The sequence below is a fragment of the Bradyrhizobium sp. MV1.5 genome, from assembly GCF_055807615.1.
Genome location: NZ_JBVVPL010000038.1, coordinates 1 through 56397, shown reverse-complemented (window position 1 = coordinate 56397; position 56397 = coordinate 1). Strand labels below are relative to the sequence as shown.

Annotated in this window: 52 protein-coding genes (1 of these 52 only partly in view); 39 read left to right on the top strand and 13 right to left on the bottom strand. The window is 64.7% G+C overall.

Annotated elements, in window-relative coordinates:
* Nucleotides 1-17 carry the 3' portion of an SLC26A/SulP transporter family protein gene (locus tag AC0L2J_RS27800; protein WP_473395129.1) on the top strand. It extends 2200 nt beyond the left edge of the window, so 17 of the gene's 2217 nt are visible here — the last part of the coding sequence; its start codon lies off the left edge, out of view; the stop codon is at nt 15-17.
* A 180-nt stretch (nt 18-197) separates the two neighbouring features.
* On the opposite strand, the gene AC0L2J_RS27795 is transcribed toward AC0L2J_RS27800, so the two are convergent.
* Nucleotides 198-1691: an NAD-dependent succinate-semialdehyde dehydrogenase gene (locus AC0L2J_RS27795; RefSeq protein WP_473395127.1), complete on the bottom strand. Its 1494-nt coding sequence runs from the start codon at nt 1689-1691 to the stop codon at nt 198-200.
* A 123-nt stretch (nt 1692-1814) separates the two neighbouring features.
* Nucleotides 1815-2135, bottom strand: coding sequence for a hypothetical protein (locus tag AC0L2J_RS27790; protein ID WP_473395125.1), 321 nt, complete (start codon nt 2133-2135; stop codon nt 1815-1817).
* Between the two features lie 347 nt (nt 2136-2482).
* Here AC0L2J_RS27790 and AC0L2J_RS27785 point away from each other — a divergent pair, with 347 nt between their 5' ends.
* Together AC0L2J_RS27785 and AC0L2J_RS27780 are read left to right on the top strand one after the other, a co-directional pair.
* On the top strand, nt 2483-3676 hold the full coding sequence (locus AC0L2J_RS27785; RefSeq protein WP_473395124.1) for a serine hydrolase domain-containing protein: 1194 nt from the start codon (nt 2483-2485) through the stop codon (nt 3674-3676).
* Nucleotides 3677-3755: 79 nt separating this feature from the next.
* Entirely contained in the window at nt 3756-5450 is a 1695-nt protein-coding gene (locus tag AC0L2J_RS27780) for an AMP-binding protein (protein ID WP_473395123.1), read from the top strand.
* Nucleotides 5451-5565: 115 nt separating this feature from the next.
* Here AC0L2J_RS27780 and AC0L2J_RS27775 read toward each other — a convergent pair whose 3' ends face one another.
* Complete coding sequence (locus tag AC0L2J_RS27775) at nt 5566-6567, bottom strand: adenosine kinase (protein WP_007603881.1); 1002 nt, start codon at nt 6565-6567, stop codon at nt 5566-5568.
* A gap of 125 nt (nt 6568-6692) precedes the next feature.
* On the opposite strand from AC0L2J_RS27775, the gene murJ reads away from it, so the two are divergent.
* The 16 genes from murJ to trmB all read left to right on the top strand — a co-directional run bounded on the left by murJ (nt 6693) and on the right by trmB (nt 21717).
* Entirely contained in the window at nt 6693-8243 is a 1551-nt protein-coding gene (gene murJ / locus AC0L2J_RS27770) for a murein biosynthesis integral membrane protein MurJ (protein ID WP_473395122.1), read from the top strand.
* 73 nt (nt 8244-8316) lie between these two features.
* Nucleotides 8317-9369 (top strand): tryptophan--tRNA ligase, encoded by a 1053-nt coding sequence (gene trpS, locus AC0L2J_RS27765; protein ID WP_473395121.1) that lies wholly within the window; start codon nt 8317-8319, stop codon nt 9367-9369.
* A 106-nt stretch (nt 9370-9475) separates the two neighbouring features.
* Entirely contained in the window at nt 9476-9970 is a 495-nt protein-coding gene (locus tag AC0L2J_RS27760) for a universal stress protein (RefSeq protein WP_473395120.1), read from the top strand.
* A gap of 172 nt (nt 9971-10142) precedes the next feature.
* Nucleotides 10143-10712: a NifU family protein gene (locus AC0L2J_RS27755; protein ID WP_354170455.1), complete on the top strand. Its 570-nt coding sequence runs from the start codon at nt 10143-10145 to the stop codon at nt 10710-10712.
* Nucleotides 10713-10847: 135 nt separating this feature from the next.
* On the top strand, nt 10848-11543 hold the full coding sequence (gene tsaB, locus AC0L2J_RS27750) for a tRNA (adenosine(37)-N6)-threonylcarbamoyltransferase complex dimerization subunit type 1 TsaB (RefSeq protein WP_473395118.1): 696 nt from the start codon (nt 10848-10850) through the stop codon (nt 11541-11543).
* Complete coding sequence (gene rimI, locus AC0L2J_RS27745; RefSeq protein ID WP_063992144.1) at nt 11540-12025, top strand: ribosomal protein S18-alanine N-acetyltransferase; 486 nt, start codon at nt 11540-11542, stop codon at nt 12023-12025. Before tsaB ends, rimI begins: the two co-directional genes overlap by 4 nt.
* A gap of 38 nt (nt 12026-12063) precedes the next feature.
* Nucleotides 12064-12519: a Fur family transcriptional regulator gene (locus tag AC0L2J_RS27740; protein ID WP_007598312.1), complete on the top strand. Its 456-nt coding sequence runs from the start codon at nt 12064-12066 to the stop codon at nt 12517-12519.
* Entirely contained in the window at nt 12520-13200 is a 681-nt protein-coding gene (locus tag AC0L2J_RS27735) for an HAD family hydrolase (protein ID WP_063992145.1), read from the top strand.
* 191 nt (nt 13201-13391) lie between these two features.
* The gene (gene miaB / locus AC0L2J_RS27730; RefSeq protein ID WP_473395117.1) at nt 13392-14780 is read left to right on the top strand and encodes a tRNA (N6-isopentenyl adenosine(37)-C2)-methylthiotransferase MiaB; all 1389 of its coding nucleotides are present in this window, start codon (nt 13392-13394) and stop codon (nt 14778-14780) included.
* A gap of 4 nt (nt 14781-14784) precedes the next feature.
* The gene (locus AC0L2J_RS27725) at nt 14785-15843 is read left to right on the top strand and encodes a PhoH family protein (protein WP_083843113.1); all 1059 of its coding nucleotides are present in this window, start codon (nt 14785-14787) and stop codon (nt 15841-15843) included.
* Nucleotides 15844-15904: 61 nt separating this feature from the next.
* Nucleotides 15905-16414, top strand: coding sequence for an rRNA maturation RNase YbeY (gene ybeY, locus AC0L2J_RS27720; protein WP_473395116.1), 510 nt, complete (start codon nt 15905-15907; stop codon nt 16412-16414).
* 1 nt (nt 16415) lies between these two features.
* On the top strand, nt 16416-17534 hold the full coding sequence (locus AC0L2J_RS27715; protein WP_063996518.1) for a hemolysin family protein: 1119 nt from the start codon (nt 16416-16418) through the stop codon (nt 17532-17534).
* Complete coding sequence (lnt, locus tag AC0L2J_RS27710; RefSeq protein WP_007603893.1) at nt 17531-19144, top strand: apolipoprotein N-acyltransferase; 1614 nt, start codon at nt 17531-17533, stop codon at nt 19142-19144. Before AC0L2J_RS27715 ends, lnt begins: the two co-directional genes overlap by 4 nt.
* A gap of 209 nt (nt 19145-19353) precedes the next feature.
* On the top strand, nt 19354-19767 hold the full coding sequence (locus AC0L2J_RS27705; protein WP_007603895.1) for a helix-turn-helix domain-containing protein: 414 nt from the start codon (nt 19354-19356) through the stop codon (nt 19765-19767).
* An 85-nt stretch (nt 19768-19852) separates the two neighbouring features.
* Complete coding sequence (locus AC0L2J_RS27700; RefSeq protein WP_473395115.1) at nt 19853-21010, top strand: M20 family metallopeptidase; 1158 nt, start codon at nt 19853-19855, stop codon at nt 21008-21010.
* The gene (trmB, locus tag AC0L2J_RS27695; RefSeq protein ID WP_473395114.1) at nt 21007-21717 is read left to right on the top strand and encodes a tRNA (guanosine(46)-N7)-methyltransferase TrmB; all 711 of its coding nucleotides are present in this window, start codon (nt 21007-21009) and stop codon (nt 21715-21717) included. Before AC0L2J_RS27700 ends, trmB begins: the two co-directional genes overlap by 4 nt.
* Here the strand turns inward: trmB and AC0L2J_RS27690 are convergent.
* Nucleotides 21714-22796: a DUF2336 domain-containing protein gene (locus tag AC0L2J_RS27690; RefSeq protein ID WP_007603898.1), complete on the bottom strand. Its 1083-nt coding sequence runs from the start codon at nt 22794-22796 to the stop codon at nt 21714-21716. The genes trmB and AC0L2J_RS27690 overlap by 4 nt on opposite strands.
* Nucleotides 22797-23162: 366 nt before the next feature.
* Between AC0L2J_RS27690 and rimP the strand changes: the two genes are divergently transcribed.
* The 8 genes from rimP to pnp all read left to right on the top strand — a co-directional run bounded on the left by rimP (nt 23163) and on the right by pnp (nt 33554).
* Nucleotides 23163-23942 carry a ribosome maturation factor RimP gene (rimP, locus tag AC0L2J_RS27685; protein WP_063992151.1) on the top strand — a complete coding sequence of 260 codons (780 nt, stop codon included), beginning with the start codon at nt 23163-23165 and terminating at the stop codon, nt 23940-23942.
* Between the two features lie 2 nt (nt 23943-23944).
* Nucleotides 23945-25555, top strand: a complete 1611-nt coding sequence (nusA, locus tag AC0L2J_RS27680; RefSeq protein ID WP_007603900.1) for a transcription termination factor NusA — start codon at nt 23945-23947, stop codon at nt 25553-25555.
* 22 nt (nt 25556-25577) lie between these two features.
* Nucleotides 25578-26261 (top strand): RNA-binding protein, encoded by a 684-nt coding sequence (locus AC0L2J_RS27675; RefSeq protein WP_473395113.1) that lies wholly within the window; start codon nt 25578-25580, stop codon nt 26259-26261.
* A 70-nt stretch (nt 26262-26331) separates the two neighbouring features.
* Nucleotides 26332-29037, top strand: a complete 2706-nt coding sequence (gene infB / locus AC0L2J_RS27670; protein ID WP_007603902.1) for a translation initiation factor IF-2 — start codon at nt 26332-26334, stop codon at nt 29035-29037.
* A gap of 155 nt (nt 29038-29192) precedes the next feature.
* Complete coding sequence (gene rbfA, locus AC0L2J_RS27665) at nt 29193-29636, top strand: 30S ribosome-binding factor RbfA (protein ID WP_007603905.1); 444 nt, start codon at nt 29193-29195, stop codon at nt 29634-29636.
* The gene (gene truB, locus AC0L2J_RS27660) at nt 29633-30751 is read left to right on the top strand and encodes a tRNA pseudouridine(55) synthase TruB (protein WP_063992155.1); all 1119 of its coding nucleotides are present in this window, start codon (nt 29633-29635) and stop codon (nt 30749-30751) included. Before rbfA ends, truB begins: the two co-directional genes overlap by 4 nt.
* A gap of 3 nt (nt 30752-30754) precedes the next feature.
* Entirely contained in the window at nt 30755-31024 is a 270-nt protein-coding gene (rpsO, locus tag AC0L2J_RS27655) for a 30S ribosomal protein S15 (protein WP_007598346.1), read from the top strand.
* A 376-nt stretch (nt 31025-31400) separates the two neighbouring features.
* Nucleotides 31401-33554 (top strand): polyribonucleotide nucleotidyltransferase, encoded by a 2154-nt coding sequence (gene pnp / locus AC0L2J_RS27650; protein WP_473395112.1) that lies wholly within the window; start codon nt 31401-31403, stop codon nt 33552-33554.
* A gap of 76 nt (nt 33555-33630) precedes the next feature.
* Here the strand turns inward: pnp and katG are convergent, their stop codons facing one another.
* Entirely contained in the window at nt 33631-35799 is a 2169-nt protein-coding gene (katG, locus tag AC0L2J_RS27645) for a catalase/peroxidase HPI (protein WP_473251190.1), read from the bottom strand.
* 114 nt (nt 35800-35913) lie between these two features.
* On the opposite strand from katG, the gene AC0L2J_RS27640 reads away from it, so the two are divergent.
* Genes AC0L2J_RS27640 through AC0L2J_RS27630 form a run of 3 tightly spaced genes read left to right on the top strand, consistent with a single transcriptional unit; the run spans nt 35914 to nt 37905 of the window.
* Nucleotides 35914-36840, top strand: a complete 927-nt coding sequence (locus AC0L2J_RS27640) for a hydrogen peroxide-inducible genes activator (protein WP_473395111.1) — start codon at nt 35914-35916, stop codon at nt 36838-36840.
* 7 nt (nt 36841-36847) lie between these two features.
* Nucleotides 36848-37312: a GNAT family N-acetyltransferase gene (locus AC0L2J_RS27635; RefSeq protein WP_473395110.1), complete on the top strand. Its 465-nt coding sequence runs from the start codon at nt 36848-36850 to the stop codon at nt 37310-37312.
* Complete coding sequence (locus AC0L2J_RS27630; RefSeq protein WP_473395109.1) at nt 37309-37905, top strand: glutathione S-transferase family protein; 597 nt, start codon at nt 37309-37311, stop codon at nt 37903-37905. Before AC0L2J_RS27635 ends, AC0L2J_RS27630 begins: the two co-directional genes overlap by 4 nt.
* Nucleotides 37906-37958: 53 nt before the next feature.
* Here AC0L2J_RS27630 and fabI read toward each other — a convergent pair whose 3' ends face one another.
* The 3 genes from fabI to fabA all read right to left on the bottom strand — a co-directional run bounded on the left by fabI (nt 37959) and on the right by fabA (nt 40682).
* Nucleotides 37959-38759, bottom strand: a complete 801-nt coding sequence (fabI, locus tag AC0L2J_RS27625) for an enoyl-ACP reductase FabI (protein ID WP_035973468.1) — start codon at nt 38757-38759, stop codon at nt 37959-37961.
* A gap of 138 nt (nt 38760-38897) precedes the next feature.
* On the bottom strand, nt 38898-40121 hold the full coding sequence (gene fabB / locus AC0L2J_RS27620) for a beta-ketoacyl-ACP synthase I (RefSeq protein ID WP_007603913.1): 1224 nt from the start codon (nt 40119-40121) through the stop codon (nt 38898-38900).
* 39 nt (nt 40122-40160) lie between these two features.
* Nucleotides 40161-40682, bottom strand: a complete 522-nt coding sequence (gene fabA / locus AC0L2J_RS27615) for a bifunctional 3-hydroxydecanoyl-ACP dehydratase/trans-2-decenoyl-ACP isomerase (protein WP_007603915.1) — start codon at nt 40680-40682, stop codon at nt 40161-40163.
* A 355-nt stretch (nt 40683-41037) separates the two neighbouring features.
* On the opposite strand from fabA, the gene irrA reads away from it, so the two are divergent.
* Entirely contained in the window at nt 41038-41529 is a 492-nt protein-coding gene (gene irrA, locus AC0L2J_RS27610) for an iron response transcriptional regulator IrrA (protein ID WP_035973469.1), read from the top strand.
* 141 nt (nt 41530-41670) lie between these two features.
* Here the strand turns inward: irrA and AC0L2J_RS27605 are convergent, their stop codons facing one another.
* Nucleotides 41671-42201, bottom strand: coding sequence for an SH3 domain-containing protein (locus AC0L2J_RS27605; RefSeq protein WP_007603917.1), 531 nt, complete (start codon nt 42199-42201; stop codon nt 41671-41673).
* Nucleotides 42202-42529: 328 nt separating this feature from the next.
* On the opposite strand from AC0L2J_RS27605, the gene AC0L2J_RS27600 reads away from it, so the two are divergent.
* A complete protein-coding gene (locus tag AC0L2J_RS27600) occupies nt 42530-43531 on the top strand; it encodes a 2-hydroxyacid dehydrogenase (RefSeq protein WP_007603918.1) in 1002 nt (333 codons plus the stop codon).
* 3 nt (nt 43532-43534) lie between these two features.
* Here the strand turns inward: AC0L2J_RS27600 and AC0L2J_RS27595 are convergent, their stop codons facing one another.
* Nucleotides 43535-44446: a LysR family transcriptional regulator gene (locus AC0L2J_RS27595; RefSeq protein ID WP_473395108.1), complete on the bottom strand. Its 912-nt coding sequence runs from the start codon at nt 44444-44446 to the stop codon at nt 43535-43537.
* A gap of 117 nt (nt 44447-44563) precedes the next feature.
* Here AC0L2J_RS27595 and AC0L2J_RS27590 point away from each other — a divergent pair, with 117 nt between their 5' ends.
* The gene (locus tag AC0L2J_RS27590) at nt 44564-45571 is read left to right on the top strand and encodes an aldo/keto reductase (protein WP_007603920.1); all 1008 of its coding nucleotides are present in this window, start codon (nt 44564-44566) and stop codon (nt 45569-45571) included.
* Between the two features lie 9 nt (nt 45572-45580).
* On the opposite strand, the gene AC0L2J_RS27585 is transcribed toward AC0L2J_RS27590, so the two are convergent.
* On the bottom strand, nt 45581-46384 hold the full coding sequence (locus tag AC0L2J_RS27585; protein WP_007603921.1) for a HesA/MoeB/ThiF family protein: 804 nt from the start codon (nt 46382-46384) through the stop codon (nt 45581-45583).
* A gap of 233 nt (nt 46385-46617) precedes the next feature.
* Here AC0L2J_RS27585 and AC0L2J_RS27580 point away from each other — a divergent pair, with 233 nt between their 5' ends.
* Nucleotides 46618-47976: a serine protease gene (locus AC0L2J_RS27580; protein WP_007603922.1), complete on the top strand. Its 1359-nt coding sequence runs from the start codon at nt 46618-46620 to the stop codon at nt 47974-47976.
* Between the two features lie 144 nt (nt 47977-48120).
* Here the strand turns inward: AC0L2J_RS27580 and ggt are convergent, their stop codons facing one another.
* Nucleotides 48121-49800 carry a gamma-glutamyltransferase gene (gene ggt, locus AC0L2J_RS27575; RefSeq protein WP_007603923.1) on the bottom strand — a complete coding sequence of 560 codons (1680 nt, stop codon included), beginning with the start codon at nt 49798-49800 and terminating at the stop codon, nt 48121-48123.
* 237 nt (nt 49801-50037) lie between these two features.
* Here ggt and AC0L2J_RS27570 point away from each other — a divergent pair, with 237 nt between their 5' ends.
* Entirely contained in the window at nt 50038-50778 is a 741-nt protein-coding gene (locus AC0L2J_RS27570; protein WP_007603924.1) for a ParA family protein, read from the top strand.
* Nucleotides 50779-51028: 250 nt separating this feature from the next.
* Here the strand turns inward: AC0L2J_RS27570 and mutM are convergent, their stop codons facing one another.
* Entirely contained in the window at nt 51029-51910 is an 882-nt protein-coding gene (mutM, locus tag AC0L2J_RS27565; RefSeq protein WP_007603925.1) for a bifunctional DNA-formamidopyrimidine glycosylase/DNA-(apurinic or apyrimidinic site) lyase, read from the bottom strand.
* Between the two features lie 81 nt (nt 51911-51991).
* On the opposite strand from mutM, the gene ubiE reads away from it, so the two are divergent.
* Genes ubiE through dut form a run of 4 tightly spaced genes read left to right on the top strand, consistent with a single transcriptional unit; the run spans nt 51992 to nt 56299 of the window.
* A complete protein-coding gene (ubiE, locus tag AC0L2J_RS27560) occupies nt 51992-52753 on the top strand; it encodes a bifunctional demethylmenaquinone methyltransferase/2-methoxy-6-polyprenyl-1,4-benzoquinol methylase UbiE (RefSeq protein WP_007603927.1) in 762 nt (253 codons plus the stop codon).
* Nucleotides 52750-54324 (top strand): 2-polyprenylphenol 6-hydroxylase, encoded by a 1575-nt coding sequence (gene ubiB, locus AC0L2J_RS27555; protein WP_007603928.1) that lies wholly within the window; start codon nt 52750-52752, stop codon nt 54322-54324. Before ubiE ends, ubiB begins: the two co-directional genes overlap by 4 nt.
* 56 nt (nt 54325-54380) lie before the next feature.
* Nucleotides 54381-55844 carry a bifunctional phosphopantothenoylcysteine decarboxylase/phosphopantothenate--cysteine ligase CoaBC gene (gene coaBC, locus AC0L2J_RS27550; protein WP_473395107.1) on the top strand — a complete coding sequence of 488 codons (1464 nt, stop codon included), beginning with the start codon at nt 54381-54383 and terminating at the stop codon, nt 55842-55844.
* Nucleotides 55841-56299 (top strand): dUTP diphosphatase, encoded by a 459-nt coding sequence (gene dut / locus AC0L2J_RS27545; protein ID WP_473395106.1) that lies wholly within the window; start codon nt 55841-55843, stop codon nt 56297-56299. Before coaBC ends, dut begins: the two co-directional genes overlap by 4 nt.
* Nucleotides 56300-56397: the final 98 nt, after the last annotated feature.

The window sequence follows — 56397 nt, the reverse complement described above, 5'->3', positions numbered from 1 at the left end:
CGGTGTTGAGGCGCTAGCGAACGCCGTAGGGCAACGAGCGCACCACACATTGGATGTCGTCCTGGCGAAAGCCAGGACCCATACCGCGGAATCTATCTATCGCAGGCGGCGGAAGTACCGGACCACCAATCTTCGCCAAACGCCTCCCTGGGGTAATGGGTCCTGGCTTTCGCCAGGACGACCAGGGATGGCGAGCCCTACACCCCCGCCATCATCACGTATTTGATCTCGACATATTCTTCCATGCCGTGATGCGAGCCTTCGCGGCCGAGGCCGCTTTCCTTGACGCCGCCGAAGGGCGCGACTTCGGTGGTGATCAGGCCGGTATTGACGCCGACCATGCCGGATTCCAGTGCCTCGGCGACACGCCAGACGCGGCCGAGATCGCGGGAGTAGAAGTAGGAGGCGAGCCCGAACGGCGAGGCGTTGCACATCGCGATGACGTCGGCCTCGTCCTTGAAGCGGATCACCGGCGCGAGCGGGCCGAAAGTCTCCTCCTGCGCCACCAGCGAGTCCGGCTTGACGTCGGAGAGCACCGTCGGCTCGAAGAACGAGCGTCCGAGCTCGCTGCGCTTGCCGCCGGTGACGACCTTGGCGCCGCGCTTCACGGCGTCCGCAATGTGGCGCTCGACCTTGTCGACCGCTTTCAGATTGATCAGCGGGCCCTGCGTAACGCCGCTTTCCGTGCCGTCGCCGATCTTCATCGCCGCGACTTTCTTGGACAGCTTCTGGACAAACTCGTCGTAGATCTTGTCCTGGGCGTAGAGGCGGTTGGCGCAGACGCAGGTCTGGCCCATGTTGCGGTATTTCGAGACGATCGCGCCCTCGACCGCCGCATCGATATCGGCGTCGTCGAACACCACGAACGGCGCATTGCCGCCGAGCTCGAGGCCGAGCCGCTTCACGCCGACTGAGGCCTGCCGGTAGAGAATCTTGCCGACCGCCGTCGAGCCGGTGAAGCCGACGAAACGCACGGCCGGATGCTCGCACAGCACCTTGCCGATCGGCGCTGCATCGCCGGTAATGATGTTGAGCACGCCCTTGGGGATGCCGGCCTTCTCGGCAAGCACGGCCAGCGCCAGGGCCGAGAGTGGCGTCTCGTTGGCGGGCTTAAGCACCACGGTGCAGCCCGCAGCCAGCGCCGGCGAGACCTTTCGGGTGATCATCGAGTTCGGGAAATTCCACGGTGTGATGGCGCCGCAGACGCCGATCGGCTGCTTGATCGCGAGCAGGCGCGCATCCGGCCGCTGGGTCGGGATGGTCTCGCCGTAGACGCGGCGGGCCTCCTCGGCGAAAAACTCGATATAGGCGGCGCCGATGTCGACCTCGCCGAGGGCTTCGGTGAGCGGCTTGCCCTGTTCGGAGGTGAGGATCAGCGCGAGGTCCTCGCGATTGGCGACAATCAGCTCGAACCATTTGCGCAAGATGTTGGAGCGCTGCTTGGCGGTGTGCTTGGCCCAGGCCGGGAAGGCGCGCTCGGCGGCCTCGACCGCCCTGGTGGCGTCATCGGCCGAAAGCTGCGGAACCTTTGCGAGCTCGACGCCGGTCGCGGGATTGTTGACGGCGAAGACCGGCGATCCGACCCAGGCGCCGTCGATGTAGCAGGCCTCCTTCAGAAGCGACGGGTCCTTCAACCGGTCGCGCAGATTGGACGTGGCGTGCTGGGCACGAGCGGTGGCGGTCGGGGTCATGGCGTTACTCCCAAAGGCTTTTGCGGGCTGTTCCGGTTCGGCCGGAATATAGGGAGAAGCGGCGCGCAATGCACCGTCCCGCAACGCACATCTGCTGGGAGCCAGGCTGGGAGCGGCGCGTCCTTACGCCGCGCCGCTCAGATAGGTCTCGCGCCGCCCGATCATGCGCTCGGCGGCGGCCTTGGCGTCCGCCTTCGAAGAGGTCGCGCAGGTCCGGTATTCGAGATCGGGGACGTCGGAGGCGTTGCGGCGGCCGAACCAGGACTTTGAACCGACCGGCAGCAGCGCAAGCGCCTGCGCCAGATTGTCGACCGCGCCGAACGAATAGAGCGCACCGGTGCCGGCGATGCGGACTTCAAAGATTCCAGGCGCAATCGGCGCTTCCAGGTTCTCGCCCCGTCCGGGACGGGGATAGCGCTTCCATTCGCTCCAGGTCGAAATCATCTGAGGTCCCCATCACGGCCGGTGGGCGGCCGCCAAAATTGCATCAAGTCTTAACGTTGGCCGTCGATCGGCCGAGAACTGAACGCCGCAGCTCACAAAATGTTTCAAGTGCTTCAAACAGTCGAAACATATCGCCAGGAGCCATCCACGGTCACCGCTGGCTGCGGCCATCCACCGCAGATTGTGACGGAGTGTTGTAGTTCAGCCGCCTTGTCGTCGGGCGCAGGGAGCCGACCGTCAAGTCACGACATCGCGACCGCGGCAGGTATGTGGATGTGCTTGCCGCGCGGCGCACGCGGGAGGACAATCGATCGCTTCCAACAATAATCAAACCGGAGGAAACGCGTATGCAAGGCAAAGCTGAGATCGATCAGATTCTGCGCCAGAAGAGCGAAGCCAGGGAGATTCCGGGCGTCGTCGCTATCGCCGCCAGCGGTACCGACGTGCTGTATCAGGGCGCGTTCGGCAAGCGCGACCTGTCCAAGCCGGATGCGATGACCGCCGACAGCGTGTTCTGGATCGCATCGATGACGAAGGCGGTGACATCAGCGGGCGCGATGCAGCTTGTCGAGCAAGGCAAGCTGTCGCTGGATGCGCCGATCGGCGAGGTGCTGCCCGATCTCGCCAAGCCGCAGGTGCTCGAAGGTTTCGATGCCAAGGGCGAACCAAAACTGCGGCCGGCCAAGGGGCCGATCACGCTGCGCCAGCTCATGACCCACACCGCAGGCTTCTGCTACAACATGTGGAATGGCGATCTCGCGGTCTATCTGGACAAGAACGGCATCCCCGCCATCACTACGTGCCAGAACGCGGCCTTGAAGACGCCCATCATGACCGACCCCGGCACGCGCTGGGAATACGGCACCAATATCGATTTCGTCGGCAAGGCGGTGGAAGCCGTCAGCGGCAAGCGCCTCGATGCCTATCTGCGCGACAATCTGTTCGCACCGCTTGGCATGAGCGACACTGCCTTCAAGATCACCGACGACATGCGCAAGCGTCTGGTCGGCATGCATGCGCGCGGCGAGGATGGCCAGCTCGCCGCGATCCCGTTCGAACTCGAGCAGGAGCCCGAATTCCACATGGGTGGCGGCGGCCTTTATTCGACCGCGGCCGACTATATCAGGTTCACTCAGATGATCCTGAACAAGGGCCGCGGCAACGGCAATCAAGTGCTGAAGGCCGAGACCGTCACGACGATGGGGCAGAACCACATCGGCGACCTCGCCATGGGCAAGATGACCACGGCGGCGCCGATGTACACCAATGACGTCGATCTCTACCCCGAGCAGGTGAAGAAGTGGGGCCTCAGCTTCATGATCAACACCGCGAAGACCGCCGAGGGGCGCAGCGCGGGCAGCCTCGCCTGGGCGGGCCTCGCCAACACCTATTACTGGATCGACCCGGCGCGCGACGTCACCGGCGTGATCCTGATGCAGTTGCTGCCATTCGCCGACGCAAAGTGTCTCGAGGCTTTTGCCGGCTTCGAGCGCGGCGTCTATGCCGGGCTCGATGCCGGCAGCGGGCAGAAGGCGGCGTAACGCGCGCCTAACTCTCACGACGCGTCGCGGCCGGGCCTGTTGTCCCGGCCGTCCACGCACCTGGCTGGAGGATATGATCTTGGCAGACAAAGCCGACAGTTACGTTTGCGGCATCTCCGACACGCCGCTGCTCGGCGACACGATCGGGCGCAGCCTCGATCAGGCCGCGCGACGCTGGAGCGATCGCGAGGCGCTGGTCTCGCCCAGCCACGGCGTGAGATGGACATGGAACGAGCTTGCCGCGCGGGTCGACGCGCTCGCCGCCGGATTTGTCGCACTCGGCCTCGAACGCGGCGAACGGATCGGCATCTGGTCGCTGAACCGGCCGGAATGGACGCTGACCCAGTTCGCCGCCGCCAAGGCCGGTCTCATCCTGGTGACGATCAATCCGGCCTACCGGCTGAGCGAGCTGGAATTCGCGCTGCACAAGGTCGGATGCAGCGCCATCGTCACCGCGACGGCGTTCAAGACCAGCAACTACATGGACATGCTCAACACGCTGTTGCCGGAGCTTGCGAGCGCCAAGCCCGGGCAATTGCGCGCCGCGCGGCTACCGGCCTTGCGCATCGTGATCCAGATCGGCGGCCCCGCCTGCCCGGGCACGATCCCGTTCGAGGAGGTCGCCGGCATGGGCGGGACCCTGCATAGCGAGCAGCTCGCCACGCTCGGTGCCTCCCTGCAATTCGACGATGCCGTCAACATCCAGTTCACCAGCGGAACGACGGGATCGCCCAAGGGCGTGACGCTGACCCATCACAACATTCTCAACAACGGCTATTTCGTCGGCCGCGCCATGCGCCTGACCGAACAGGACCGCATCTGCATTCCGGTGCCGCTCTATCATTGCTTCGGCATGGTCATGGGCAACCTCGCCTCCGTCACGCTTGGCGCAACGATGGTCTATCCCGGCGAGGGGTTTGATCCGCTCGCGACGCTGCGGACGATCGAGCAGGAAAAATGCACCGCGCTGTACGGCGTGCCGACGATGTTCATCGCCGAACTCGACCACGGCGAATTCTCGAACTTCGATCTGACATCGCTGCGCACCGGCATCATGGCCGGTGCACCCTGCCCGATCGAAGTGATGAAGCGCGTCAATAGCGAGATGAACATGGGCGAGGTCACGATCGCCTATGGCATGACCGAGACAAGCCCGGTCAGCTTCCAGAGCGCCGTCGACGATCCGCTCGATCGCCGCGTCTCGACGGTCGGACGAATCCATCCACATGTCGAGGTCAAGGTCGTCGATCTCGACGGCAAGATCGTCAAGCGCGGCGAACGGGGCGAGCTCTGCACCCGCGGCTACAGCGTGATGCTGGGCTATTGGGAGGAGGCGGAGAAAACCGCGGATGTGCTCGACGCCAACGGCTGGATGCATACCGGCGACATCGCCATCATCGACGACCAGGGTTATTGCAACATCGTCGGCCGCATCAAGGACATGGTGATCCGCGGCGGCGAGAACCTCTATCCGCGCGAGATCGAGGAATTTCTCTACCGTCACCCCAAGATTCAGGACGTGCAGATCTTTGGCGTTGCCGATACCCGCTACGGCGAGGAGCTCTGCGCCTGGATCCGCGTCAGGTCCGGCGAGACGCTGACGATGGAAGAGGTGCGCGCGTTCTGCGATGGCCAGATCGCCCACAACAAGATCCCGCGTTACGTGGAATTCGTCGACGAATTTCCGATGACCGTGACCGGAAAGATCCAGAAATTCCTGATGCGCGATGAGGTCGAGCAGCGGCTGGGGCTGAAGTCGGCGAAGACGGCGTAGGTTGCCAACCCAATCGTCATTGCGAGCGCAGCGAAGCAATCCAGACTCTTTCCGCAGAGGCAGTCTGGATTGCTTCGTCGCTGCGCTCCTCGCAATGACGGGAGAGAGACGAGCGTTACACCGTCAACCCGCGCTGCTCAGCCAGCTCCTTCAGCGACACAAGCGGACGAGCGCCGATGTGCTGGATCACTTCGGCGGCCGCAAGTGCGCCGAGCTCGCCGCACTGCTTGTAGGGCAGGTTGCGCGCCAGACCATACAGGAAGCCGGCCGCGAAGAGGTCGCCGGCGCCGGTGGTGTCGACCAGACGGGCAATGGGGAATGCAGGGGCGGCGACGGCGTCTTCCACTGACACCACCATGCAGCCCTTTTCGCTGCGGGTGACCACCCCGAGATTGACGTCGTTGCGCAACTGCTTGAGCGCGGTGTCGAAATCCGAGGTCTGGTAGAGCGAATGCAGCTCGGACTCGTTGGCGAACACGATGTCGACGGTGCCGTTGCGCATCAGCCCCAGGAACTCGTCGCGATAGCGATCGACGCAGAAGGAATCCGACAACGTCAGCGCCACCTTGCGCTTGGCATCATGGGCGATCTTGGCCGCCTTGACGAAGGCGTCCTTGGCGTTCTTGGGATCCCAGAGATAGCCCTCGAGGTAGACGATGCCGGCCGCGGCGATCTCGGCCGGGTCGATGTCGGCGGGCGACAAATCCTGCGCGGCGCCGAGATAGGTGTTCATGGTGCGCTCGCCGTCGTCGGTCACCAGGATATAGGAGCAGCCGGTCGCAGGACCGTCCTTCGCCGCGGGCGTGTTGAAGGCGACACCGGCAGCGCGGATGTCATGGACGTAGAGCTTCCCGATCTGGTCGTCCTTGACCTTGCCGACATAGGCTGCGCGCGCCCCGAGGCTGCCGATGCCGACGATGGTGTTGGCGGCCGAACCGCCGGAAACTTCCGTCGCCGGGCCCATGTCCTCGTAGATGGCGGCGGCCCGCGCCTCGTCGATCAGGGACATGCTGCCCTTGGTCATGCCGTGCTTGCCCAGGAAGGCTTCATCGGTCTTGACCAGCACGTCGAACAGCGCGTTGCCGATGCCGAGAACGTCATATTTCACGTCAGCCATTCACCTTGATCCTGTTTGGCGGATTGCGATACCCGCGAAAATCCGCTTCCTGTCGGTCTGAAATCTGGCTCGCGGCCTATCACGACCGGCCCTTCGCGGGCAAGCAACGGTATTATGCAGTTCCGATGATCCGCTCCTTCCTGACCGTCTCGACGGGGACACTGGCTTCACGGCTGCTGGGCTTTGCACGCGATTCCCTGATCGCGGCGCTGCTCGGCACCGGCGCCGTGGCGGACGCGTTTCTGGCGGCATTTCAGCTCGTCAATGTGGTCCGGCGTCTGCTCAGCGAGGGCGCCCTGAATGCGGCGTTGATCCCGGCCTGGCTGCGCGTTCGTGGACGCGATGGCGAGGCGGCTGCGGCGGCGTTCGCGGGACGCGTGCTCGGTACCGTCAGCGCGGGCCTGATCGCAATCTCGATCGTGATTGCACTTCTGATGCCGCTGATCATCATGATCATCGCGCCGGGCTTCGTCGGCAGCGCATCGCTCGATCTCGCCGTCCAGAATGCACGGCTGATGCTGCCTTATCTCGCCTTCGCGGGACCCGTCACGGTGCTGATGGGCCTGCTCAACGCGCAGGGGCGCTTTGCACTTACCGCGTTCTCGCCGCTGCTGTTCAACATCGCCTTGATCGCCGCGATCGCAGCAATCCTGCTGTGGCACGCCAATGAAACCGTCGCCGCGTGGATGCTGGCGGCCACCGTCGGCATCGCCGGCCTGCTGCAGCTCCTGATGCTGCTGTCGCAGCGAAGTGCGCGTCTGGCGACACCGCTGCGCGTGAGCTTCGACAAGGACATGCGCGGCTTCTTTGCCAAGGCGATCCCGGGCATGATCGCAAGCTCCGGCCCGCAATGGCTGATGGTGGCCGGCGCGATCATCGCCTCCGGCACGCCTGCCGCGGTCTCCTGGCTCTATTTCGCCAACCGCCTGATCGAGCTGCCGCTTGGCATTGTCGGCGTCGCCATTGGCACGGTGCTGGTCCCGGAGCTGACGCGCGCGGTGAGGAGCGGCGATCGCGATGCGGTTGCGCATGCGGAATCGCGCGCGCTGGAACTCGCGACCGGGCTGGCACTGCCGGCGACGCTCGGCCTGATCGTGCTGGCGGAGCCGATCGTGCGGATGCTGTTCGAACATGGCGCCTTTGGCGCGGAGGACAGCGCGGCCACGGCGCGCGCCCTGATGTGGCTGGCGCTGGGCCTGCCGGCGCATGTGCTGATCAAGGCGCTGTCGCCAGCCTATTTTGCCCGCAGCGACACGATGACGCCGCTGCTGGCGACTGCCAAAGGGTTCGCGGTCGCGGTCGCGCTCGCGATCCTGCTCGGTCATTTCTTCGGCGCGAGCGGGATCGCCGCCAGCATTGCCGCCGGCGCCTGGAGCAGTGCGATCTCGCTGCTCCGGAAAGGCACGCGTGAATTCGGCTTCTCGGTCGATGCCGCCGCCCGCAACCGGCTGCCGCGAATCGTGCTCGCGGCGGTCGCCATGGGCGGCCTGCTGTGGCTGACCACGGGCCTCTTGCCTTCGGAGGCCCACGGGCTCATCCGCTTCATTGCGCTGGGATCACAGATCGCCGCCGGAATCGTCGTCTATGGCTTGCTCCTGCAAATCCTCCGCGTCGCGTCCTGGCGCGAGGCGGCCGGTGCCTTGAAGCGCCCCGCCCAGCCCGATCCCGGCGCCTGAGGTTAGCGAAATACCCTTGACGGGGCAGCGCCGCTGTTGGAAACGACGCCCCGTATCTCGCAGGAAAGCTGCCATGCCATTCGTTGAACGGGTTTTTTCGGGCGTCCAGCCGACGGGCAATCTGCACCTCGGCAATTACCTCGGCGCGATCGTCAACTTCGTGAAGATGCAGGAAACCCACAACTGCATCTATTGCGTCGTCGACATGCATGCGATCACGCAGGGCGTGGACGTCTGGGGTGGACCGGTCGAGCTCGCGCGCAACACCCGCGAGGTGACCGCGGCGTTCATCGCCAGCGGCATCGATCCGAGCAAGCACATCGTGTTCAACCAGAGCCAGGTCTCGGGCCACGCCGAGCTCGCCTGGATCTTCAACTGCGTCGCGCGCATGGGCTGGCTGGGCCGCATGACCCAGTTCAAAGAGAAGGCCGGCAAGGACCGCGAGAACGCGTCCGTCGGGCTGTTCGACTATCCCGTGCTGATGGCGGCCGACATTCTGCTCTACCGCGCCACCCACGTGCCGGTCGGCGAGGACCAGAAGCAGCATCTCGAGCTCTCGCGTGACATCGCGCAGAAGTTCAACAACGACTTCGCTGACTCGATCCGCAGCCAGGGCGCCAATGACGGCCTGTTCTTCCCGCTGCCGGAACCCTTGATCACGGGTCCGGCGACGCGCGTGATGAGCTTGCGCGACGGCACCAAGAAGATGTCGAAGTCGGACGCGTCGGATAATTCGCGCATCAATCTGACCGACGACGCCGACACCATCGCGCAGAAGGTGCGCAAGGCCAAGACCGACCCGGAGCCGCTGCCGACCGAGGAGAAGGGTCTGGAAGCGCGCCCCGAGGCCGACAATCTCGTCGGTATCTTCGCCGCACTCTCCGGCCGCTCCAAGGCCGACGTGCTCAGGGATTTCGGCGGCGGACAGTTCTCCAGCTTCAAGAACGCGCTGGTGGATTTGTGCGTCACCAAGCTCGCGCCGATCGCCGGCGAGATGAAGCGCCTCGTCGCCGACCCCGGCCATATCGACACGATCCTGAACGACGGCGCCGACCGGGCGCGCACGATCGCCGACGAGACCATGAAGCTCTCGAAGGACATCGTCGGCTTCATCCGCCGGCGTTGATTTCCGCGTTCAGGACACGGCCTGCGCCACGGCGCCGGCCGCTTCCGCTCTCCCCAAGCGCGACGGAGTGTGGCAGCATGTCAGCCGTGGACATTCCGGGACATGCATGACCAGCAAGCGACTTTGCTTCGAGCCGGGTCACAAGCCCAAATGCCTCGTCATCGTCGACGACACCGCCGAATGGGATCGCGCGGTCTATTACGCCAGCCGCTGGGCGATCCGCGCCGGCGGCGGCGTGGTGATGCTCCGCATCATTGAGCCCGAACAGCAGAGCCAGGAATGGCTGGGGGTCGCCGACATCATGCGCGCCGAGGCGCAGGAGGCGGCAGAAGCCGCGCTCGATCGCGCCGCCGGCCGGGCCAACGGCATCGCTGCGATCACGCCGGAACGGGTGATCCGCGCGGGCGCCGCCATGGAACAGCTGCTGGCGGTGATCGACGAGGACCCTGACATCGCCATGCTGGTGCTCGCCGCGAATCCGGGCGCGGAAGGCCCGGGGCCGTTGGTCAACCTGCTGGCGCACGCGCTGGGCACGTTCCCGGTGCCGGTGACGGTCATTCCCGGCGCGCTGAGCGACCAGAGCGTGGATTCGCTGTCCTAGACCGCTGCTCTTCACCTCGCGTTGATGGCCGGGAGAGGGAGAAGCGGGCGCCGTAACCCGCTGATATACCAGGTGAACGGCCAACTTACCCCTTGACCGTGCGTTCGCCGTCGCCATCTGCTAGTGGATAGAGCACGCGCCGGCCTTGAACCGGCGACGTCTGGAGAAAACCATGTTCATTCAAACCGAAGCCACTCCCAATCCCGCCACGCTGAAGTTCATTCCCGGCCGCGTCGTGGTCGACGGCGGACCGATGGAATTTGCGAACCGCGAATCGGCCGCACGCTCGCCACTCGCCGAAAAGCTGTTCGAGGTTCCCGGCGTCACCGGCGTGTTCTACGGATCGGACTTCATCACCGTGACCAAAGCGAACGGTGAATGGCAGCAGCTCAAGCCCGCGATCCTCGGCGCCATCATGGAGCACTACATGTCCGGCGCGCCGCTGCTCGCCGACGGTGCGGCCGCGAGCGATGTCGATCTCGATGACGAGGACGAGTTCTTCGACGAAGCCGATGCCGAGACGGTCGACATGATCAAGGATCTGATCGAGACCCGCGTGCGCCCGGCGGTCGCCAATGACGGCGGCGACATCACCTTCCGCGGCTTCAAGGACGGTATCGTCTATCTCAACATGAAGGGCTCCTGCGCCGGCTGCCCGTCATCGACCGCGACGCTCCAGCACGGCATCCAGAACCTGCTCAAGCACTTCGTCCCCGACGTGGTCGAAGTCCGGCCGATGTAAATTGCACGCGCGACCCATCAATTGGACTCCGTCATGCCCGGGCTTGTCCCGGGCATCCACGTTCTTGGGGCGCAAAGTCGTGGATGGCCGGGTCAAGCCCGGCCATGACGACCGGGATGATGCTATGATGGCTCCATGCTGATCCTTGCCATCGATACCGCGCTGGAAGCGTGCGCGGTCGCCGTTCTCGACACCGATTCCGGCCAGCTCCTCGCGCAGGAGCAGCTTCTGATGAAGCGCGGCCACGCCGAAGCGCTGATGCCGATGATTGCGCGCGTGATGCACTCGGCCAATCTCGCCTTCACCGCGCTCGACCGCATCGCGGTCACCATGGGCCCCGGAAGTTTCACCGGCCTGCGCGTCGGCATCTCGGCGGCCCGCGGCCTTGCGCTTGCTGCGAAGAGGCCCGCCGTCGGCCTGACCACGCTGTCGGCCTATGCCGCCGCCGTCGTCGGCCAGAGCGGAGCGGCGCCGGTGATCTCGGCGATCGACGCGCGGCACGACCACGTCTATTTCCAGATCGTGGCCGGTGACGGCAGTCAGCTGGTGCGGCCGGGCGTCGCTCCCATCGACGAGGCAATCGCGGCTTCGCAATTCGGCGCGCCGCATCTGGTCGGCAATGCCGCAAACATCCTCGCCGAGCGCTGGCCGAAAGACATGCCACAGCCGGTCGCGGTGGACGCGCAGCCCGCGCCCGACATCGGCTGGGTCGCATGGCTTGGTGCCGCGGCCGATCCCGCGACTAATCCGGCGCGGCCGTTCTACCTGCGAGCGCCCGACGCAAAGCCGTCCACACAACTGCCGCTTGCAGCACAAGCCGCAAGCTCATGATGAGTTGGTTCTCGGAATGGTGGCGCGGCGGCACGGCCGTCGTCGAGCCGGCTGTCGCGCGCGACGTCGCACGGCTCGCGCAGCTCCACGGCGCCTCCTTCGCGCGCGGTTGGGGCGAAGGCGAGTTCGAGAGCATGCTCAGCGAGCGCAACACGCTGGTGCACCGGTTGCGCCTCGGCCGCAAGACAGTGGGCTTCGCGGTGTCGCGGATCGGCGCGGACGAAGCGGAGATCCTCTCGATCGCGGTCGACCAGGCCCATCGCGGACGCGGCCTCTCTCGCACGCTGCTGATGACCCATCTCGGCCACCTGGCAGGACGCGGCGTGCGCACGATATTTCTCGAGGTCGAGGAAAATAACCAGCCGGCGCGGCGGCTGTACGACCGAGCCGGATTCATGGTGGTCGGACGCCGCGAACGCTACTATAAGCAGCCGAACGGGGAACAATTGAACGCACTTCTGATGCGACGTGACTTGTCGTAACATTGATGGCAGAAAGCGCCCCGTCAGGCGGACATCACATGACTGGTCTTAAACCTTCCCCCGCTTCCAAGGCGTCCGGCATCGAGGCGCGCTGTGCCGCCACCGGCATGCGCATGACCGAGCAGCGCCGTGTCATCGCCCGCGTTCTCGCGGAGGCGGTCGATCATCCCGATGTCGAGGAACTGTACCGCCGCTGTGTCGCCGTCGACGACAAGATCTCGATCTCGACCGTGTATCGTACCGTCAAGCTGTTCGAGGATGCAGGCATCATCGAGCGCCATGATTTCCGCGAAGGCCGCGCGCGCTACGAGCAGATGCGCGACAGCCATCACGACCACCTCATCAATCTGCGCGACGGCAAGGTGATCGAGTTCACCTCCGAGGAGATCGAGAAGCTCCAGGCGGAGATCGCCCGCAAGCTCGGCTACAAGCTAGTCGATCATCGGCTCGAACTCTATTGCGTCCCGCTCGACGACGACAAACCCACAAGCTAAGTGCCTCTCGATCTCATCATCTTCGATTGCGACGGCGTGCTCGTGGACAGCGAGGTGATCTCCTGTCGCGCGCATGCGGATGTGCTGTCCAGACACGGCTATCCGATCACATCGGAGCAGGTGCTGGTCCGCTTTCTCGGCGTATCCGAGAAAGATGCACGGCGAATGGTCGAACAGGAGATCGGCCGCAATCTTCCCGATGATCTCGAGAGCCAGGTGAATGCGGCGACGCTGCAATTCTATGCCAGCGATTTGCAGCCGATCACCCATGTGGCCGCAGCGATTGGCGCAATCGATTTGCCCAAATGCGTTGCGTCGAGTGGCACGCCGGAGAAGATCCACCACGGCCTGACCTGCGCCGGTCTCTACGATCTGCTCGCTCCAAACATCTTTTCCGCGAGCCAGGTCGCACGCGGCAAGCCCGCGCCCGATCTCTTTCTGTTCGCCGCCGCGCAGATGAATGTCGCGCCGGAGCGGTGCCTTGTGATCGAGGACAGCGTCCCCGGGGTGACCGGTGCGCATGCCGCCGGGATGACCGTGCTGGGCTTTCACGGTGGCAGCCATTGCCCGCCAGGCCACGCTGAAAGACTACGGGCCGCCGGGGCCGGATTGACGTTCGACGATATGCGGCAATTGCCGGAGCTGGTCCGGCAGGTCGCGGCGGACACTCTGGCGGGCTGAATCCCTCCTCTCGGCGTCATTCCGGGGCGATGCGCCAGCATCGAACCCGGAATCTCATGCCAAAACCTCTGGATTCCGGGTTCGCGACTGCGTCGCGCCCGGAATGACGACCGAAAAGCCCCCCAATCGCTGGATTTTCGCCTCCCCAGCCTATATCTGAGGGCGGTCCTCCCACCTCAATTCCGGATTCCATGACGCCGCCGCGCAAGCTGCACATCAAATCATATGGCTGCCAGATGAACGTCTACGATGCCCAGCGCATGGTGGACACGCTGGCCCCGGAAGGATTCGTGGAGACGGCCAGCGCTGATGACGCCGACCTCGTCATCCTCAATACCTGCCATATCCGCGAGAAGGCCTCGGAAAAGGTCTATTCGGAGCTCGGCCGCCTGCGCGTCGCCAAGGACGCAGCCGCGCGCGATGGGCGCACCATGCAGATCGCGGTCGCGGGCTGCGTGGCACAGGCCGAGGGCGAGGAGATCGTGCGCCGTGCACCCGCGGTCGACGTCGTCGTGGGACCGCAGAGCTATCATCATTTGCCGCAGCTGTTGAAGCGCGCAGGCAATGAAGGCCGCGCCATCGAGACCGAATTCCCGGCTCAGGACAAGTTTGGCTTCCTCGCCCAGCCCAAGCCCGGCGCGATCCGCGCCCGCGGCATTTCCGCTTTCGTCACGGTGCAGGAAGGCTGCGACAAGTTCTGCACCTTCTGCGTCGTGCCTTACACGCGCGGTTCGGAAGTCTCGCGGCCGGTGGCAAAGATCGTCGACGACGTGAAGCGGCTCACCGAGAACGGGGTGCGCGAGCTCACGCTGATCGGACAGAACGTCAACGCCTATCACGGCGAGGGACCGGACGGAAAAAGCTGGCCGCTCGGCAGACTGCTGGAGCACCTTGCGGCGCTCCCGGGGGTCGCGCGGCTGCGTTATTCGACCAGCCATCCCCGTGACGTCGATGACAGTTTGATTGCAGCCCATCGCGATCTCGATGCCTTGATGCCGTTCGTGCACCTGCCGGTGCAGTCGGGCTCGGACCGGATTTTGGCCGCCATGAACCGGAAACATACCGCCGATGATTATCGGCGGGTCGTCGACCGTTTCCGGTCCGCACGCCAAGACATTGCTTTCTCATCAGATTTTATCGTCGGCTTCCCCGGCGAGAGCGAGCAAGATTTTCTCGCCACCCTCGCGCTTGTCACGCAAATCGGCTACGCTGCGGCATATTCGTTCAAATACTCCGCCCGGCCGGGAACGCCGGCCGCGGACATGCAGGAGACGGTGTCCCCCTCCGAGATGGACCAACGATTGGAGCGGCTCCAGGAACTGATCGACAGCCAGCAATCGGCCTTCAACAAGGCTGCGATTGGCTCAACGGTCGATGTGCTGTTCGAGCGTCCGGCCCGCAAGGACGGCCAGATCGTCGGCCGCACCGCCTTCCTCCAGCCCGCGCATGTGATGGCCTCGCCCGACATCATCGGACAGATCCTGCCGGTCCGGATCGACAGTCTCGAACGCTACAGCTTCCTCGGCGAGCTCGCCATGGCGCGCGTGCCCGCTTTATCGCCCATCGCCACTGGAGCCTGAACCCTTGCCAAAAAGCGCATCGGATTCGTCTTCTTCCATCGCTCCCAGCCGCAAATTTGACCGCGACATGCAGGTTCCGCCCGAGACCCAGGTCGTCATCGACTTCGACGACAACCGCGCCGCGTCGGCGCTGGTCGGCCCTTACGGCCAGCATCTGGCACAGATCGAACGGCGGCTCGGCGTCGTCGTCGATTCCAAGGGCAACCACATCACCATCGGCGGCTCGCGCGACGGCTGCGATGCCGCGCGCCGCGTGCTGGAGGCGCTCTACGCCCAGGCCGTGAAGGGACAGGATCTCGACCAGGGCGAAGTCGAGGGCGCGATCCGGGCTGTGATCGCGCAGGGCTCGCTGTTCGAGTTCGACGCCAAGTCGGCCAAATCCACCTTCGACAGCATCAATTTGCGCAAGCGCCCAGTGCGTGCGCGCACGGCGGCGCAGGATTCCTACATCCGCGCGCTGAAGCGGCACGAGCTGGTGTTCGGCATCGGCCCCGCCGGCACCGGCAAGACCTGGCTCGCGGTCGCGCATGCCGCGCAACTGTTCGAGCGCAAGGAAGTCGACAAGATCATCCTGTCCCGCCCGGCGGTGGAAGCCGGCGAGCGGCTCGGCTTTTTGCCCGGCGATCTCCGCGAGAAGGTCGATCCTTATCTTCGCCCGATCTACGACGCGCTCTATGACCTGATGGACGCGCGCATTGTCGAGCGCGCGCTGCAGACCGGCGAGATCGAGATCGCCCCGCTCGCCTTCATGCGCGGTCGCACGCTGACCAACGCGGCCATTATCCTGGACGAGGCGCAGAACACAACGTCGATGCAGATGAAGATGTTTTTGACCCGCCTCGGCGAGAACAGCCGCATGATCGTCACCGGCGATCCCTCGCAGATCGACTTACCGAACGGCCAGACCTCGGGCCTCGCCGAGGCGACGCGCCTGCTGAGCGGCGTCGAAGGTATTGCGCAAGTTCATTTCAAGGCCGAAGACGTGATCCGTCACGAACTGGTGGCGCGGATCGTCTCCGCCTACGAAGGGGCGCCGCAGCGGCCGGCCGCCGGTAAATCCTGACGAGGCAGCAACCGGACCATATGGGCGCGGACACGGCGCCCCTTCGTTCGGAACAAGGACAATGTCACACCCCAACCTTCCCATCACTGAGGTTCTCGTCGTCGCCGATTGCTGGCAGCGGGAGCCCGATTCCGAGACCGTGATCCAGCGCGCCGTGGCGGCCGCCGCCGAGAATGTCGACGAAGACGTTGCGGAGGCGGAAGTGGCGGTGATGCTGACCGATGATGCCGGCATCCGTACCCTGAACAGCAACTGGCGCGGCATCGACAAGCCGACCAACGTGCTGTCGTTTCCCGCGCTGCAGCCGGAAGGCGACTGGAAGCCGGGCGATGCGCCGCGCATGCTCGGCGACATCGCGATCGCCTACGAGACCATGCGGCGTGAGGCGGACGAGGATCAAAAGCCGTTCGATCATCATTTGAGCCATCTCGCCGTGCACGGTTTCCTGCATCTGGTCGGCTACGACCACGAAAACGAAGACGACGCCGAGGAAATGGAAGCGCTCGAACGAGAGATCCTGGCTCATCTCGGCATTCCTGACCCCTATGCCGACCGCCCGGGGACGCATTGAGATGCCGGATTCGGACCCGATTCAGGACAATCCGCGCAACACGGCCAATTTACCGGTCGTGGTGACCTCAGGCGAGGTGATGCGCCCGACCGCGGAAGGCTGGCTGCTACGTGCCATTCGCAGCCTGTTCGGCTGGAAGGCGGGTTCGGTACGCGACGACCTCCAGGTCGTGCTCGACGCCACGACGCCCGACGACACCGGCTTCTCGACGGTCGAGCGCACCATGCTGCGCAACATCCTCGGCCTGCACGAGCGTCGCATCGCCGACGTCATGGTGCATCGCGCCGACATCATCGCGGTGAAGCGCGACATCCCGCTCGGCGAGTTGATGGACCGCTTCGAGAGCGCCGGCCATTCGCGCCTTGTGGTCTACAACGAGACGCTCGACGATCCCGTCGGCATCGTCCATATCCGCGATCTGCTCGCCTTCATGACCGCGCGTGCGCGCGTGTCGGGGGTCACGAAAACCAAGCGCAAGAAACCGCTGCCGGCCGGGCTCGATCTGCGTACGGTCGATCTCGCGCTGCCGCTCGAGGAAGCGCGCATCATCCGCAAGCTGCTCTACGTGCCGCCGTCGATGCGGGCGATCGACCTGCTCGCGCAGATGCAGGCCACCCGCATCCATCTGGCGCTGGTGGTCGACGAATATGGCGGCAGCGACGGGCTGGTCTCGCTCGAGGACATCGTCGAGCAGATCGTCGGCGAGATCGACGACGAGCATGACAGCGACGAGCCGCCCTCGATCGTGCGGCTGCCCGACAACGCCTTCATCGCCGACGCCCGCGCCAGTCTCGACGACGTCCGCACCGTGATCGGCGAGGACTTCGTCACCGGCGAGGCCGGCGAGGAAGTGGAGACGCTGGGCGGCTATCTCGTCAGCTTCGTCGGCCGCCTGCCGGTGCGCGGCGAGGTGATCTCGGGCCCCGGCCATTACGAGATCGAGGTGCTCGATGCCGATCCGCGCCGGGTCAAGCGGCTGCGGATCTCGACGCGGAAGGAGCGTCCCGCACCGCGCACCCAGCGCGAGAGCCGACGCCGCGAGGCTGCGCCGGACGGCAGCCAGCCGGCGGCCAGCGACACGCCCACCCCGCCGCCAAGCGACGGGACCGGTCCGCAGTGAGCCCGTTCCAGCGATTTCGCCAGATCGCGCTTGCCATCATCCTGACCTGGGGATGGAAGCGCGCGCTCGTCGCGATGGCTGCCGGCGCGCTCTCGGTGCTGGCGCTGGCGCCGTTCAACGCCTTCCCGGTGCTGTTCATCACCTTCCCGGTGCTGGTCTGGCTGATTGACGGCGCCGGCGCCGGCCGATATCGCGGCGTCCCGGCCGCGGCGCTGACCGGCTACTGGTTCGGCCTCGGCTATTTCGTGCCCGGCCTCTACTGGATCGGCTACGCCTTCTTCGTCGACGCCGACGTATTCGCCTGGCTGACGCCGTTCGCCGTGCTGGGCCTCCCGGCCTATCTGTCCATCTTCACGGCAATGGGCTTTGCGCTCGCCCGCCTGCTCTGGACCAAGAACGCGACGCGCGTGCTTGCGCTCGCGGCAAGCCTCACCATCACCGAATGGCTGCGCGGTCATGCGCTGACCGGCTTTCCCTGGAACGCGTTCGGCTATGCGCTGTCCGAGCCGCTGCCGCTGGCACAAACGGCGTCGCTGATCGGCCTGTGGGGCATGACGTTCCTGACGGTCGCGATCTTCGCGAGCCCGGCGGCGCTGATCGACCGCACGCCCGATCGCCGCCTGGCGTGGCGCGCACCGGCCGCGGCCCTGGCGCTCCTGCTTGTGATGAGCATCTTCGGCGCGATCCGCCTGTCGCTGCATCCGACCACGATGGTCGCGGGCACCAAATTGCGCCTGATGCAGCCCGATCTCCAGCAGGACGCGAAATTCAACTACGCCGCCAAGGCGGAGGTGATGAAGAAATATCTGGCCTTGTCGGACCGCGCCTCCGGACCGCAATCGACCGGCGTGCGCGATGCCACCATCCTGATCTGGCCGGAATCCGCCTTTCCGTTCTTCCTCGCTCGCGAAGCCGATGCGATGGCGCAGATCGCGGAGCTTCTGCCTAAGGGCACGGTGCTGATCACGGGCTCGGTCCGCGCGCCCGACCTGCCGCGGGGCACGCCGATCACCCGCGCCTATAATTCGATCTACGTGATCGACCACGACGGCAGCGTGCTCTCTGTGTACGACAAGCTGCATTTGGTGCCGTTCGGCGAATTTCTTCCCTATCAGGGGTTGATGGAGAAGCTCGGTTTCGAGCAACTCACGCGTGTGCGCGGCGGCTTCATTGCCGGCACCGTGCGGCATGCGCTGCCGGTCCCCGGCGCGCCGTCCGCGTTGCCGCTGATCTGCTACGAGGCAATCTTTCCCGGCGAGGTGGCTGGACGCAATGAACGTCCGGGCTGGATCGTGAATCTCACCAATGACGGCTGGTTCGGAATCTCGACCGGCCCCTACCAACACCTCGAACAGGCGCGGATGCGCGCGATCGAGCTCGGATTGCCGCTGGTTCGCTCCGCCAATACCGGCGTTTCCGCCGTGATCGATCCGGTGGGACGCATCGTCGCCAGTCTCGGTCTCGGGATCGAAGGCATTTTGGATGCAAATCTGCCCGCCGCGATCCCGCCGACTGTCTATGCGCGCGTGGGCGATGTACCCGCGGCCATGCTTGTCGCGCTCGCCGTGTTTTGGGCGGTCCGCCGACGTGTTGCCAAACGGCATCCCTGATCACGCAGCCGCGGCCGATAACTTTTGACAACCGTAGTCCCACGGTTGACAGACTGCACGCGGCCTCCTCATTCTGCACCGGCTGCAAAAGACAGTGGGTATTGCTAAATTTCTCCGCAATGTTTCCCAATAACAGGGTCTGATTTTGACGTTGCTTACACCTGAGGCATTCCTGATTGCGCCGAAGGTGATGTTTGGAGGGCTGAGGAATGTCGAAAGCGCCCAACCCTGTTGACAAATATGTCGGCAGTCGCGTGCGGATGCGCCGCATCATGTTGGGCATGAGCCAGGAAAAGCTCGGTGAAGCTTTGGGCCTGACTTTCCAACAAGTTCAGAAATACGAGAAGGGCACAAACCGGGTCGGCGCGAGCCGCATCCAGCAAATTGCCGAAATTCTCCAGGTGCCGGTGTCGTTCCTGTTCGAGGGCGGTCCGAGCGGCGTACCGGGGCCGGATGGCTTCAGCGAAGGCGCATCGCCGTCTTACGTCTCGGACTTCCTCGCGACTTCCGAAGGACTCGCCTTGACCAAGGCGTTCACCCGGATCACCGATTCGAAGATGCGCCGCTCGATCGTCGATCTCGTCGAGCAGATCGCGGCCCGCGAAGGCCCCGACAAGCGCTGACGCGCCCTCTCAATCCGATTTGAGACTGCGTCAAATCTGGCCTATGTCGTCATTTGTGGCCGCGTTTTGACGCGCGTCCTCCCTGATGATGCGATTCAAAGGCACAGATGCGCTCATGGTCAGCTCCAATTGGTTCGATTCTCAAACTATTCTCGATGGCATCCGTCGCTGGGTGGAGGTCGAGACGCCAACGGATGCGCCTGAACAGGTCAACAAGCTGGTCTCGATGGTCGCGGAGCAATACCGCGATCTCCCCGTTACGCTCGAGCGCGTCGCCGGCGTCGATGGCTGCGGCGATCATCTCGTGGCGCGCTCGACCTGGGGCCAGGACCGGCCCGGCATCCTGGTGCTGAGCCACCTCGATACCGTTCATCCCATGGGATTCATCGAGCGCCTGCCGTTCAAGGTCGAAGGCGACAGCGCGTTCGGTCCCGGCATCTACGACATGAAGGGCGGCGCCTACATCGCCCACCACGCCTTTAGCGCGCTTTGTGCCACGGCCGATCGCTCGCCGCTCGGCATCACCCATCTGTTCACCTCCGACGAGGAGATCGGCAGCCCGACCTCTCGCGCACTCATCGAGACCGAAGGGCGCAAGGCCAAATACGTGCTGGTGACGGAGCCGGCGCGCGACGGCGGCAAGATCGTCACCGGCCGCAAGGGCGTCGGGCGATTCGAAGTCTTCATCAAGGGCGTGCCGGCGCATGCCGGCACGCGGCCCCAGGATGGCCGCAGCGCGATCCGCGAGCTCGCCAACGTCATCCTGGCGCTGGAAGCGATGAACGATCTGGCGCGCGGCGTCACCGTCAATGTCGGCGTGGTGCGCGGCGGCACGCGGCCCAACGTGACGCCGGAAGAAGCCCATGCCGAAATCGATCTGCGCGTGCTGAGCCTCAAGGACGCGGATGAATTCGTCGGCAAGATCCTCGCCCTGACATCGAAGACGGATGGCGTCACCGTCAAGGTCACGGGCGGGCTCAATCGTCCGCCTTACGAGAAGAGCAATGCAGGCGCCTCGCTGTACGAACATGCAAAGACCGTCGCCACGGAGATCGGCTTCGAGCTGGTCGACGTTCACACCGGCGGCGGCTCGGACGGTAATTTCACCGCCGCCCACACCGCGACGCTCGACGGGCTCGGCGTCGACGGCAAGGGCGCGCACACCCATTATGAGCAGCTCTATGTCTCGTCGCTCGAACCGCGCGCGCGGCTGCTCCATCGCCTGTACCAGACTCTACGATGAGTGAGCGCAAATCAGATCCCGATCGCGAGGACAGCGAGCGCGCCTTCTTCGGACGCCGCAAGGGCCACAAGCTCAGGCAGCACCAGGCCGAGCTGATCGATCAATTGCTGCCGCGTCTTGCGCTCGCCATCGACCGCGCAGCACCGGCGGATGCCCGCGAGATCTTCGGCCCCGCAGCCGACGATTTGCGGCTTGAGATCGGCTTCGGCGGCGGCGAGCATCTTGCGGCGGAAGCGCAAAACTTCGCCACAACCGGCTTCATTGGCTGCGAGCCTTACGTCAACGGCATGGCGAAGATCCTCGCGCAGATCGAGGCCGCCGAGATCGGCAACATCCGCCTGTTCGCGGGCGATGCCGCCGAGCTCTTGGCCTGGCTGCCGGAAGCTTCGCTGTCGCGGATCGACCTGATCCATCCCGATCCGTGGCCGAAACGGCGGCACTGGAAGCGGCGCTTCGTCCAGGACCGAACCATCGCCGCGATGGCGCGCGTGTTGAAAGCCGGCGGCGAATTTCGTTTCGTCTGCGACATCGACGATTACTGCGCCTGGACGCTGTCGCATCTGTCGCGCTCGCAGGACTTTGTCTGGCTCGCGGAGCGCGCCGATGATTTTCGCCTGCCGTGGGACGGATACACGATGACGCGCTACGGCCGAAAAGCCACCCGCGAAGGCCGCAAGGCCGCGTATCTGCGATTCAGGCGGGTCTAGATCGTCTGCCGGTTGCGCCAGAAATTCACGACGCGCTCGGCGGTCGTCGGCATCAGCCGCGTGAAGTTCGCGCGCGCCTGCTCAAGATCGGCATCGGCTGGCGTGCGATTCGGGCCGTACCACATCAGGATCAGCGCCCGCACCGTCGGCCAGCTGACATTCAGCACACGCCCCAGAACCAGGATTGGATCGTAGCGGTCACCCGTGATCAGGCGGTCGAGGACCGAGAGGCGGACGCCGGACATCGCCGAGAGCGAAGCGATCGCCTCCTCGTATTTGTAGGCCTTCGCGAAGCCAAACAGCGCGCTCTCGCCAAGATGGCCCCCACGATGCAAGGCCAGCACCGTACGTTGCGCTCCCGAGAAATCGCGACGCGGGCCCGGCGGCAGCGTGGCTTCCTCGATGGCCTCCATGGCGCGCTTGATCTCGACCTGACGCACGGGATTGACCACGCTCGAGAGGCGGCGGCGGATGACGTCGAGCGTACCGTCGAGAAGCTGTTTCAGGTTCTCACCCGAAAGATCGCTACGCTGGCCGATCCTGAGCGTCAGCACACCATCCTGCGCGGCACGCTTGATCAGCTCGGAATAGCTGCCAGGCGAGAACTCCGCGCCGGCATTGCCCGCGGCGCGGCGTACCACGTCGCGATCGCCACGCTCGACCAGCACGTCGGTGATGACAGCCGACAGCGTGGGTCGCTCGCTCATCGCCAGCAGATGGCCCTGGCCTTTCAGTCGCGCGATCTCGACGAGAGCGTCGTCGTCGAGCACGGGGGAATGGCGCAGCACGGGGCCTGCCACCGCGATTTCGTTTTCGCGCGCGAGCTGACTCACGAGATGCCGCGGCGCGTTGTTCAGGCGCGAGAAGCGTTCGGCGAGATCGACGCGCGAGGCGAGCTCGGCATGCGGGACGAGATTGATCAGCAGATTGTCGAAGAGATCGACGACATCGGGACGGAGGTTCGCGGCGTCCTGAAAAAACAATTGGGAGATGGCGTGCGCGATCTCGCCGCGACGCCGCGGGTCGCCGCGTTTGACGATATCGTCCAGTCCGGGAATGAGCGACGTGGCAACGGTCATGAAAACGCAAACTCGTACGAGGCACGCCGCGGGTGCGCCCTGGTCCAAGCCGCCCCACAATCAGGGAATTTAGGCCTTGGAGGTGAAGGAAGCGTTGCGCCGGCGGGCCGCACAGCCGGCGCAAAAAGCCTCGCGCGCCCCGCAATGGGCCTTGTCCGAGAGGGCGGAAGGCGCTATATCACCGCCAATTCATCTTCTCATACGATCCGCGTAGTGAGAGTGGGCCCGAAAGGACCCGCTCTTTTTTATTACCTGAACGCGGCTTGGTGGAAGATGTGCGGCCCGGCGATCTGTCGGGAGAGTTCCGAAGCGAGCTTTGAGATCTTAAACCAAGCCTTAACCATATCGAGCGCCTTGACCTCTGACATGACCGAACCGAACCCTGGTTCCACGGATGCCGAATTGCTGGCCGAGCCGAGGCTCGTGGTCGAGCCGGGCGTCGCGGCACGGGTGTCCGCGGTCGCCGGGCCGGTGCTCGAAGGCATGGGCTACCGCCTGGTACGGATCCGCATTTCCGGGGAATCCGGCTGCACCGTGCAGGTTATGGCCGAGCGGCCGGACGGCTCCATGCAGATCGAGGATTGCGAGGCGATCTCGCGGGCGCTGTCGCCCGTGCTCGACGTCGCCGATCCGGTCGATCGCGCCTATCGGCTGGAAATCTCCTCACCGGGGATCGACCGCCCGCTGGTGCGCCGCTCCGATTTCGAGCGTTATGCCGGCCATCTGGTGAAGGTCGAGATGGCGGTCGCCCATGAGGGCCGAAAGCGGTTCCGCGGCACGATCGGCCCCGTCGAAGGCGACCGCGTGCATCTGCATCGCGACGACGTCAAGGCGGGCGAGGCTGCCGACGTTCTCCTGACGATGGAGGACATCGCCGAGGCACGGCTGGTGCTGACCGACGAGCTGATCGCGGAATCCATGCGCCGCGGCAAGGCCCAGGCACGCGAAATGCGCCGCAATCTCGGCCTGGAGCCGCCGGCGGCACCGCACGCCAGCATCAGCGAAAAAACGACCAAGAACACCAAGCCGACTAAGAAGCCGGCGCCGGCCCCTACGAAGAAGCCGGCCCCGACCAACACCAAGAAACATCGCCTGGCCGCCGAACGCGCGCGACGGGGCGAAATCGATCCTGACGAAGGAGACTAGCCATGGCAGTCAGCGCCAATCGACTTGAATTGCTTCAGATCGCCGACGCCGTTGCGCGCGAGAAATCGATCGACCGCGGCATCGTCATCGCGGCGATGGAGGATGCCATCGCCAAGGCGGCGCGGGCCCGTTACGGCAGCGAGACCGACGTTCATGCCGAGATCGACCCGAAGAAGGGCGAGCTCCGGCTGTCGCGCCACATGCTGGTGGTCGAGACGGTCGAAAACCATTCCAACCAGATCTCGCTGGTGGATGCGCAGCGCGCCAATCCCGGTGCCCAGGTCGGCGACACCATCGCCGACACCCTGCCGCCGCTGGAATATGGCCGCATCGCCGCGCAGTCGGCCAAGCAGGTGATCGTGCAAAAGGTGCGCGAAGCCGAGCGCGACCGGCAATATATGGAATTCAAGGACCGCATCGGCGACATCGTCAACGGCGTCGTCAAGCGCGTCGAATATGGCAGCGTGATTGTCGATCTCGGCCGCGGCGAGGCCATCATCCGTCGCGACGAGATGCTGCCGCGCGAAGTGTTCCGCAACGGCGACCGCGTCCGGGCCTACATTTTCGACGTCCGCCGCGAGACCCGCGGCCCGCAGATCTTCCTCTCCCGCACCCATCCGCAGTTCATGGCCAAGCTGTTCGCGCAGGAAGTGCCGGAGATCTATGACGGCATCGTCGAGATCAAGGCGGTCGCCCGCGATCCCGGCTCGCGCGCAAAAATCGGCGTGATTTCCCGTGATTCCTCGGTCGATCCGGTCGGCGCCTGCGTCGGTATGCGCGGTTCGCGCGTGCAGGCGGTGGTGAACGAATTGCAGGGCGAGAAGATCGACATCATCCCCTGGTCGCCCGACATCGCGACCTTCGTGGTCAACGCGCTGGCGCCGGCCGAGGTCTCCAAGGTCGTCATCGACGAAGACCGCGAGCGCATCGAGGTCGTCGTGCCCGACACCAACAACCAGCTCTCGCTGGCGATCGGCCGCCGCGGCCAGAATGTGCGTCTGGCCTCGCAGCTCACCGGCTGGGATATCGACATTCTGACCGAGCAGGAGGAATCGGAGCGCCGCCAGGCCGATTTCGAGAACTCCACCCGCGTCTTCATGGAATCGCTCAATGTCGACGAAGTGGTCGGCCAATTGCTGGCGTCCGAAGGCTTCACCTCGGTCGAGGAACTCGCGATGGTGGACGTCAAGGAACTCGCCGGCATCGAGGGGTTCGACGAGGAGACCGCGCAGGAACTCCAGAACCGCGCCCGTGAATATCTCGAACAGCTGGAAGCCGAGCTCGAGGCCAGGCGCAAGGAGCTCGGCGTCGAGGACGCCGTGAAGGACGTGCCCGGCGTCACCTCGAAGATGCTGGTGAAGTTCGGCGAGAACGACATCAAGACGGTCGACGACCTCGCCGGCTGCGCCACGGACGATCTGGTCGGCTGGACCGAGCGCAAGGAAGGCGGCGAGCAGACCAAATATCCGGGCGCGCTCGATGGCCTGGAAATTTCCCGTGACGATGCTGAAGCGATGATCATGCAGGCCCGCGTCAAGGCCGGCTGGATCACCGAGGCCGATCTCGCCAAGCCCGCCGAAGAGGCCGAGGCGACCGAAGATCAGCCGGCTTAAGGCGAAGGAGGATGTCACCCGGATGCTCGCCGATACTGACCCCGAACTCGACCATGGACCGCGGACCGAAAGGTCCGCGACCGTGCGGATGTGTGCGGTCAGCCGCGAGGTCCGGCCGATCGACGAGCTGATCCGCTTCGTCGTCTCGCCCCAAGGGCACATAGTTCCCGATCTCAAGCGCAAGCTGCCCGGACGCGGCATGTGGGTCACCGCCTCGCGCGAGGTGGTTGCGGAAGCCGTTCGGCGTCACCATTTTACCAAAGCCTTCAAGCGCGAGCTGCGCATCCCTCAGACGCTTCCCGCCGACCTCGAGGCGCTCCTGGTCCGGAGCGTGGTCGAAGCCCTTGGGATTGCCGCCAAGGCGCGCCAGATCGTGGCCGGTTTCGGCAAGGTCGAAAGCGCGCTTCGGGAGGGTACGGTCGAGGTCCTGATCCATGCCAGCGACGGGGCCGCGGACGGAATCCGCAAATTGGACATGCTGGCGCGTCAAAATGAGGGAAATCGCGGCGCCAAGCCGCCGATTCCCGTCGTCACCGCACTAAAATCGACAGAATTGGATTTGGCACTTACCCGGTCAAATGTGATACATGCTGCCGTGCTCGCGGGCCCGGCGAGCAAGTCATTCCTGTCACGTAGCCAGATGCTGGTCCGATACCGGATGGCGGACGCTGACAGGACTGCCGAAAAGCCCGGCCAGGATTTCTGAGAGACAACGACCACCCGATAGCACGGTGCGGCAACGCACAAGACAACAAGATCAGGATTAGGACTGCTTAATGGTTGATACCAAGACCCCTGGCGACAAGAAGCTGAGCGTTCCGAGCAAGACGCTATCGCTCAAGCCGCGCGTCGAAACGGGCACCGTGCGCCAGAGCTTCAGTCATGGCCGTAGCAAGCAGGTCGTGGTCGAGAAGCGTGGCAAGCGCCGTGTCGACGGCAGCCCCGAGCCGCAGGTGGCCGAGGTGGCGAAGCCCGCGCCGGCCGCCGCCGCGCCCAAGCCTGCTCCGGCCCGCCCCGCGCCGCCGCGCAACGCCGGCTCCGGCGTGGTGCTGCGCACGCTGACCGAAGACGAACGTTCCGCCCGCGCCAGCGCGCTGGCCGATGCCAAGGTGCGCGAAGTCGAAGAGCGCCGCCATGCCGAGGAAGAGGCCCAGCGCCGCGCGGTCCGCGAAAGCGCCGAGCGTGCCGATCGCGAGGCCGCCGAGGCCCGCCGCAAGGCCGAGGAGGAGCGTCACCGTCACGAAGAGGAAGCCAAGCGGAAGGCCGAAACCGAGGCCAAGAAGCGTTTTGGCGAAGGCGAGCAGCCGCAATCCGCGGTGCGTCCTGCAACCGCGACCTCGGCCGCTCCTGCAGCGCGCCCCGGAGCGCCGATGGCGCGCCCCGGCACAACCACCACGGCACGCCCGGGAACAACGACCGCGCGGCCCGGAACGACCACGCAGCGGCCGGGAGGCCCGGTTGGCCGCGCCCCTGCTGTCGCAGCCGGACCGGACGAGGACGAGGGTCCGCGCCAGATCCGTCGCGGCCCCGGCGGCGCTGCGCGGCCTGTGGTCGCTCCCAAGCCCACCCACAAGCCCGGCCCGCAGAAGGAGCGCGGCCGCCTGACGGTCGTCACCGCCTTCAATGCCGACGACGTCCGCGAGCGCTCGATCGCCTCGTTCCGCCGCCGCACCCAGCGCCTGAAGGGCCATGCCGCGAACGAGCCGAAGGAAAAGCTCATCCGCGAGGTGGTCATTCCGGAAGCGATCACGATCCAGGAGCTCGCCAACCGCATGTCGGAGCGCGCGGTGGAAATCATCCGCATGCTGATGAAGCAGGGCGCGATCCACAAGATCACCGACGTGATCGATGCCGACACCGCGCAGCTGATCGCCGAGGAGCTTGGTCACACCGTCAAGCGCGTTGCCGCGTCCGACGTTGAAGAAGGCCTGTTCGACGCCATCGATGATTCCACCGATACCGAGCCGCGCTCGCCGGTGGTGACCGTGATGGGTCACGTCGACCACGGCAAGACCTCGCTGCTCGACGCGCTCCGTCATGCCAACGTGGTCTCCGGCGAAGCCGGCGGCATCACCCAGCATATCGGCGCCTATCAGGTGCTGTCGCCCGAAAGCGGCAAGAAGATCACCTTCATCGACACGCCCGGCCACGCCGCGTTCACCGCGATGCGCGCCCGCGGCGCCAAGGTGACCGACATCGTCGTGCTGGTGGTTGCAGCCGACGACGGCGTGATGCCGCAGACGATCGAAGCCATCAACCACGCCAAGGCGGCGCGAGTGCCGATCATTGTTGCCATCAACAAGATCGACAAGCCCGACGCCAAGCCCGAGCGCGTGCGCACCGAGCTGCTCCAGCACGAGGTGCAGGTGGAATCCTTCGGCGGCGAAGTCGTCGACGTCGAAGTGTCGGCCAAGAACAAGACCAATCTCGACAAGCTGCTCGAGATGATCGCGCTCCAGGCCGACATCCTCGACCTCAAGACCAATTCCGATCGTCCGGCCGAAGGCACCGTGATCGAAGCCAAGCTCGATCGTGGCCGCGGTCCGGTCGCGACCGTTCTGGTCCAGCGCGGCACGCTCCGTGTCGGTGACATCATCGTCGCCGGCGCCGAAATGGGCCGCGTCCGCGCGCTGATCTCGGATCAGGGCGAGACGGTGCAGGAGGCAGGTCCGTCAGTGCCGGTCGAGGTGCTCGGCTTCAACGGTCCGCCGGAAGCCGGCGATCGTCTCGCCGTGGTCGAGAACGAAGCCCGCGCCCGTCAGGTCACCAGCTACCGCGCGCACCAGAAGCGCGAGAACGCGGCTGCCTCGATCTCCGGCATGCGCGGCTCGCTCGAGCAGATGATGTCGCAATTGAAGACGGCGGGCCGCAAGGAATTCCCGCTGATCATCAAGGCCGACGTGCAGGGCTCGCTGGAAGCGATCCTCGGCTCGCTGGAGAAGCTCGGCACCGACGAAGTCGCCGCGCGTATCCTGCATGCGGGTGTCGGCGGCATCTCGGAATCGGACGTGACGCTCGCGGAAGGCTTCAACGCCGCGATCATCGGCTTCTCCGTTCGTGCGAACAAGGAGGCCGCTGCGGCCGCCAAGCGCAACGGCATCGAGATCCGTTATTACAACATCATCTACGACCTCGTGGACGACGTGAAGAAGGCTATGAGCGGCCTGCTCGCGCCGACCCTGCGGGAAACCATGCTCGGCAATGCCGCGATCCTGGAGATCTTCAACATCTCCAAGGTCGGCAAGGTCGCCGGCTGCCGCGTCACCGACGGCACCGTGGAACGCGGCGCCAACGTGCGCCTGATCCGCGACAACGTCGTCGTGCACGAAGGCAAGCTGTCGACGCTGAAGCGCTTCAAGGACGAAGTGAAGGAAGTCCAGTCCGGTCAGGAATGCGGCATGGCTTTCGAGAACTATCACGACATGCGCGCCGGTGACGTCATCGAGTGTTACCGCGTGGAGACGATCCAGCGCTCCCTGTAAGTCCAAATCTTACCGAAGCGCCTGGATCTTTTTTGAACTGAATTGCGGGAGTGCGATGGCCGGATTTTTCCGGCCATCCACCCCTCTTCGTTTCAGCAAGACAAATGACAATGCCCGTGTCCCAAAAGCGGGCATGACGAGGTGATTTTCAGACCATGCCCCGCCATCATCAGAAAAAGAGTTCCGCGTCCGGCGGCTCGCAACGTCAGTTGCGGGTCGGCGAGCAGGTTCGCCATGCGATAGCCGAGATTCTGGCGCAAGGCAGCGTGCATGATGCTGACCTCGAAGGCCACATCATCACCGTGCCGGAGGTGCGGATGTCGCCCGACCTGAAGCTCGCAACAGTCTATGTGATGCCGCTCGGTGGCCGCGACACCGAGATCGTCCTCGCTGCGCTCGAGCGCAACAAGAAATTCCTGCGCGGCGAGGTCGCGCGGCGCGTTAACCTGAAATTTGCACCTGACCTTCGCTTCCGCGTCGACGAACGATTCGACGAAGCGGAACGGATCGAGAAGCTTTTGCGAACACCCGCGGTGCAGAAGGACCTCGAACAGGACTTGGAACAGGATCCGGATACGGATCGGGAAGAAGAACGATGACGATGGACCCGGCTCACGGCACGATCGGCGGCGAAGAGGCCGATCAGCTCGACGTGCAGAAAAATAATTCTGCGGACATGAGCGGCAATTCTCAGCCGCATCAGGAGCCGCGCCGCGTCAACAACGATCCGCGCGCCAACAAGCAGAAGGGCAACCAGCCGCGCCGCGACCGCCGCGACGTCCACGGCTGGGTCGTGCTCGACAAGCCGATCGGCATGACCTCGACGCAGGCCGTTGCCGTGCTCAAGCGGCTGTTCAACGCCAAACGCGCCGGCCATGCCGGCACGCTCGATCCGCTGGCCTCCGGCGGTCTGCCGATCGCGCTCGGCGAGGCCACCAAGACCGTCCCCTTCGTCATGGACGGCCGCAAGCGCTACCGGTTCACGGTGTGCTGGGGCGAGGAGCGCGACACCGACGACATCGAGGGCCGGGCGACCGCGACCTCGGACCAGCGCCCGACCCGGGAGGCCATCGAGGCCCTGCTGCCCCGTTTCACCGGGGTGATCCAGCAGATCCCGCCGCGCTACTCCGCCATCAAGGTCCAGGGCGAGCGCGCCTACGACCTCGCCCGCGACGGCGAGATCGTGGAATTGGCCCCCCGTCCGGTCGAGATTCATCGTTTAAGCCTTGTAGATCAACCGGATAGCGACCGGGCCGTGTTCGAGGCCGAGTGCGGCAAGGGCACCTATGTCCGCGCGCTGGCCCGCGATATGGGCCGGATTCTCGGCACTTACGGCCATATCTGCGCGCTGCGGCGGACCCTGGTCGGCCCATTTGGCGAGAACGACATGATTCCGCTGGATCAGTTGGAGGCTTTGTGCGATAGAGCCGCGTCCGGCGAGGGTAGCCTCGCCGACGCGCTTATGCCCGTTGAGACCGCGCTGGACGACATCCCGGCACTGGCCGTCACTCGGGCTGATGCGGCAAGGCTCCATCGGGGCCAAGCCGTTTTGTTGCGCGGACGGGATGCGCCCACTTGTAGCGGCACAGTCTATGTCACGGTGGCAGGCCGGCTTCTCGCGCTTGCCGAAGTCGGCAATGGCGAAATCATCCCCAAGCGTGTGTTCAACCTGACCGGCCTGACTGCCAGCGCCGATCGCAACGAGAGAAATTGACCGATGTCGATTGCCGCAGAACGCAAAGCGGAAGTCATCAAGACGAATGCCAACAAGGCCGGCGATACCGGTTCGCCAGAGGTTCAGGTCGCGATCCTGTCGGAACGCATCGCCAACCTCACGAACCATTTCAAGACCCACGTGAAGGACAACCATTCGCGTCGCGGCCTCTTGAAGCTGGTCTCGACCCGCCGCTCGCTCCTCGACTATGTGAAGAAGAAGGACGAGGCGCGCTACAAGGCGCTGCTCGAGAAGCACAACATTCGTCGTTAAGAGTTCTTGCGCGCGCCAACCGGCGCGCGTTTTCGCGCGTGATTTCGAACGAAAGCGTTTGTTTAAAGGTTTTTCGTCGAGGCTGCGTGCGCGTCGGATGCGAGCCGTTGACGGCGAGCATCCGGGCATGATGGGCAAACACCGCGCTTCGGTGTTCGCGTTCGTGCCGACTGACAGTCCAGCAGCAATCCGGCGGCTGGGCACAACGGGCAAGGCGCCCGTATGACCCGAAGGGATGGACGCCATCCGAAATCCAAAAACCATGGCAGGATCGCAGGACGCTGATCGCCCGTTTCGATCAACGTCCCGCAATCTTGCGCATGGTTTTTGTTTTTCGACCCGTCCTTCTTTCGAGAACCCATGAAAGAAGACCTCTATGTTCAATAAGCATTCAGTCGAGATCGACTGGGGTGGACGCCCTCTCAAGCTCGAAACCGGCAAGATCGCCCGCCAGGCTGACGGCGCCGTCGTCGCGACCTACGGCGAGACCGTGGTGCTCGCCACCGTCGTTGCCGCGAAGTCGCCCCGCGAAGGCGTCGACTTCCTGCCGCTGACCGTCGACTACCAGGAGAAGACCTACGCAGCCGGCCGCATTCCCGGCGGCTATTTCAAGCGCGAGGGTCGTCCGACCGAGAAGGAAACGCTGGTCTCCCGCCTGATCGACCGTCCGATCCGTCCGCTGTTCGTCGATGGCTGGCGCAACGAGACCCAGGTGATCGTGACCGTGCTCTCGCACGACATGGAAAACGATCCGGATATCGTCGCGCTGGTGGCCTCGTCGGCTGCGCTGACCCTGTCCGGCGCGCCCTTTAAGGGCCCGATCGGCGCCGCGCGCGTCGGCTTCGCCAATGACGAGTTCATCCTCAACCCGACGCTCGACGAGATGGTCGACACCCAGCTCGACCTCGTCGTCGCCGGCACCGCGGACGCCGTGCTGATGGTGGAATCGGAAGCCAAGGAGCTGAACGAAGATATCATGCTCGGCGCCGTGATGTTCGGTCACCGCCACTTCCAGCCGGTGATCAACGCAATCATCGAGCTCGCCGAAAAGGCCGCGAAGGAGCCGCGCGAGGTCACCACGATCGACAATTCGGCGCTCGAAAAGGAAATGCTCGGCATGGTCGAGCAGGAACTGCGCGCCGCCTACGCCATTCCGGTCAAGCAGGATCGCTACGCCGCGGTCGGCAAGGTCAAGGAAAAGGTGATCGCGCACTACTTCCCGGAAGGCCAGGAGCCGAAATACGACAAGCTGCGCATCGGCGGCGTGTTCAAGGAGCTCGAAGCCAAGATCGTTCGCTGGAACATTCTCGACACCGGCAAGCGCATCGACGGCCGCGATTCCAAGACCGTGCGCAACATCGTCGCCGAAGTCGGCGTGCTGCCCCGCGCCCACGGCTCGGCGCTGTTCACCCGCGGCGAGACCCAGGCGCTGGTCGTGACCACGCTCGGCACCGGCGAGGACGAGCAGTACATCGACGCGCTGTCGGGAACGTACAAAGAGACGTTCCTGCTGCACTACAACTTCCCTCCCTACTCGGTCGGTGAGACCGGCCGCCTCGGCGGCACCAAGCGCCGCGAGATCGGCCACGGCAAGCTCGCCTGGCGCGCGATCCACCCGGTGCTGCCGCCGCACCACGAATTCCCCTACACCACGCGCGTGGTGTCGGAAATCACTGAATCCAACGGCTCCTCGTCGATGGCATCGGTCTGCGGCGCCTCGCTCGCGCTGATGGACGCCGGCGTGCCGTTGAAGCGGCCGACCGCGGGCATCGCGATGGGCCTGATCCTCGAAGACAAGCGCTTCGCGGTTCTCTCGGACATTCTCGGTGACGAGGACCATCTCGGCGACATGGACTTCAAGGTCGCCGGTACCGAGCAGGGCATCACCTCGCTCCAGATGGACATCAAGATCGAGGGCATCACCGAGGAGATCATGAAGGTCGCGCTCGGCCAGGCCAAGGATGGGCGTATCTACATCCTCGGCGAGATGTCGAAGGCGCTCACCAACGCCCGTGCCGAGCTCGGCGAATACGCGCCGCGCATCGAGACCTTCAAGATCGCTACCGACAAGATCCGCGAAGTGATCGGCACCGGCGGCAAGGTGATCCGCGAGATCGTCGAGAAGACCGGCGCCAAGGTCAACATCGAGGACGACGGCACCGTGAAGGTTGCTTCCAGCGATGGCGAGGCGATGAAGGCCGCGATCAAGTGGATCAAGTCGATCGCCTCCGATCCGGAAGTCGGCCAGATCTATGACGGCACCGTCGTCAAGGTGATGGAGTTCGGCGCTTTCGTGAACTTCTTCGGCTCCAAGGACGGCCTCGTGCACATCAGCCAGCTCGCCTCGGCGCGCGTGCAGAAGACCTCCGACGTCGTCAAGGAAGGCGACAAGGTCAAGGTCAAGCTGCTCGGCTTCGACGACCGCGGCAAGACCCGCCTGTCGATGAAGGTGGTCGACCAGGAGACCGGCGAAGACCTCGAGGGCAAGGGCGAGAGCCAGCAGCCCGCGCGCGAAGCGGCCGGCGAGTAAATCTCGCTACCTGCCAGAAACACGAAGGGCGGCCTCGCGGCCGCCCTTTTTATTGGTCGCTTGCTGGGCCTTGGGATCAGGCCGCGATGTCGTACCGGTCGAGGTTCATCACCTTGGTCCAGGCCTTGGCGAAGTCCTTGACGAACTGCTCCTTGGAATCCGACGTGGCATAGACCTCGGCGTAGGCGCGAAGCTGCGAGTGCGCGCCGAAGATCAGGTCGACACGCGTGCCGGTCCACTTGACCGCATTGGTCTTGCGGTCGCGGGCTTCATAGGTGCCGTCGGTGCCGGCCGGCGTCCACTGCGTGCTCATGTCGAGCAGGTTGACGAAGAAGTCGTTGCTCAGCGTTCCCAACTTCGAGGTGAGGACGCCGTTCTTCGAACCGTTCGCATTGGCACCGAGCACGCGCAGACCGCCGACGAGCGCCGTCATCTCCGGGCCGGTAAGCCGGAGCAGCTGCGCACGATCGACCAGAGCCTCCTCGGGCATCATGAACTGCTGCCGCTTGCCGATGAAGTTGCGGAAGCCATCGGCCCGCGGCTCCAGCGGAGCAAACGAAGCGGCGTCGGTCTGCTCCTGCGAGGCATCCATGCGGCCCGGCGTAAAGCCGACCTTGACGTCGACGCCGGCATCCTTCGCAGCCTTCTCGACCGCGGCGGTGCCGCCGAGCACGATGAGGTCCGCCAGCGAGACCTTCTTCGCACCGGATGACGCGTTGAAGTCCTTCTGGATCGCTTCGAGCTTGCCCAGAACCTTCGAGAGCTGAGCCGGCTCGTTCACCTCCCAATCCTTCTGCGGGGCGAGGCGGATGCGCGCGCCGTTGGCGCCGCCACGCTTGTCCGAGCCGCGGAACGTCGAGGCCGACGCCCATGCGGTCGAGACCAGCTCCGAGACCGACAGACCCGAAGCCAGGATCTTGGTCTTCAGAGAGGCGATATCCTGCTCGCTGGCCAGCTCGTGATTCACGGCCGGGATCGGATCCTGCCAGATCAGCGTTTCCTTCGGCACCAGCGGGCCGAGATAGCGCTGGATTGGACCCATGTCGCGATGGGTGAGCTTGAACCAGGCGCGGGCGAAGGCGTCCGCGAACTGATCGGGATTCTCGAGGAAGCGGCGCGAGATCTTCTCATAGGCCGGATCCATACGCAGCGAGAGATCCGTCGTGAGCATCGTCGGCCGATGCTTCTTCGACTTGTCGAAGGCATCGGGAATGATGGCCTCGGCGCCCTTGGCCGTCCACTGCTGCGCACCGCCCGGGCTCTTCGTCAGCTCCCATTCGTACTTGAACAGGTTCTCGAAGAAGTTGTTGCTCCACTTCGTCGGCGTCGTCGTCCAGGTCACCTCGAGACCGCTGGTGATGGAATCGCCGCCAATGCCCGAAGCGTGCTTGCTCTTCCAGCCGAGGCCCTGATCCTCGAGCGCGCCCGCTTCCGGCTCCGGTCCGACCAGCGACGGATCGCCAGCGCCATGGGTCTTGCCGAAGGTGTGGCCGCCGGCGATCAGCGCGACGGTCTCTTCGTCGTTCATCGCCATGCGGGCGAAGGTCTCGCGGATGTCCTTGGCCGCGGCGACCGGATCCGGCTTGCCGTTTGGGCCTTCCGGATTGACGTAGATCAGGCCCATCTGCACCGCGCCGAGCGGCTCGGCGAGCTGGCGTTCGCCGCTGTAGCGCTCATCGCCCAGCCACGTGCCTTCCGGACCCCAATACAGCTCTTCCGGCTCCCAGACGTCGACGCGGCCACCAGCAAAGCCAAACGTCTTGAAGCCCATCGACTCCAGCGCGACGTTGCCGGCCAGCACCATCAGATCGGCCCAGGAAATCTTGCGGCCGTATTTCTGCTTGATCGGCCAGAGCAGACGGCGTGCCTTGTCGAGATTGGCGTTGTCGGGCCAGCTGTTGAGCGGCGCAAAACGCTGCTGTCCGGCGCCGGCGCCACCGCGACCGTCGGTGGTGCGGTAGGTGCCCGCGCTGTGCCAGGCCATGCGGATCATGAGGCCGCCGTAGTGACCGAAATCAGCGGGCCACCATTCCTGCGATTCAGTCATCAGAGCGGTCAGGTCCTTGATGACCGCGTTCAGGTCGAGCGACTTGAACTCCTTGGCGTAGTCGAAGTCCTTGTCCATCGGGTCGGACTTGGCCGAATTCTTGTGCAGCATCTCGATGCTGAGCTGGGTCGGCCACCAATCACGGTTCGCCGGCACACGTTTTCCACCCGAAAACGGGCACTTTGAAGTGTCGTCCATGAATACCTCCTCTGGTGGCGTCGAACTCGCGCCTTTGACCAGGTAGAGGCACTCTAAGCTTCGCGTTCGATCAGGGGAAGTTGACTTTAATGATCGTAGCGATAAGATTTTCTGATGCTAAACCTCACCCTGCGCCAGCTCCGGTATTTCGACGCCCTGGCGCGTCACAGTCATTTCGGGCGCGCGGCTGAGTCTTGCTCGATCTCGCAGCCAGCCCTGTCGATGCAGATCAAGGAGCTGGAGGAGGCGCTCGGCGGTCTGCTGCTGGAGCGCAGCGCCCGGCAGGTGGCGCTGACCCGATTTGGCGAGGAGCTCGCGCAGCGCGTCCGCGATATCTTGCGCTCGGTCGACGAGCTCGGCGATTTCGCCCGCGCCTCGCAGGACCGGTTCTCCGGACGGCTGCGCATCGGCATGATTCCGACGATCGCGCCCTATCTGCTGCCGACGATCACCAAGAATCTGACGCGCATGCATCCGGAGCTCGACATCCGCGTGCGCGAGACGATGACGCCGCGGCTGATCCAGGAACTGGTGGAAGGCCGGCTCGATACCGCCATCGTTGCGTTGCCGGTGTCCGAGCCCTCGCTCACCGAGGTCGCCCTGTTCGAGGAAAAATTCCTGCTGGTGCGGCCGAGCGCGGATGAGGGAACGCCGGCACCATCGCGGGAGATGATGCGCGAGATGCGGCTGCTGTTGCTCGAAGAGGGGCACTGCTTCCGCGATCAGGCGCTGTCATTCTGCAACATGCAATCGGCGCCCCCGCGCGAGATGCTGGATGCCAATTCGCTGTCCACGCTGGTCCAGATGGTCAGCGCCGGCATCGGCGTCACCCTGATCCCGGAGATGGCCGTGTCGGTGGAGACGCGATCGGCCTCGGTCTCGCTGGCGCGCTTCCGCGACCCGCAGCCGTCGCGCACCATCGGCATGGTCTGGCGCAAGACCAGTCCGCTGGCGCGGCAACTCCTGCAAATCTCCGAGGTGGTGTGCCTGTCGGCGGGCAAGGTGCGCGCACGGCCATCCGTGCGCAGCCCGCGGACCTGAGGCCTCGATGTCCCATCCCATCATCCGCCCGGCCCGCGCGGACGAATACGACGAGATCGGCCGTATCTGGATGGAGAGCTGGATCTCGACCGGGCTCGGCGAGGCGAGCGACTTCCTGCTGGCAAACTTGCGTGCGCGCATCCGGCGCGAGATCGGGGACGGCTGGAGCCTGTTCGTCGCCGACGACAACGGCACGATCGCCGCGATGCTGGCGCTGCATTTGCCAAAACTCTATCTCGACATGCTGTTCGTCGCGCCCGCCTATCAGGGCCAATCGCTCGGACGAAAATTGCTCGCCTTCACCCGCACGCAAATGCCGGATGAAATGTATCTACGCTGCGTCCGCGAGAACGAGAAAGCCTGGCGCTGGTACGAGCGCGAGGGCTTTGTGTTCGAGAAGCAAGAGATCGAGCCCTCGAACGGTTTTGTGATGAAGTATTATCGGTGGAAGAAAGACGGAAAAGCTCGATGATCAAGCTCTACTGGTCGCCTCGCTCGCGCTCGTTCACGACGCTCTGGCTGATGGAGGAAAGCGGCCTGCCCTATGAGCGCGTGCTGACCGACATTTCGACCGGCGCGCAGAAAGCGCCGGATTTTCTCAAGGTCAATCCGATGGGCAAGGTTCCGGCACTGACCGACGGCGATGCCGCGCTCGGCGAGGCTGCCGCCATCTGCGTCTACATTGCCGATCGCTATCCCGAGACCGGGCTGGCGCCAGCCGTGACGGACCCGCGCCGCGCGCGTTACCTGCAATGGTTGTTCTTCTCGCCGGGCTGCATCGAACCCGCCATCATCCAGATCTTCACCAAGATCGAGATCCCGACATCGACCGCGGCCTGGGGCAGCGCGACGCAGGTCTTCGACGTGCTGGAAGCCGTGCTTGCGAAGGGGCCGTGGATTCTCGGGGAGGAATTTTCGGCCGCCGACATCACGATCGGATCGGGCCTGAACTTCGCGGTGCGCCTGTTCAAGATGGTGCCGTCGCGCCCGGCCTTCGATGCCTATCTCGCGCGCTGCATGGCGAGGCCGGCGTTCCAGCGCGCGGAGAAGATCGGGGCCGGTTAGAGCATGATCCAGAAAAGTGCGAAGCGGTTTTCCGAACAGATCGTGCTCACACTTCAGTCTTCCGTCTTCATATCGTCCGGCCGCGGCATCAGGACGATGTTGTAGCCGGAATCGACATAGTGGATCTCGCCGGTCACGCCGCCGGAGAGATCCGACAACAAATACAGCGCCGAGCCGCCGAGTTCGTCGAGCGTGACGCCGCGGCGGAGCGGCGAATGTTTTTGCATGAAGGCGAACATCGCGCGCGCCTCGCCGATGCCGGAGCCGGCGAGCGTGCGGATGGGGCCGGCGGAGATCGCGTTGACGCGGATGCCGCGCGGTCCGAAATCGGATGCAAGATAGCGCACCGAGGCTTCCAGCGCCGCCTTGGCCACGCCCATCACGTTGTAGTTCGGCATCGCGCGTTCCGAGGCGCCGAAGGTCAGCGTGATCATGCTGCCGCCCTCCGTCATCAGTTCGGCAGCGCGTTTTGCCACTTCCGTGAAGGAGAAGCAGGAGATCACCATGGTGCGCGAAAAATTCTCGCGGCTGGTGTCGGCGTAACGGCCCTTGAGCTCGTTTTTGTCGGCGAAGCCGATCGCGTGGATCACGAAGTCCAGCCGGCCCCACTCTTCGCGCAAGGCCGTGAACGTGGCGTCGACGCTGGCGATGTCCTCGACGTCGCAGGGCAGCACCATATCGACGCCAAGCTGCTCGGCCAGCGGCTTGACGCGCTTGCCCAGGGCCTCGCCCTGGAAGGTGAAGGCGAGCTCGGCGCCGTGGGCATGCAGCGTCTTCGCCATGCCCCAGGCGATCGAATGATCATTGGCGATGCCCATGATCAGACCGCGCTTGCCTTTCATTAATTCCTGCATCGTTTCGATCGCTTTCCGCTTTCGTCATGCCCGGGCTTGTCCCGGGCATCCACGCCCTTCGAAGCCGGAGGCCAAGACGTGGATGGCCGGGACAAGCCCGGCCATGACGAGAAAATTACCAGCGCGTCCGCAAGGACGTCACGCGTCCAGCCGGCTGAACACCAGCGTGGCGTTGGTGCCGCCGAAGCCGAAGGAGTTCGACAGCACGGTGCCGATTTTGACGTTGTCGATGCGCTTGCGCACGATCGGCATGTCGGCGAACACGGGGTCGAGTTCCTGGATGTGGGCGCTCTCGCAGATGAAGCCATTGTTCATCATCAGCAGCGAATAGATCGCTTCCTGCACGCCGGTTGCGCCGAGTGAGTGACCGGTCAACGCCTTGGTCGCCGAGATCGGCGGGCACTTCTCGCCGCTTCCGAACACCCTGCGCAGCGCGTCGATCTCCGGCGGATCGCCGGCCGGCGTCGATGTCGCGTGCGGATTGATGTAGTCGACCTTGGTCTTCACGGTCGACATCGCCATGCGCATGCAGCGCTCGGCGCCCTCGCCTGACGGTGCGACCATGTCGTAGCCGTCGGACGTCGCGCCGTAGCCGACGATCTCGCCGTAAATGCGCGCGCCGCGCGCCTTGGCGTGCTCGAGCTCTTCCAGCACCAGCACGCCGGCGCCGCCGGCAATCACGAAGCCGTCGCGGTTGACGTCGTAGGGACGCGAGGCCGTGGCGGGCGTGTCGTTGTACTTCGAGGACATCGCGCCCATGGCGTCGAACAGCACCGACAGTGACCAGTCCAGCTCCTCGCAGCCGCCGGCGAAGATGACGTCCTGCTTGCCGATCTGGATCGTCTCATAGGCGTTGCCGACGCAGTGGTTCGACGTGGCGCAGGCCGACGAGATCGAATAGTTCACGCCCTTGATCTTGAACCAGGTCGCAAGCGTCGCGGAGGCCGTGGAGGACATCGCCTTCGGCACTGCAAAAGGCCCAACGCGCTTCGGTCCCTTGGTGCGGGTGATGTCGGCGGCCTCGACGATGGTGCGAGCGGACGGGCCGCCGGAGCCCATGATGATGCCGGTGCGAATATTGGAGATTTCGTCAGGCGATAGACCGGAATCCTGGATCGCCTGTTCCATCGCGATGTGATTCCACGCCGCGCCCTGACCGAGGAAACGCATGGCGCGGCGGTCGACCACCGTCGAAGGATCGAGCGTCGGCGCACCCTGCACCTGGGAACGGAAGCCGAGCTCGGCATATTTCTCAGCCCGCGAAATGCCCGACTTCGCCTCGTGAAGGCTCGCAAGCACTTCCTGGGTGTTGTTTCCGATGGAGGAGACAATGCCCATCCCGGTGACCACAACCCGCCTCATGACAGCCTCGCCTCAATCGTTGTCTTCGTGGTGATGCGCTCAGCCCAGGCTCGTGCCCTGCTTGAACAGGCCGACCTTCAAATCCTTCGCGCGATAGATAATCTGGTCATCGACCGAAAGCCATCCGTCGGCGATACCGAGCACCAGCTTTGAACGCATCACGCGCTTGATATCGATGTTGTACACAACCTTGCGGGCCTCCGGCAGCACCTGACCGCTGAACTTCAGCTCGTTCAGGCCAAGCGCGCGACCGCGACCTTCACCGCCGCTCCAGCCCAGATAAAAGCCGACCATTTGCCACAGCGCATCGAGCCCGAGGCAGCCGGGCATCACCGGATCGTTCTTGAAGTGGCAGCCGAAGAACCAGAGGTCGGGCTTCACGTCGAGCTCGGCGCGCACTACCCCCTTGCCGAATTCACCGCCGGTCTCGCTGATGTCCGTAATGCGGTCGAACATGAGCATCGGCGGCAGCGGCAATTGCGCATTGCCAGGGCCGAACATCTCGCCGCGGGCACATGCCAGCAGATCCTCATATTCGTAACCGTTGCGCCTGTTCAGCATGCGGAAGCCTTTGTGTTCAAACCCCGATTGAGCGGCGTTTCCGGCGAAAATGGGCCCCATCCTGTTCGAAAGGCAACATCTGTTGCCATTGTCAGACGAGAATACTGAAAGACCCTGGATGGATAGCGAGCGGCCCTCAATGCCGGGTCGCGCCAAAATCGGTTAAGCGGAACCGCGGGCTCTCTAACACAGGCCATTTCGGGTAGCAAAGCGCTCTCATGAAGGTAAAATGACGGGCCGCGGGACCGGTTCCCTCGCTGATTAGAACCACTCTAGTTGCGAGAAACTTGCATCTGCATCTATCTCTCCATATATGTTGCAAGATCACAGTGTTCACGCGTGCCCGAAGCTGGAAATGAACGAAAATAACGCGCCCTATCGCGACGAAGAGGCCCATGCGGCGGCTCTTATGTCTGGCCGCCAGCCGGCTTTGACCGGTTGCCCGTGGCACGACGTCAACGAAATGCTCCAGTCGGCCGGGCTTCGTCCGACGCGCCAGCGCATGGCGCTTGGTTGGCTCCTGTTCGGCAAGGGTGCACGTCACCTCACGGCTGAAATGCTCTACGAGGAAGCGACGCTGGCCAAGGTGCCGGTCTCGCTGGCAACCGTCTACAACACGCTGAACCAGCTCACCGATGCCGGTCTGCTTCGTCAGGTCAGCGTCGACGGCACCAAGACCTATTTCGACACCAACGTCACGACTCACCATCACTACTATCTCGAAAACAGCCACGAGCTGGTCGACATCGAGGATCCGCATCTGGCGCTGTCCAAGATGCCGGAGGTGCCGGCGGGTTACGAGATCGCCCGCATCGACATGGTCGTACGGTTGCGCAAGAAGCGCTGAGATCGTCTAAAACTGCTGAATTCGTCGTCATGGCCGGGCTTGTCCCGGCCATCCACGTTTTTGGACTGGTCGAGAAGCGCGTGGATGCCCGGGACGAGCCCGGGCATGACGGTGGAGCAACAGCTCCGCTCCCACCCCCCGTCAGTTCACCTGCTCGTCCGAGTAGACGCCCCAGAGGCGCTCCTGCTGGATCCAGCCGTCAAAGCCGTTACCGCTGACGCGGCACCAGTTTGCACTGCACTTCTTCACCTGTGTGACGACGCCGGCCTGGAGCCTGGCCGCAACCGCGCTGTCGGGATCGGCGCGATCGTAGATCGGCGCGAGCTCGTCCTTGTGCTTCATGGTGACGACAGCGGTACGGCGGCCCGACAGCAGCGAGTGATAGACCCAGCCCTCGGCGCCCTCGGAATCGCGGACCCGGCGCCAGTTCTCGAACTCGGCGGTGATTTCGACCGGCAGGCCGGAGCGGGTGTAGACCCAGGCGACGTCATTGTCCTTGGTCGGGCCGGCGCGGACGTTGACATGATCCGATTTCAGGCTGACGTAACGCGGCACCGGGAGCCCCGAGGCGGTCTGGGGTGTGCTGTCCTTTGCCGAATGCCCGGGACTGACCGAAGCGCTCAACCAGGTGCAAACGAGCGCCATCACCGAACAAAAACGCCCCAACGCCATCAACCCGTCTCCTGTCGAAGGTCCGGCCGAGCCGGGCCCCCTCACTTCAAAATTCCAAAACCAGGCCGCTGTCGCCCCTGACCCGCCCCACGCGGGTGTTCCCGAGCCCTTTGCCCGTGGTTCTTGTCTTGGCCCGGCCTTCTGCTAGAGAGGACGGACGTCTGAACAACCGGTTTGTCCCGATTTTCCGGCCGGAAATGTCGGGAGAGCTTGAAGGAAACGCCGGGGACGACACGGCAAACGCAGTGTCGAACAACCGGGTTAATGAGGCCTCAACGGCCGGCCTTTGGCGACAGAGGCGGCTCGCAACGCCTCATGAGGGCAGGACATGTCGGTGAAGAAAAAGCCCCTCGTCGTGGTGACGCGCAAGCTTCCGGACTCAATCGAGACCCGGATGCGCGAGCTGTTCGACGCGCGGATCAATCTCGACGACACGCCGATGTCGCGCGAGCAGATCGCGGAAGCCGCACGCACGGCCGACGTGCTGGTCCCAACCGTGACCGATCACATCTCCGCCGATATCGTCAACCAGCCCGACTGCAGGCTGAAACTGATCGCGAATTTCGGCAACGGCGTCGACAACATCGATGTCGAGGCCGCGCATGCCCGCGGCATCACCGTCACCAACACGCCGAAAGTTCTGACTGAAGACACCGCCGACATGACCATGGCGCTGATCCTCGCCGTTCCCAGGCGGATGATCGAAGGCGCCTCGATCCTGACGGAAGGAAAACCCTGGCCGGGCTGGTCGCCGACATGGATGCTCGGCCATCGCATCGGCGGAAAGCGCCTAGGCATCATCGGCATGGGCCGTATCGGCCAGGCGGTCGCGCGTCGCGCCCGCGCCTTCGGCTTGCAGATCCACTACCACAACCGCCGGCCGGTGGCGCCGAAGATCGCCGAAGAGCTGGGCGCGACCTATTGGGAAAGCCTCGACCAGATGCTGGCGCGGATGGACATCATCTCGGTGAACTGTCCGCACACGCCGGCGACCTACCATCTGCTGTCGGCGCGCCGGCTGAAGCTGATCCGCAAGGACGCCTACATCGTCAACACCGCGCGCGGCGGGGTCACCGACGAGGACACGCTGATCAAGCTGATCGAAGGCGGCGAGATCGGCGGCGCCGGCCTCGACGTCTACGAGCACGAGCCCGCGGTGAACCCGAAGCTGGTGCGGCTCGCCAAGGCCGGCAAGGTGACGCTGCTTCCGCATATGGGCTCGGCCACGATCGAGGGCCGCGTCGAGATGGGCGAGAAGGTGATCATCAACATCCGCACCTTCCTCGACGCGCACAAGCCGCCGGATCGCGTGCTGCCGAGCATGCTGTGACGTCTATTTGCCGCGTGTTTCGCGCTTGCGCCAGTCGGCAACGAAATCAATGAAAGCTCGCAGCGCCGGCGGCGTTTGTCGCCGGCTTGGATAATACAGGAACGGGCCCGGAAACGGCTCGCACCAGTCCTGGAGCAGGCTGACCAGCGTGCCCGACTTCAGGGCTTCGCCGACATAGCCATCAAGCGTCGCCCAGATACCGACACCGTCGAGCGCAGCGCGCATGGAAAGACCCATGTTGGTCGAGATCAGCTTTGCCGGCGGATCGACCTTCACCAGCTGACCGGCCTTCTCGAACTCCAGATCATGCATGACACCGCTGGAGTAGCGGGCGCGGATGCAATCATGATCGAGCAGATCCTTCGGATGCTCAGGCTTGCCGCGGCGCGCGAGGTAATCGGGCGAAGCGACCACGACATAGCTCTGCGGGCCGCTGAGCGAGATCGCCACCATGTCCTGCGCGAGATGCTCGCCATAGCGCACGCCGGCATCGAAGCCCGCGCTGACGATGTCGACGAACCCGCTCTCGGAGACGATGTCGAGGTCGACCTGCGGATAGGCCTTGAGGAACGGCCCGATCATCGGCGCCAGCACGAGATCGACGGCGGGCGGCGGCGCGTTGATGCGCAGCCGGCCCGAGGCCATTTCGCGCAGGCCACGGACCTGATCGAGGGCGTCGCCGACATCGCGCAGCGCCGGCGCCACGCGCGACAACAGCAGCTCGCCCGCCTCGGTCAGGGCGACGCTGCGGGTGGTCCGGTTCATCAGGCGGACGCCGAGGCGCTCTTCCAGGTCCCGCAATCGCTGGCTAAGGCTCGACACCGACACGCGAATATCGATCGCCGCGCGCCGGAAATTGCGGGTGCGGGCCACCGCCACGAAGACATCGAGATCACGCAGGTCAGGCTCGGCCATTGTTCACCACAATGGACAAGCTATTCTGGATTGTCCAGCTTATCGGCGTAATCGATCGGGCGCATATCTGGCCTCGTCACGCGGCGCAATCAGCCTGCCGCCATTGGGAGAGCCATCATGGAACAGCGCAAACTCGGTTCAACCGGCCCCACCGTCTCAAGCCTTGGCCTCGGCTGCATGGCGATGTCGGATGCCTATGGTCCTTCCGATCGCGGCGAGAGCATCGCCACGATCCACGCCGCGCTCGATGCAGGAATCACGCTGCTCGACACCGGCGATTTCTACGCCATGGGCCACAATGAAATGCTGGTGCGCGAGGCGCTCAAGGACGTGCCGCGCGAAAAAGTGCAGATCAGCGTGAAGTTCGGCGCGCTGCGCGGTCCCGCCGGCGAATTCACCGGCATGGACTGTCGTCCGGCCGCAATGAAGAATTTTCTCGCCTATTCGCTGCAACGGCTCGGCACCGATTACATCGACATCTACCGCCCGGCGCGCCTTGATCCCAGCGTCCCGATCGAGGAGACGGTGGGCGGTCTCGCCGATCTCGTGAAGGCCGGCTACGTCAAACATATCGGCCTGTCCGAGGTCGGCTCCGACACCATCCGCCGCGCGCACGCCGTGCATCCGATCGCCGATCTCCAGATCGAATATTCGCTGATCGAGCGCGGCATCGAACGCGACATCCTGAAGACCTGCCGCGAGCTCGGCCTCAGCATCACGGCTTACGGCGTGCTGGCGCGCGGCCTCATCAGCGGCCATTGGTCGAAGGACTCCGGCAAGACCGGCAAGGACTACCGGCTGATGACACCGCGTTTCCAGGGATCGAATCTCGATTCCAATCTCGCGCTGGTGGAGCAGCTGCGCGCCATCGCTGCGGAGATCGGCGCAACGCCGGCACAAGTCGCGATCGCTTGGGTGGCGCAGCAGGGTAAGGAGATCGTGCCGCTGGTCGGCGCCCGCACCCGCAACCGCCTCACTGAGGCGCTCGGTGCGACCAAGGTCAATTTGACCCCGACTCAGCTTGCGGCGTTGGCCAAGGCGTTTCCGCCCAATGTCGCCTCAGGCACGCGCTATACGGCCGAGCAGATGGCGCATCTGGACAGCGAGAAGCCCGCCGCCGCGTAGTGTCTACAATCAAGTGCGATGGGCGCTGAGGTCAGTGATCACAGGCCCATCGCCATTGAGCGGATTGGCCGGATCGCGCGCGTAACGCAGCGTCTCGAAGCGCATCGCGCGCGCATCGATCATCAGGAGGCGGCCGACCAGGCCGTCGCCAAAGCCGACGATCTCGCGGATCGCCTCCAGCGCCATCATCGAGCCCATCACGCCCGCCAGCGCGCCCATGACGCCGGCTTCCGCGCACGCCGGCACGGTCCCGGGCGGCGGCGCCTCCGGGAACAGGCAGCGATAGGTCGGATTGAATTCGCCCTGCTCGTTCTTCTCGTGCGCGCGGATGGTGGTGAGCGAGCCATCGAAGGTGCCGAGCGCCGCCGTGATCAGCGGCCTCTTGGCGAAGAAGCAGGCGTCCGAGGCCAGATAGCGGGTCGAGAAATTGTCGGAGCCGTCGAGCACGAGGTCATAGTCGCCGATCAGCGACAGCGCATTGTCGGCATTGAGCCAGGTGGCGTGGCCGACGAAGCGGACATGCGGATTGAGCGCCGTGATCCGTTCGGCCGCGCTCTCGACCTTGTGCCGGCCGATGTCGGGCGTGGTGTGAATCACCTGGCGCTGGAGGTTCGACAGCGACACCACATCGTCATCGATCACGCCGAGCGTGCCGATGCCGGCGGCCGCCAGATACATCAACGCGGGCGCACCGAGCCCGCCGGCCCCGATCACCAGCACGGAGGCTCGCTTCAGCGCAGCCTGGCCGGGGCCACCGACATCGCGCAGCACGATATGGCGGGCATAACGTTCGAGTTCGTCCGGGCTCAGCATGGTCGTCCTTCGTTCTCTCAACCCTCATGGTGAGGAGCGCGGAACGCGCGTCTCGAACCATGCAGGCCCCGATATCGCCCGCGCCATCCTTCGAGGCGCGGCCTTGAGGCCGCTCCTCAGGATGAGGATTTGAGTTCGCGGGCACTCTCGCAGCCTGAACCACCGCAACATTGTTCGCGACCAACGAGATGTGCTTCAATGGCATTGCGTTCAATGGGCTGGCTGGATTTGTCATGAGATCAATGCTTGCGGCAACACTGATGTTTGCGGCTGCGACAGGCGCGAACGCCCAGATGACGACAGCGCAGATCCCCGGCACCAAGCCGAAGCCGGTCCAGACCGTTCCGATCCGGCCTCCTGCGTTGCAGACGCCGGCTGCGACGGCCGATGCCATGGCGCAGGCGGAGCGGCTGTCGCTGCAGTCCGACCTCGCCTGGGTCGGCCAGTACAACGGCGCTATCACCGGCGACGTCAGCGCGCGCATGGTCGATGCCATCAAGGAATACCAGAAGCTCAGGGGTAGCAAGCCGACTGGCGTGCTCAATCCGCAGGAACGCGCCGTGCTCGCTGAGACCGCGCGCCGGAAGCAGGACAACGTCGGCTGGAAGATCGTGACGGAGATGACCAGCGGCGCGCGGCTTGGCATTCCCTCAAAACTGGTGCCGCAGCAGGCGACCGACGCCACCGGCTCGAAATGGACCTCGCCCACTGGCACGGTCCAGGTGCTGCTCAGCCGCCGCAAGGAGGCGAACCCGACCACAGCCAAGCTTGCCGAAGCGGAGAAGAAGGAGCCGGGTCGCAAGGTCGACTACACCGTGGTGAAGCCCGACTTCTTCGTGCTGTCCGGTTTGCAGGGCCTGAAGAAATTTTACATGCGCGGCACTTCTCGGGGTGATGAAGTTCGCATCATGACGATCCTCTACGATCAGGCAACCGAGAACACGGTCGAGCCGGTCGTGATCGCGATGTCGAGCGCGTTCAGCGCGTTTCCGTCGGGGCCACAGGCCGGGCCGCCGCCACGCAAGAATGTCGAATATGGCACCGGCCTCGTCGTCAGCGACGATGGTGCGATCGTCACGGACCGCCTCGTCACCGATTCCTGTCTCGCGATCACGATCGCCGGCCATGGCAGCGCCGACCGTCTCGCCGAGGACCGGGAACACGATCTCGCGCTGCTGCATATCTACGGCGCGCGCGGCCTGAAGCCGCTCAGCCTCGGCGGCGGCGCGGCAAAGACGAGTGTCGATGTCATCGGTATCGCTGATCCGCAGAGCCAGGGCGGCGCGGCCGTCGCGTCGAGCCTCAAGGCTGCGCTGGCATCTGTCGGTGGCGGCGATTCCCCGCTCTCACCGCCGCCGGCTGTCGGCTTCTCCGGCAGCGCCGCCATCGACGGCGACGGCAAATTCGCCGGCGTTGCGCTGTTGAAGCCGACGATGGTCGCGGGCCCCGCGACGTCGGTGCCGGCGTCGCAGGCGGTGATGGTCTCCGCGGAGACGGTGCGCGATTTCCTGAAGGCGAACGCCGTCACCGCGAACGGCACGTCCACGGATGCAAAAGCCGCTGTCGTCCGGGTGATCTGCGTGCGCAAGTAACGCTCGTGTCCCGGGCGCGATGCGGCATGAAATGCCGCTTCGCTGAATTGCGACCCATGTCTCACATTCGATGCAAGAAGTTCTGGGCCCCGGCTCAGTGGCGCACCACTGAAGAAACGCTGCGCTGCGTCTGGGGCACGAGACCTAGCTCAGCCTGAACCTGATCCCGGCATTCGCGAGGCCACCCGATATCCCGACCGGCGTGCCGTCCGCACGCCAGCAAGCGGCGCCACTCATGGTGCCGTCGTCATGGAAGGCGATACCGTTCATGCCGCCGGCGACTGTCGCGACAGGCTGAACCTTGTGGCCGAGGCTCTCGAGCTTCGCGCGCACGCTCTCCGGCACCTTCTGCTCGACCTCGAGTGCATTACCCTCGGTCCAGACCCGCGGCGCCTCGACTGCTTGCTGCAAGCTCATACCGTGGTCGATCAGATTGAGCAGCGCCTGCATCGCGCTCGGGAAGATTCGTTTTCCGCCGGGCAAGCCCAGCGCATAGCGCAGCTTTCCATCACGGAGTGCCATCATCGGCGACATCGAGGTCGTCACCCGCTTGCCCGGCGCCAGCGACAGGGCGCGGCCTGGCCGCGGATCGAACAGGTTCATGTAGTTGTTGGCGATGGCGCCGAGGCCCGGGATCATGATCTTGGCGCCGAACAGATTGTTGATGGTCTGCGTGGTCGCAACCACGTTGCCGAACGCGTCAGCCGCCGTCATGTGCGTGGTGTGAGTGCCTTCAAGCTGCGACACGCCGGCGCCCCAGGCCTGCGCCCGCGCCGGATCGATCGCAGCACGGCGCTCCTCGGCATAGGCCTTCGAGGTCAGCCGCTCCACGGGGACGCAGACATAATCAGGATCGCCGCTGGCCGCGGCGCGATCGGCGAATGCGATCTTCAGGACCTCGGCGAGATAGTGGATCGTTTCCGGCGTGCCGAAGCCAAGGCTGCCGATGTCGTAACCCTCCAGGATGTTCAGCATCTGCGCGATATGCACGCCGGAGGCCGCGGGCGGCGGCGGGCCAAAGATGGTCCAGCCGCGATAATCGGCGCGGATCGGCTGCCGTTCGACGGTCTTGTAGCTGGTGAGATCGTTGCGCCGGATAAAGCCGCCAGCCTTTTCCATGTAGTCGACCAGTATGCCGCCAAGCGGCCCCTCGTAAAGCGCGGTCTCGCCGTGATCGGCGATGTAGCGGAGCGTTTCGGCATATTCTGATTGCACCACGCGCTCACCGGCCTTCAACGGCTGTCCATCAGGCAAGTAAATCGCCGTGATCGGCTTGTCCTTGCGCATCTCGGCGGCGCTCTCGGTGATGCATTCGTGCAGATAGGGTGTCGCCGCATAGCCGCGCGCGGCGTGCTTGATCGCGGGCTGCATGACGTCGGCGAGGCTCATGGTGCCGAAGCGGCGCAGCGTCTCGCACCAGGCTTTCAGCGAACCCGGTGTGGCGACAGCCTTTGGGCCGTTGAGATTTTCCTGGCCGACGGTGTCGAACACGTCATGCGCGGAACCCGGCATGGGAGTGTAGCTGGTGTCAAGCATCGCCGCGGGCACAGTGCTCTGCCCGTCGATGAAGCGGTGGCTGCCGTCGGCGAGCCGGATGTGCGCCATGCCGCCGCCGATGATGCCGACCATCATCGGCTCGACCACGGTCAGCGTGAACAGGGTCGCTATCGCGGCGTCGATGGCATTGCCGCCGGCGGCCAGCATCTCCGCGCCGGCGCTGGAGGCCAGTGGATGGTTGCTGACCACCATGCCGCGGCTCGATACCGCGGGCATCTTCTGGCATTCAAAATTCGTCGCCGTCCGGTCGCGCCAGTTTCCGCCCATGCCGCTTGTCCTTTTATTCACGGCAGCGAGCACAGCACACGTACGAGTACGGGTCCAGTAATGGTACGGATTCGCTGGCATTTCCGATTCCGCCATCATCGTTATTGCTGATTCGGACCTCCGCGATCCCCTTTGGATCGGGCCGGCACGTCCTGAGCGAGAAGAGCTCAGCATCGAGATCGATGCACGTTCACGTGGCGTTTCCCTGACCCGAGCACTCCAAAGGATTGATCTTCAATGCACACGATCGCACTGGCCACCCAAAAGGGTGGCAGCGGCAAGAGCACGCTCGCCATCGGCCTCGCGCTGGCAGCCAAGCAGGCCGGCTTCACCGTTCGCCTGATCGAAACCGACCCGCAGGGCACACTGTCCAACTGGCAGCGCCGCCGCACCACCGACGATCTCGTTGTCGAGCCGATCTATCACGCCGCCGACATCGAGCCGCGCCTCAAAATGCTGGCCGAAAGCGGCCTCCAGCTCGCGATCGTCGATACCGCCGCCGGCCTCAGCGCCGCGACCACCGCCGCGATCCGCCATTGCGACCTCTGCCTGATCCCGGCCCGCCCGAGCGTCGCCGACATCGAGGCGACCGTTTCGACGCTGAGCGTCGCACGCGCCTGGAAGCGGCCTTACAGCTTCGTGCTGAACCAGACTCCGATCCGCGGCCAGCGCATCGACAATGCCACCAACACCCTCGCCGAGGAAGCAGCGCTCGATCTCGCCGAGGTGCTCGCGCGTCCCCTGATCGTGATGCGCAACGACCATCAGGACTCGCTCGCAAGCGGCCTTGCGGTCAGCGAGTTCGCGCCGAACGGCAAGTCGACCGAGGAGATCCGCGGCCTCTGGCATTGGATCGAGACCCGGCTCGAGCTCGCCGCCACCAATGTCTTGATCGACCAGGTTATCGCGGCCGCGGACGGAATGTTGCACGTCACCGCCGATCTGGCGGTCGACGAGACCACGACACTGGCGTCCTGAGCGGGGCAATCGCCCAGACGCCAGCCGGCCCTTCGCCATCCGGAAGGGCCTTAGCGACGAAGCAATCCGGCCACCAGCCCGGCCGGATTGCTTCGCTTCGCGTTTTTTTGGCAGCCCTATCTCCGCCGTCATTGCTTTCGTAGCCTGGATGGAGCGCAGCGCAATCCGGGACGCCTCCATGCGCTGCACGAGAACCCGGATTGCGCTGCGCTCCATCCGGGCTACGGCACTCCATCATCGCGATGCTGACTCACTTCTGACATTTCGGACACCAGAACGTCGACCGGCCGTTCTGCGTGAACCGCTTCACGATGCCGCCGCAGCGCGGCGTGGTGCATTTCTCGCCCTCGCGGTCATAGACCTTGAACGAGTGCTGAAAATAGCCGAGCTCGCCCGAGGTCTGGCGATGATCGCGCAAGCTGGAGCCGCCGGCCTTGATGGCGTCGTTCAGCACGGTGTGGATCGCGCCGACCAATCGCTTTGCATGGTCGGTCGTCTCGCCCTTCTTGGTCGAGAGCGTCGCGGCGATCCGGCGCGGCGACAGATGCGAGCGATGCAGGGCTTCGCAGACATAGATGTTGCCGAGCCCGGCGACCACGCGCTGATCCAGCAACGCGGCTTTCAGGCTCGTGGTCTTGCCGGCGCAGGACCGCGCCAGCATCGCAGCGTCAAATTCGTTGCCGAGCGGCTCGGGGCCGAGCCCGCGCAGCAGCGGCTCCTCGTCGAGCGCACTGCGCGCGATCACTTTCATGTAACCGAAGCGGCGCGGATCGTTGAAGACGATGTCGGCGCCGGAGGACATCCGAAACAGCACGTGGTCGTGCGCGGAGTCCTTGGCTCGCGGATAGTGAAACTCGCCGGGCGCCACCTCGTTGTCCGGCTTGATGACGCGAAACGAGCCCGACATGCCCAGATGCATCAACAGCACGTCGCCGGAGGCGAGATCGGCCATGAGATATTTTGCACGGCGGCCGAGCCCCGTGACGACCTGTCCCTTCAGTCGGGCCACGAAATCCGGCTGGAAGGGAAAGCGCAAATCGGGCCTGCGGGCCTCCGCGACCAGGATTTTTGCACCCTCCATGACAGGCTGAAGGCCGCGGCGGACGGTCTCGACTTCGGGTAATTCGGGCATGGTCAGGCATTCACCTTATGAGGGCGGTGTGATAGCGCCATTGCGGCGGGCGCGCTATGGTCCGCCTCGTGGAGTAGAGTAATGGATCGGCCGGGCGAAACCACGCATTTTGGCTTCAGGGACGTTCCCCTGGGCGACAAGCAGACGCTGGTGAACGATGTGTTTCACAGCGTGGCGTCGCGCTATGATTTGATGAACGATTTGATGTCCGGTGGCCTGCACCGGGTCTGGAAGGACATCATGATCAGCGCGCTCAACCCGCCGCGAGGCGACCGGCCGTTCGCGCTGCTCGACGTCGCCGGCGGCACCGGCGACATCTCGTTCCGCGCCGCCAAGGCCGCAGGCGCGGGCTTCCATGCCACCGTCTGCGACATCAACACCGAGATGCTGGCGGTGGGCCGCGAGCGCGCCGCCAAGCGCCACCTCGAGACCCAGGTCGATTTCGTCGAAGGCAATGCGGAAGCGCTCGGCTTCGCCGACCGCAGCTTCGACGCATATACGATCGCTTTCGGCATTCGCAACGTGCCACGGATCGATCTCGCGCTGGCCGAGGCCTATCGCGTGCTCAAGCCAGGAAGCCGCTTCCTCTGTCTGGAATTCTCCACCGTCGAGATGCCCGGCCTCGACCGCCTTTATGACCTGTTCTCGTTCAAGGTGATCCCGCCGCTCGGCCGCATGATCACGGGTGACGCCGAGTCCTACCAATATCTGGTCGAGTCGATCCGCAAGTTCCCGAGACCCAACGCCTTCGCCGACATGATCCGCGACGCCGGCTTCGCCCGCGTGAACTGGCAGATATTGTCCGGCGGCATCGTCGCACTGCATTCAGGCTGGCGTTTGTGATTTCGGCGATAACCCATAGTGCGCGCCTGATGCGCGCCGCGTTCGTATTCGCGCGCGAGGGCGTATTCGGCGCCGTCGATCCGAGCCTGGTGCCGCCGCACGGACAGCTCGCGCTAAAACTCGCGCGCCTGATCGAACGGCGCGGTCCGAAGCATGGCCCGCGGCTGTCGCGCGCGCTGACCCGGATGGGCCCGGCCTATCTCAAGCTTGGACAATTTCTGGCGACGCGCCCCGATGTGGTCGGCGTTGCCATGGCGCGCGACCTCGAAAGCCTGCAGGACCGCCTGCCGCCGTTCTCGCAAGCCGAAGCGGAAGCCGTGATCGCGACGTCGCTGGAACGGCCGCTGACTGATGTGTTCGCGAGCCTCAGTGCGCCGGTGGCAGCCGCCTCGATCGCACAGGTGCATCGCGGCGAAGTCCTGCGCGACGGCCTCCGCAAGGCGGTCGCCGTGAAAGTGCTGCGGCCCAACGTGGCCGCACGCTTCCGCCGCGACCTCTCCGACTTCTTCTTCGTCGCATACAAGGCCGAATCCTATTCGTCCGAGGCGCGGCGCCTGCGCCTCATCGAGGTCATCAACACCATGTCGCGCTCGGTTGCGATGGAGATGGACCTGCGCCTCGAGGCTGCGGCGCTGTCGGAGATGGCGGAGAACACGCGCAACGATCCTGATTTCCGCGTGCCTGATGTCGACTGGGACCGCACCACGCACAACGTGCTGACGATGGAGTGGATCGACGGCATCGCGCTGAACGATCACAAGCGCCTGGCAGAGTCGCAGGTCGACCTGCCCGATCTCGGCCGCAAGGTGATTCAGAGCTTCCTGCGCCACGCGCTGCGCGATGGCTTCTTCCATGCCGACATGCACCCGGGCAATCTGTTCCTGGATGACGCGGGCCGTCTTGTCGCGGTTGATTTCGGCATCATGGGCCGGCTCGGCATGAAGGAGCGGCGCTTTCTCGCCGAAATCCTGCTCGGCTTCATCACCCGCGACTATCGTCGTGTCGCGGAAGTGCATTTCGAGGCCGGCTATGTGCCCGCGCATCACTCGGTCGAGAACTTCGCGCAAGCGATCCGCGCCATCGGCGAGCCCATTCACAACCGCACGGCGGAAGAGATCTCGATGGCGCGGCTGCTGACGCTGCTGCTCGAGGTCACCGGCCTGTTCGACATGACCACACGGCCCGAGCTGATCCTGCTCCAGAAGACCATGGTGGTGGTCGAGGGCGTGGCACGCGGCTTCGATCCCAAGCTCGACATCTGGAAGGTCGCCGACCCCGTGGTGCGGGAATGGATCGAGCGCAATCTCGGTCCGATTGGCCGGGTCCAGGGCGCGATCTCCGGCACCGGTGATCTCGCGCGCATCCTGATGCGTCTGCCTGATATCGCCGAGCGCTCGGTTGCGGTGCTCGAACAGCTGGAGACCATGACCCGGGAGGGTATCCGGCTGTCGCCCGAGAGCATCGCGGCGATGGGCCGCAGCGAGGGCCGCAAGAACCGTTGGCGCACCGTGGCGCTCTGGATCATTGCCGCGACCTTCATCGGCATCCTGATCGCCGTCCGGAATCTGTGATTGCAGTGCAATCATACGAATGATAGCATCGCTATCATTTGTGCTGGAGGGGCATCATGGCGAGCCTGACCATTCGCAAGCTCGATGAAGGCATCAAAACTTACCTCAGGCTGCGTTCGGCCAAGAACCGCAGGTCGGTCGAGGAAGAGGTCCGGGTCATCCTCGGGGAGTTGATCGAAGGCCGTGAGGAGCCGCTGACGCCGTTCACGGCGCCGCCCGCGACCACCACCGCCGCGATACCCCAACGCACCGGTACCGTTTCAGAAGCCAGCGTCACCCTGATCATCGGCGGCGGGATCGCGGCCTACAAATCGCTCGACCTGATCCGACGGCTCAAGGAGCGACGGATCGAGGTGCGCTGTGTGCTGACCAAGGCGGCGCAGCAATTCGTCACGCCGCTGGCCGTGAGCGCGCTCTCGCATGAGCGCGTCTACACTGACCTGTTCGATCCCCAGAGCGAGTTCGACGCCGGTCATATCCGGCTCGCGCGCGAGTGCGACCTGATCGTGGTGGCGCCTGCGACCGCGGATTTGATGGCCAAGATGGCGAACGGCCATGCCGACGATCTCGCCAGTGCTATCCTGCTCGCGACCAACCGCAAGGTCCTGCTTGCGCCGGCGATGAATCCGCTGATGTGGAACAATGCGGCGACGCGGCGCAATGTCGCGCAGCTTCAGCGCGACGGCATCATGCTGATCGGGCCGAATTCCGGGGAGATGGCGGAAGCAGGTGAAGCCGGCGTCGGCCGCATGTCCGAGGCGATCGAGATTGCGACCGCCGCCGAGCGCCTGCTGCGGCCGCCGATGCCGCGCCCCCTCGCCGGCAAGCGCGTGCTGATCACTGCGGGTCCAACCCACGAGCCGATCGACCCGGTGCGCTACATCGCCAACCGGTCCTCCGGCAAGCAGGGCTTTGCGATCGCTGCCGCCGCACAGGCCGCAGGCGCCGAGGTGATCCTGGTCAGCGGCCCGGTCGAGCTTGGCGATCCCCAGGGCGTGACGGTTAAGCATGTGGAATCGGCAAGGCAGATGCTGGAACAGGTGCAGGCCGCGCTTCCCGCTGACATCGCGATCTTCGCCGCCGCCGTCGCCGACTGGCGGGTCGCCAATGAAGGCGAGCAGAAGCTGAAGAAAAGTTCGGCCGGCATGCCGCCGCTCCAGCTGGTCGAGAACCCCGATATCCTCGCGACGATCTCGAAACTGACCGACCAGCGTCCGCCACTGGTGATCGGCTTTGCCGCCGAGACCGAGCACCTCATCGACAACGCCAAGTCGAAGCTTGCCCGCAAGGGCTGCGACTGGATTGTCGCCAACGACGTCTCCCCCGCAACCGGCGTGATGGGCGGGGACCGCAACACCGTGCACCTCATCAGCCGCAAGGGCGGTGAGAAGAACGATGAGAAGGATGGCGAGATTGCAGTTGATTCCTGGCCGGCGATGACCAAGGAACAGGTCGCCATCGAACTGGTCGCGCATATCGCAAAGAGCGTGACCGGCAAATCCCGGGAGCCCGCATCTTGAGCAGCAAAGTCATCGTCGAACTGCAACGCCTGCCCCATGCGGAAGGGCTGCCGCTGCCGGCCTACCAGACCGATGATGCCGCCGGTCTCGACCTGATGGCGGCAGTGCCCGAGAACGAGCCGCTGACGCTCGCGCCCGGCCACTACGCGCTGGTGCCGACGGGCCTCGCGATCGCACTGCCGCCCGGGTACGAGGCGCAGGTGCGGCCGCGTTCGGGGCTTGCGGCCAAGCACGGCGTCACCGTGCTGAACTCACCGGGCACGATCGACGCGGACTATCGCGGCGAGATCAAGGTGATCCTGGTCAACCACGGCCAGACCGCCTTCGTGGTCAAGCGCGGCGAGCGCATCGCGCAGATGGTGATCGCGCCAATGGTGCAGGCCGCGCTGGTTCCCGTGGCGACCCTGTCCGCGACCGACCGCGGCGCCGGCGGATTCGGCTCGACCGGCCGCTAGCCGAGCTGAGCGTTGGGTGTACCTCTCCCGCCTGCGAGAGCTTTGCGTAAATCGCGAATCTGCGATTCTCTAAGAGACGTTTGAAGAGGATCTGGGGA

What these genes read in the sequence shown, in the direction of transcription:
- AC0L2J_RS27795 (WP_473395127.1), bottom strand. Translation starts at nt 1,691, where the DNA reads ATGACCCCGACCGCCACCGCTCGTGCCCAGCACGCCACGTCCAATCTG.
- AC0L2J_RS27790 (WP_473395125.1), bottom strand. Translation starts at nt 2,135, where the DNA reads ATGATTTCGACCTGGAGCGAATGGAAGCGCTATCCCCGTCCCGGACGG.
- AC0L2J_RS27785 (WP_473395124.1), top strand. Translation starts at nt 2,483, where the DNA reads ATGCAAGGCAAAGCTGAGATCGATCAGATTCTGCGCCAGAAGAGCGAA.
- AC0L2J_RS27775 (WP_007603881.1), bottom strand. Translation starts at nt 6,567, where the DNA reads ATGGCTGACGTGAAATATGACGTTCTCGGCATCGGCAACGCGCTGTTC.
- murJ (WP_473395122.1), top strand. Translation starts at nt 6,693, where the DNA reads ATGATCCGCTCCTTCCTGACCGTCTCGACGGGGACACTGGCTTCACGG.
- trpS (WP_473395121.1), top strand. Translation starts at nt 8,317, where the DNA reads ATGCCATTCGTTGAACGGGTTTTTTCGGGCGTCCAGCCGACGGGCAAT.
- AC0L2J_RS27760 (WP_473395120.1), top strand. Translation starts at nt 9,476, where the DNA reads ATGACCAGCAAGCGACTTTGCTTCGAGCCGGGTCACAAGCCCAAATGC.
- AC0L2J_RS27755 (WP_354170455.1), top strand. Translation starts at nt 10,143, where the DNA reads ATGTTCATTCAAACCGAAGCCACTCCCAATCCCGCCACGCTGAAGTTC.
- tsaB (WP_473395118.1), top strand. Translation starts at nt 10,848, where the DNA reads ATGCTGATCCTTGCCATCGATACCGCGCTGGAAGCGTGCGCGGTCGCC.
- rimI (WP_063992144.1), top strand. Translation starts at nt 11,540, where the DNA reads ATGATGAGTTGGTTCTCGGAATGGTGGCGCGGCGGCACGGCCGTCGTC.
- AC0L2J_RS27740 (WP_007598312.1), top strand. Translation starts at nt 12,064, where the DNA reads ATGACTGGTCTTAAACCTTCCCCCGCTTCCAAGGCGTCCGGCATCGAG.
- miaB (WP_473395117.1), top strand. Translation starts at nt 13,392, where the DNA reads ATGACGCCGCCGCGCAAGCTGCACATCAAATCATATGGCTGCCAGATG.
- ybeY (WP_473395116.1), top strand. Translation starts at nt 15,905, where the DNA reads ATGTCACACCCCAACCTTCCCATCACTGAGGTTCTCGTCGTCGCCGAT.
- AC0L2J_RS27715 (WP_063996518.1), top strand. Translation starts at nt 16,416, where the DNA reads ATGCCGGATTCGGACCCGATTCAGGACAATCCGCGCAACACGGCCAAT.
- AC0L2J_RS27705 (WP_007603895.1), top strand. Translation starts at nt 19,354, where the DNA reads ATGTCGAAAGCGCCCAACCCTGTTGACAAATATGTCGGCAGTCGCGTG.
- AC0L2J_RS27700 (WP_473395115.1), top strand. Translation starts at nt 19,853, where the DNA reads ATGATGCGATTCAAAGGCACAGATGCGCTCATGGTCAGCTCCAATTGG.
- trmB (WP_473395114.1), top strand. Translation starts at nt 21,007, where the DNA reads ATGAGTGAGCGCAAATCAGATCCCGATCGCGAGGACAGCGAGCGCGCC.
- AC0L2J_RS27690 (WP_007603898.1), bottom strand. Translation starts at nt 22,796, where the DNA reads ATGACCGTTGCCACGTCGCTCATTCCCGGACTGGACGATATCGTCAAA.
- rimP (WP_063992151.1), top strand. Translation starts at nt 23,163, where the DNA reads ATGACCGAACCGAACCCTGGTTCCACGGATGCCGAATTGCTGGCCGAG.
- nusA (WP_007603900.1), top strand. Translation starts at nt 23,945, where the DNA reads ATGGCAGTCAGCGCCAATCGACTTGAATTGCTTCAGATCGCCGACGCC.
- AC0L2J_RS27675 (WP_473395113.1), top strand. Translation starts at nt 25,578, where the DNA reads ATGCTCGCCGATACTGACCCCGAACTCGACCATGGACCGCGGACCGAA.
- infB (WP_007603902.1), top strand. Translation starts at nt 26,332, where the DNA reads ATGGTTGATACCAAGACCCCTGGCGACAAGAAGCTGAGCGTTCCGAGC.
- rbfA (WP_007603905.1), top strand. Translation starts at nt 29,193, where the DNA reads ATGCCCCGCCATCATCAGAAAAAGAGTTCCGCGTCCGGCGGCTCGCAA.
- truB (WP_063992155.1), top strand. Translation starts at nt 29,633, where the DNA reads ATGACGATGGACCCGGCTCACGGCACGATCGGCGGCGAAGAGGCCGAT.
- rpsO (WP_007598346.1), top strand. Translation starts at nt 30,755, where the DNA reads ATGTCGATTGCCGCAGAACGCAAAGCGGAAGTCATCAAGACGAATGCC.
- pnp (WP_473395112.1), top strand. Translation starts at nt 31,401, where the DNA reads ATGTTCAATAAGCATTCAGTCGAGATCGACTGGGGTGGACGCCCTCTC.
- katG (WP_473251190.1), bottom strand. Translation starts at nt 35,799, where the DNA reads ATGGACGACACTTCAAAGTGCCCGTTTTCGGGTGGAAAACGTGTGCCG.
- AC0L2J_RS27640 (WP_473395111.1), top strand. Translation starts at nt 35,914, where the DNA reads ATGCTAAACCTCACCCTGCGCCAGCTCCGGTATTTCGACGCCCTGGCG.
- AC0L2J_RS27635 (WP_473395110.1), top strand. Translation starts at nt 36,848, where the DNA reads ATGTCCCATCCCATCATCCGCCCGGCCCGCGCGGACGAATACGACGAG.
- AC0L2J_RS27630 (WP_473395109.1), top strand. Translation starts at nt 37,309, where the DNA reads ATGATCAAGCTCTACTGGTCGCCTCGCTCGCGCTCGTTCACGACGCTC.
- fabI (WP_035973468.1), bottom strand. Translation starts at nt 38,759, where the DNA reads ATGCAGGAATTAATGAAAGGCAAGCGCGGTCTGATCATGGGCATCGCC.
- fabB (WP_007603913.1), bottom strand. Translation starts at nt 40,121, where the DNA reads ATGAGGCGGGTTGTGGTCACCGGGATGGGCATTGTCTCCTCCATCGGA.
- fabA (WP_007603915.1), bottom strand. Translation starts at nt 40,682, where the DNA reads ATGCTGAACAGGCGCAACGGTTACGAATATGAGGATCTGCTGGCATGT.
- irrA (WP_035973469.1), top strand. Translation starts at nt 41,038, where the DNA reads ATGAACGAAAATAACGCGCCCTATCGCGACGAAGAGGCCCATGCGGCG.
- AC0L2J_RS27605 (WP_007603917.1), bottom strand. Translation starts at nt 42,201, where the DNA reads ATGGCGTTGGGGCGTTTTTGTTCGGTGATGGCGCTCGTTTGCACCTGG.
- AC0L2J_RS27600 (WP_007603918.1), top strand. Translation starts at nt 42,530, where the DNA reads ATGTCGGTGAAGAAAAAGCCCCTCGTCGTGGTGACGCGCAAGCTTCCG.
- AC0L2J_RS27595 (WP_473395108.1), bottom strand. Translation starts at nt 44,446, where the DNA reads ATGGCCGAGCCTGACCTGCGTGATCTCGATGTCTTCGTGGCGGTGGCC.
- AC0L2J_RS27590 (WP_007603920.1), top strand. Translation starts at nt 44,564, where the DNA reads ATGGAACAGCGCAAACTCGGTTCAACCGGCCCCACCGTCTCAAGCCTT.
- AC0L2J_RS27585 (WP_007603921.1), bottom strand. Translation starts at nt 46,384, where the DNA reads ATGCTGAGCCCGGACGAACTCGAACGTTATGCCCGCCATATCGTGCTG.
- AC0L2J_RS27580 (WP_007603922.1), top strand. Translation starts at nt 46,618, where the DNA reads ATGAGATCAATGCTTGCGGCAACACTGATGTTTGCGGCTGCGACAGGC.
- ggt (WP_007603923.1), bottom strand. Translation starts at nt 49,800, where the DNA reads ATGGGCGGAAACTGGCGCGACCGGACGGCGACGAATTTTGAATGCCAG.
- AC0L2J_RS27570 (WP_007603924.1), top strand. Translation starts at nt 50,038, where the DNA reads ATGCACACGATCGCACTGGCCACCCAAAAGGGTGGCAGCGGCAAGAGC.
- mutM (WP_007603925.1), bottom strand. Translation starts at nt 51,910, where the DNA reads ATGCCCGAATTACCCGAAGTCGAGACCGTCCGCCGCGGCCTTCAGCCT.
- ubiE (WP_007603927.1), top strand. Translation starts at nt 51,992, where the DNA reads ATGGATCGGCCGGGCGAAACCACGCATTTTGGCTTCAGGGACGTTCCC.
- coaBC (WP_473395107.1), top strand. Translation starts at nt 54,381, where the DNA reads ATGGCGAGCCTGACCATTCGCAAGCTCGATGAAGGCATCAAAACTTAC.